The 57,671-nt window shown below is 71.3% G+C and carries 46 protein-coding genes, 1 tRNA gene and 3 pseudogenes (2 of these 50 running past the window's edge); 17 read left to right on the top strand and 33 right to left on the bottom strand.

What is annotated here, in order from left to right; all coding sequences use genetic code 11:
- Nucleotides 1-420, top strand: the end of a protein-coding gene (nrfD, locus tag IG99_RS12205; protein WP_199815498.1) for an NrfD/PsrC family molybdoenzyme membrane anchor subunit. Its footprint begins 633 nt before the window's first position; only the last 420 of its 1,053 coding nucleotides appear in the window; the start codon falls outside the window, past its left edge; it ends in the stop codon at nt 418-420.
- Between the two features lie 90 nt (nt 421-510).
- Entirely contained in the window at nt 511-3,768 is a 3,258-nt protein-coding gene (fdh, locus tag IG99_RS12195) for a formate dehydrogenase (protein WP_199815497.1), read from the top strand.
- A gap of 61 nt (nt 3,769-3,829) precedes the next feature.
- Here fdh and selD read toward each other — a convergent pair whose 3' ends face one another.
- Nucleotides 3,830-4,855 (bottom strand): selenide, water dikinase SelD, encoded by a 1,026-nt coding sequence (gene selD, locus IG99_RS12190; protein WP_037672770.1) that lies wholly within the window; start codon nt 4,853-4,855, stop codon nt 3,830-3,832.
- 119 nt (nt 4,856-4,974) lie between these two features.
- Here selD and IG99_RS48705 point away from each other — a divergent pair.
- A tRNA-Sec gene (locus tag IG99_RS48705) sits at nt 4,975-5,067 on the top strand.
- 35 nt (nt 5,068-5,102) lie between these two features.
- Here IG99_RS48705 and IG99_RS12185 read toward each other — a convergent pair.
- The 3 genes and pseudogenes from IG99_RS12185 to IG99_RS12175 all read right to left on the bottom strand — a co-directional run.
- Nucleotides 5,103-6,776, bottom strand: a pseudogene (locus tag IG99_RS12185) (SelB domain-containing protein); the annotation flags it as partial.
- A 5-nt stretch (nt 6,777-6,781) separates the two neighbouring features.
- Complete coding sequence (gene selA, locus IG99_RS12180; protein ID WP_199815496.1) at nt 6,782-8,182, bottom strand: L-seryl-tRNA(Sec) selenium transferase; 1,401 nt, start codon at nt 8,180-8,182, stop codon at nt 6,782-6,784.
- Nucleotides 8,183-8,345: 163 nt separating this feature from the next.
- A complete protein-coding gene (locus IG99_RS12175; protein WP_037672765.1) occupies nt 8,346-9,320 on the bottom strand; it encodes an SDR family oxidoreductase in 975 nt (324 codons plus the stop codon).
- A gap of 185 nt (nt 9,321-9,505) precedes the next feature.
- Between IG99_RS12175 and IG99_RS12170 the strand changes: the two genes are divergently transcribed.
- Both IG99_RS12170 and IG99_RS12165 read left to right on the top strand, forming a co-directional pair.
- Nucleotides 9,506-10,204 carry a YqjF family protein gene (locus IG99_RS12170; RefSeq protein ID WP_037673001.1) on the top strand — a complete coding sequence of 233 codons (699 nt, stop codon included), beginning with the start codon at nt 9,506-9,508 and terminating at the stop codon, nt 10,202-10,204.
- Complete coding sequence (locus IG99_RS12165; protein WP_234311822.1) at nt 10,201-10,809, top strand: hypothetical protein; 609 nt, start codon at nt 10,201-10,203, stop codon at nt 10,807-10,809. The genes IG99_RS12170 and IG99_RS12165 overlap by 4 nt, the downstream gene beginning before the upstream one ends.
- A gap of 14 nt (nt 10,810-10,823) precedes the next feature.
- Here IG99_RS12165 and IG99_RS12160 read toward each other — a convergent pair whose 3' ends face one another.
- Nucleotides 10,824-11,747 carry a Rieske (2Fe-2S) protein gene (locus IG99_RS12160; protein WP_037672763.1) on the bottom strand — a complete coding sequence of 308 codons (924 nt, stop codon included), beginning with the start codon at nt 11,745-11,747 and terminating at the stop codon, nt 10,824-10,826.
- A 101-nt stretch (nt 11,748-11,848) separates the two neighbouring features.
- Complete coding sequence (locus tag IG99_RS12155; protein ID WP_037672761.1) at nt 11,849-12,331, bottom strand: MarR family winged helix-turn-helix transcriptional regulator; 483 nt, start codon at nt 12,329-12,331, stop codon at nt 11,849-11,851.
- A gap of 166 nt (nt 12,332-12,497) precedes the next feature.
- Here IG99_RS12155 and IG99_RS12150 point away from each other — a divergent pair, with 166 nt between their 5' ends.
- Nucleotides 12,498-13,862 carry a pyridoxal phosphate-dependent decarboxylase family protein gene (locus tag IG99_RS12150; RefSeq protein WP_037672758.1) on the top strand — a complete coding sequence of 455 codons (1,365 nt, stop codon included), beginning with the start codon at nt 12,498-12,500 and terminating at the stop codon, nt 13,860-13,862.
- Between the two features lie 282 nt (nt 13,863-14,144).
- On the opposite strand, the gene IG99_RS12145 is transcribed toward IG99_RS12150, so the two are convergent.
- The 5 genes and pseudogenes from IG99_RS12145 to IG99_RS47550 form a co-directional block, all read right to left on the bottom strand.
- A complete protein-coding gene (locus tag IG99_RS12145) occupies nt 14,145-14,999 on the bottom strand; it encodes a carbohydrate ABC transporter permease (RefSeq protein WP_037672755.1) in 855 nt (284 codons plus the stop codon).
- A complete protein-coding gene (locus IG99_RS12140; protein WP_199815495.1) occupies nt 14,996-15,952 on the bottom strand; it encodes a carbohydrate ABC transporter permease in 957 nt (318 codons plus the stop codon). The genes IG99_RS12145 and IG99_RS12140 overlap by 4 nt, the downstream gene beginning before the upstream one ends.
- Nucleotides 15,953-16,029: 77 nt before the next feature.
- On the bottom strand, nt 16,030-17,340 hold the full coding sequence (locus IG99_RS12135; protein WP_037672752.1) for an ABC transporter substrate-binding protein: 1,311 nt from the start codon (nt 17,338-17,340) through the stop codon (nt 16,030-16,032).
- A 91-nt stretch (nt 17,341-17,431) separates the two neighbouring features.
- Nucleotides 17,432-17,530 (bottom strand): hypothetical protein, encoded by a 99-nt coding sequence (locus tag IG99_RS51980; RefSeq protein ID WP_394298004.1) that lies wholly within the window; start codon nt 17,528-17,530, stop codon nt 17,432-17,434.
- 49 nt (nt 17,531-17,579) lie between these two features.
- Nucleotides 17,580-17,966: pseudogene (locus IG99_RS47550) on the bottom strand (LacI family DNA-binding transcriptional regulator); the annotation flags it as partial.
- Nucleotides 17,967-18,137: 171 nt separating this feature from the next.
- On the opposite strand from IG99_RS47550, the gene IG99_RS12125 reads away from it, so the two are divergent.
- Together IG99_RS12125 and IG99_RS12120 are read left to right on the top strand one after the other, a co-directional pair.
- On the top strand, nt 18,138-20,255 hold the full coding sequence (locus IG99_RS12125; protein ID WP_037672747.1) for an alpha-galactosidase: 2,118 nt from the start codon (nt 18,138-18,140) through the stop codon (nt 20,253-20,255).
- Nucleotides 20,256-20,358: 103 nt separating this feature from the next.
- A complete protein-coding gene (locus IG99_RS12120; RefSeq protein ID WP_234311821.1) occupies nt 20,359-21,243 on the top strand; it encodes a TIGR03619 family F420-dependent LLM class oxidoreductase in 885 nt (294 codons plus the stop codon).
- Between the two features lie 60 nt (nt 21,244-21,303).
- Here IG99_RS12120 and IG99_RS12115 read toward each other — a convergent pair whose 3' ends face one another.
- Both IG99_RS12115 and IG99_RS12110 read right to left on the bottom strand, forming a co-directional pair.
- Complete coding sequence (locus tag IG99_RS12115; protein ID WP_051865219.1) at nt 21,304-22,803, bottom strand: MFS transporter; 1,500 nt, start codon at nt 22,801-22,803, stop codon at nt 21,304-21,306.
- A 500-nt stretch (nt 22,804-23,303) separates the two neighbouring features.
- On the bottom strand, nt 23,304-24,155 hold the full coding sequence (locus tag IG99_RS12110; RefSeq protein WP_037672744.1) for a methyltransferase domain-containing protein: 852 nt from the start codon (nt 24,153-24,155) through the stop codon (nt 23,304-23,306).
- Between the two features lie 366 nt (nt 24,156-24,521).
- Here IG99_RS12110 and IG99_RS49575 point away from each other — a divergent pair.
- The 3 genes and pseudogenes from IG99_RS49575 to IG99_RS12100 all read left to right on the top strand — a co-directional run.
- Nucleotides 24,522-24,666: pseudogene (locus IG99_RS49575) on the top strand (IS200/IS605 family transposase); the annotation flags it as partial.
- A gap of 28 nt (nt 24,667-24,694) precedes the next feature.
- Entirely contained in the window at nt 24,695-24,931 is a 237-nt protein-coding gene (locus IG99_RS45270; protein WP_234311831.1) for a hypothetical protein, read from the top strand.
- A 293-nt stretch (nt 24,932-25,224) separates the two neighbouring features.
- On the top strand, nt 25,225-26,211 hold the full coding sequence (locus IG99_RS12100; protein ID WP_037672742.1) for a helix-turn-helix domain-containing protein: 987 nt from the start codon (nt 25,225-25,227) through the stop codon (nt 26,209-26,211).
- Nucleotides 26,212-26,267: 56 nt separating this feature from the next.
- Here IG99_RS12100 and IG99_RS12095 read toward each other — a convergent pair whose 3' ends face one another.
- On the bottom strand, nt 26,268-26,819 hold the full coding sequence (locus IG99_RS12095) for a hypothetical protein (RefSeq protein ID WP_037672739.1): 552 nt from the start codon (nt 26,817-26,819) through the stop codon (nt 26,268-26,270).
- 43 nt (nt 26,820-26,862) lie between these two features.
- Nucleotides 26,863-27,693: an alpha/beta fold hydrolase gene (locus IG99_RS12090; RefSeq protein ID WP_037672738.1), complete on the bottom strand. Its 831-nt coding sequence runs from the start codon at nt 27,691-27,693 to the stop codon at nt 26,863-26,865.
- Nucleotides 27,694-27,890: 197 nt separating this feature from the next.
- On the opposite strand from IG99_RS12090, the gene IG99_RS48700 reads away from it, so the two are divergent.
- Nucleotides 27,891-28,040: a hypothetical protein gene (locus tag IG99_RS48700; RefSeq protein WP_158973176.1), complete on the top strand. Its 150-nt coding sequence runs from the start codon at nt 27,891-27,893 to the stop codon at nt 28,038-28,040.
- Between the two features lie 13 nt (nt 28,041-28,053).
- Here the strand turns inward: IG99_RS48700 and IG99_RS12085 are convergent, their stop codons facing one another.
- The 10 genes from IG99_RS12085 to IG99_RS12040 all read right to left on the bottom strand — a co-directional run bounded on the left by IG99_RS12085 (nt 28,054) and on the right by IG99_RS12040 (nt 43,644).
- Complete coding sequence (locus tag IG99_RS12085; protein ID WP_037672734.1) at nt 28,054-28,656, bottom strand: sarcosine oxidase subunit gamma; 603 nt, start codon at nt 28,654-28,656, stop codon at nt 28,054-28,056.
- Entirely contained in the window at nt 28,649-31,891 is a 3,243-nt protein-coding gene (locus IG99_RS12080; protein WP_037672732.1) for a sarcosine oxidase subunit delta family protein, read from the bottom strand. Before IG99_RS12080 ends, IG99_RS12085 begins: the two co-directional genes overlap by 8 nt.
- Before the next feature lie 11 nt (nt 31,892-31,902).
- Nucleotides 31,903-33,135 carry a sarcosine oxidase subunit beta family protein gene (locus tag IG99_RS12075; protein WP_037672730.1) on the bottom strand — a complete coding sequence of 411 codons (1,233 nt, stop codon included), beginning with the start codon at nt 33,133-33,135 and terminating at the stop codon, nt 31,903-31,905.
- The gene (gene glyA, locus IG99_RS12070) at nt 33,132-34,451 is read right to left on the bottom strand and encodes a serine hydroxymethyltransferase (RefSeq protein ID WP_037672728.1); all 1,320 of its coding nucleotides are present in this window, start codon (nt 34,449-34,451) and stop codon (nt 33,132-33,134) included. Before glyA ends, IG99_RS12075 begins: the two co-directional genes overlap by 4 nt.
- Nucleotides 34,448-35,308, bottom strand: a complete 861-nt coding sequence (locus tag IG99_RS12065) for a bifunctional methylenetetrahydrofolate dehydrogenase/methenyltetrahydrofolate cyclohydrolase (RefSeq protein ID WP_037672725.1) — start codon at nt 35,306-35,308, stop codon at nt 34,448-34,450. The genes glyA and IG99_RS12065 overlap by 4 nt, the downstream gene beginning before the upstream one ends.
- 123 nt (nt 35,309-35,431) lie before the next feature.
- A complete protein-coding gene (locus IG99_RS12060) occupies nt 35,432-37,870 on the bottom strand; it encodes a GcvT family protein (protein ID WP_037672723.1) in 2,439 nt (812 codons plus the stop codon).
- Nucleotides 37,871-38,062: 192 nt separating this feature from the next.
- Nucleotides 38,063-39,040, bottom strand: a complete 978-nt coding sequence (locus IG99_RS12055; RefSeq protein WP_037672721.1) for an ABC transporter substrate-binding protein — start codon at nt 39,038-39,040, stop codon at nt 38,063-38,065.
- Nucleotides 39,041-39,053: 13 nt separating this feature from the next.
- Nucleotides 39,054-41,066, bottom strand: a complete 2,013-nt coding sequence (locus IG99_RS12050; RefSeq protein ID WP_037672719.1) for an ABC transporter permease — start codon at nt 41,064-41,066, stop codon at nt 39,054-39,056.
- Nucleotides 41,066-42,154, bottom strand: a complete 1,089-nt coding sequence (locus IG99_RS12045) for a quaternary amine ABC transporter ATP-binding protein (protein ID WP_037672717.1) — start codon at nt 42,152-42,154, stop codon at nt 41,066-41,068. Before IG99_RS12045 ends, IG99_RS12050 begins: the two co-directional genes overlap by 1 nt.
- Nucleotides 42,155-42,174: 20 nt before the next feature.
- Nucleotides 42,175-43,644, bottom strand: coding sequence for an aldehyde dehydrogenase family protein (locus tag IG99_RS12040; RefSeq protein ID WP_037672715.1), 1,470 nt, complete (start codon nt 43,642-43,644; stop codon nt 42,175-42,177).
- 219 nt (nt 43,645-43,863) lie between these two features.
- Between IG99_RS12040 and purU the strand changes: the two genes are divergently transcribed.
- Nucleotides 43,864-44,736 carry a formyltetrahydrofolate deformylase gene (gene purU, locus IG99_RS12035; RefSeq protein ID WP_037672714.1) on the top strand — a complete coding sequence of 291 codons (873 nt, stop codon included), beginning with the start codon at nt 43,864-43,866 and terminating at the stop codon, nt 44,734-44,736.
- Nucleotides 44,737-44,795: 59 nt separating this feature from the next.
- Here purU and IG99_RS12030 read toward each other — a convergent pair whose 3' ends face one another.
- Nucleotides 44,796-45,632: a methylenetetrahydrofolate reductase gene (locus IG99_RS12030; RefSeq protein ID WP_037672713.1), complete on the bottom strand. Its 837-nt coding sequence runs from the start codon at nt 45,630-45,632 to the stop codon at nt 44,796-44,798.
- A 3-nt stretch (nt 45,633-45,635) separates the two neighbouring features.
- Nucleotides 45,636-47,306, bottom strand: coding sequence for a choline dehydrogenase (betA, locus tag IG99_RS12025; protein ID WP_037672712.1), 1,671 nt, complete (start codon nt 47,304-47,306; stop codon nt 45,636-45,638).
- Nucleotides 47,307-47,456: 150 nt separating this feature from the next.
- Between betA and IG99_RS12020 the strand changes: the two genes are divergently transcribed.
- Nucleotides 47,457-48,254 carry an IclR family transcriptional regulator gene (locus IG99_RS12020; protein ID WP_199815494.1) on the top strand — a complete coding sequence of 266 codons (798 nt, stop codon included), beginning with the start codon at nt 47,457-47,459 and terminating at the stop codon, nt 48,252-48,254.
- 9 nt (nt 48,255-48,263) lie between these two features.
- On the opposite strand, the gene IG99_RS12015 is transcribed toward IG99_RS12020, so the two are convergent.
- The 5 genes from IG99_RS12015 to IG99_RS11995 all read right to left on the bottom strand — a co-directional run bounded on the left by IG99_RS12015 (nt 48,264) and on the right by IG99_RS11995 (nt 52,932).
- Entirely contained in the window at nt 48,264-49,394 is a 1,131-nt protein-coding gene (locus IG99_RS12015) for an aromatic ring-hydroxylating oxygenase subunit alpha (RefSeq protein ID WP_037672994.1), read from the bottom strand.
- Between the two features lie 89 nt (nt 49,395-49,483).
- The gene (locus tag IG99_RS12010; RefSeq protein ID WP_037672708.1) at nt 49,484-50,647 is read right to left on the bottom strand and encodes an NAD(P)/FAD-dependent oxidoreductase; all 1,164 of its coding nucleotides are present in this window, start codon (nt 50,645-50,647) and stop codon (nt 49,484-49,486) included.
- Complete coding sequence (locus IG99_RS12005; protein ID WP_037672706.1) at nt 50,644-51,006, bottom strand: bifunctional 3-phenylpropionate/cinnamic acid dioxygenase ferredoxin subunit; 363 nt, start codon at nt 51,004-51,006, stop codon at nt 50,644-50,646. Before IG99_RS12005 ends, IG99_RS12010 begins: the two co-directional genes overlap by 4 nt.
- Before the next feature lie 208 nt (nt 51,007-51,214).
- Nucleotides 51,215-51,847: an MBL fold metallo-hydrolase gene (locus IG99_RS12000; protein WP_037672705.1), complete on the bottom strand. Its 633-nt coding sequence runs from the start codon at nt 51,845-51,847 to the stop codon at nt 51,215-51,217.
- On the bottom strand, nt 51,847-52,932 hold the full coding sequence (locus tag IG99_RS11995; protein ID WP_037672702.1) for an S-(hydroxymethyl)mycothiol dehydrogenase: 1,086 nt from the start codon (nt 52,930-52,932) through the stop codon (nt 51,847-51,849). The genes IG99_RS12000 and IG99_RS11995 overlap by 1 nt, the downstream gene beginning before the upstream one ends.
- Nucleotides 52,933-53,061: 129 nt before the next feature.
- On the opposite strand from IG99_RS11995, the gene ligA reads away from it, so the two are divergent.
- The 3 genes from ligA to ppk2 all read left to right on the top strand — a co-directional run bounded on the left by ligA (nt 53,062) and on the right by ppk2 (nt 56,729).
- Complete coding sequence (gene ligA / locus IG99_RS11990; RefSeq protein WP_037672699.1) at nt 53,062-55,176, top strand: NAD-dependent DNA ligase LigA; 2,115 nt, start codon at nt 53,062-53,064, stop codon at nt 55,174-55,176.
- A gap of 140 nt (nt 55,177-55,316) precedes the next feature.
- A complete protein-coding gene (locus IG99_RS11985; RefSeq protein ID WP_037672697.1) occupies nt 55,317-55,820 on the top strand; it encodes a flavodoxin domain-containing protein in 504 nt (167 codons plus the stop codon).
- A 105-nt stretch (nt 55,821-55,925) separates the two neighbouring features.
- A complete protein-coding gene (gene ppk2 / locus IG99_RS11980; protein WP_037672694.1) occupies nt 55,926-56,729 on the top strand; it encodes a polyphosphate kinase 2 in 804 nt (267 codons plus the stop codon).
- Nucleotides 56,730-56,769: 40 nt separating this feature from the next.
- Here ppk2 and IG99_RS11975 read toward each other — a convergent pair whose 3' ends face one another.
- Nucleotides 56,770-57,671: the end of a glycoside hydrolase family 65 protein gene (locus tag IG99_RS11975; protein ID WP_037672692.1), read on the bottom strand. Its footprint extends 1,468 nt past the window's final position; 902 of the gene's 2,370 nt are visible here — the last part of the coding sequence; its start codon lies off the right edge, out of view; its stop codon occupies nt 56,770-56,772.

The following is a 57,671-nucleotide window of genomic DNA, read 5'->3' as shown; positions in this document are numbered from 1 at the left end:
ACCGCCGCGGCCGGGCTCGCGCTGGCCTGTGCCCCGGCCCGGGACACCGGGCCCGCGCGCCGCCTGGCGGCGGCCGGCGCCGCGCTGGAGCTGGGATCGTTCCGGCTGATGAAGCGGCGCATGGGGTTGGCGGCCGAGCCCTACGAGCAGGGCGGTCCGCACCGGCTGCTGCGTTCTGCGGAGGTGCTCACGGCGGGAGGTGCCGTACTGGCGACGTACGCGGGCCGCGCGGGCTGCCGTAGCGGCCGGGCCCGGCTGCTCACCACGGGCGCGGGCGCGGCCCTGCTGACCGGCTCGGCCGCCCTGCGGTTCGGCGTGTTCCACGCCGGCGTGGCCTCCGCCGAGGACCCTCGATACACCGTCGTACCGCAGCGGGAGCGCCTGGAGGCCCAGGCCCAGGCACGGTCCGAGGACCACTGACGGGCGGACCACCGTCGACGCCCTTCCCGACCAGATGATGCCGTCTTCGGCCGGCTGCGGGAAAATATGCGTAGTGGGAAGGCGGACGTCATGGGCGTACGCACATGGATCGACACCTGGCCGGTGTACCGCCAGCTCAAGGGGACGGACCCCCTGGGCCGCGGGGCCGCCGCCCGGAGCGGCCGCAGCGCGCGGCTCACTCCCCGGACCGCCTCGGCGGACAGGGTGGTGAAGTCCATCTGCCCGTACTGCGCGGTGGGCTGCGGCCAGAACGTCTACGTCCAGGACGACCGCGTCACCCAGATCGAGGGCGACCCGGACTCCCCCATCTCGCGCGGCCGTCTGTGTCCCAAGGGCGCCGCCAGCCTGCAGCTGACCACCGGAAGCTCCCGCGGGCACCAGGTCCTCCACCGGCGCCCGCACGGCACTTCGTGGGAGCGCCTCGACCTCGACACGGCCATGGACATGATCGCCGACCGGGTCATCGAGACCCGCCGGGCGGGCTGGCAGTGGGAGGTCGACGAGACCCGCACCCGGCGCACGCTCGGCATCGCCAGTCTGGGCGGGGCCACGCTGGACGACGAGGAGAACTACCTGATCAAGAAGTTGTTCACCGCCCTGGGAGCCGTGCAGATCGAGAACCAGGCGCGTGTTTGACACTCCTCCACCGTTCCCGGTCTGGGAACCTCGTTCGGCCGCGGCGGTGCGACCACCTTCCAGCAGGACCTGCAGAACGCCGACTGCATCGTCATCCAGGGCTCGAACACGGCCGAGTGCCATCCGGTCGGGTTCCAGTGGGTCATGGAGGCGAAGGCCCGTGGCGCGAAGGTGATCCACGTCGACCCGCGGTTCACCCGGACCAGCGCGCAGGCCGACGTGCACGTGCCACTGCGCGCGGGCTCGGACATCGCCTTCCTCGGCGGGATCATCAACCACGTCCTGAGCAACGACAAGTACTTCCGCGACTACGTGGTGGCGTACACCAACGGTCCCGTCGTCCTGCGTGAGGACTTCCGTGACACCGAGGACCTCGACGGGGTCTTCTCCGGCCTCGACCCCGACACCCGCACCTACGACAACAGCAGCTGGCAGTACGCCGGTACGGAGATGCAGGCGGCCTCCGGCCAACGGGACCAGGAGTACGACCAGCGCCCCGGCGGCGGTTCGGTGTCGGAGGCGGCGCGCGGCGAGGCCCACGGGGCCGGCGGCGCCGACGTGGGCGAGGGCCGGCCCGAACGGGACGAGACGCTCACCCACCCGCGCTGTGTCTTCCAGGTGCTCAAGCGGCACTACGCCCGCTACACCCCCGAGATGGTCGAGAGCGTCTGCGGCGTGCCGCCGGACCTCTTCCGCCAGGTGTGCGAACTCGTCACGGAGAACTCCGGACGGGACCGCACCACCGCCTTCGCCTACGCGGTCGGGTGGACGCAGCACACCGTGGGGGTCCAGTACATCCGGGCGGCCTGCGTCCTGCAGCTGCTGCTCGGCAACATCGGGCGGCCCGGAGGCGGCATCCTGGCGCTGCGCGGGCACGCCTCCATCCAGGGCTCGACGGACATCTCCACCCTGTTCAACCTGCTGCCCGGCTACATCCCGATGCGGCACGCCCACCAGGAGCAGGGCCTGGACGCCTTCGTGCGGGACGAGGCAGCCCACAAGGGCTACTGGGGCAACATGCGGTCCTATCTCGTCAGCCTGCTCAAGGCCTACTGGGGTGAGGCGGCGACCGACGAGAACGACTTCTGCTTCGACTACCTGCCGCGCCTCACCGGCTCCCACTCCACCTACGAGACGGTCATGGCCCAGCTCGAAGGGACCTGCAAGGGCTATTTCCTCATGGGCGAGAACCCCGCGGTCGGGTCCGCCAACGGCAAGATGCAGCGCCTGGGCATGGCCAACCTGGACTGGCTCGTCGTACGTGACTTCTCCCTCATCGAGTCGGCCACCTGGTGGAAGGACGGCCCGGAGATCGAGACGGGTGAGCTGCGCACCGAGGACATCCGCACCGAGGTGTTCTTCCTGCCGGCCGCCGCGCACACCGAGAAGGACGGCACCTTCACCAACACCCAGCGCCTGCTGCAGTGGCACCACCGGGCCGTCGACCCGCCCGGCGAGGCGCGCAGCGACCTGTGGTTCACCTACCACCTCGGACGGATCATCCGGCAGAAGCTCGCCGCGTCCACCGACCCGATGGACCGGCCCGTGCTGGACCTCACCTGGGACTACCCCACGAAGGGCGAGCAGGCGGAGCCGGACGCCGAGGCCGTCCTCGCCGAGATCAACGGCCACGACGCCGAGGGCGACCCACTGGCCTCGTACGAGCAGCTGCGCGGCGACGGATCCACCTCCTGCGGCTGCTGGATCTACTGCGGCGTGTACGCGGACGGCGTGAACCAGGCCGCCCGCCGCAAGCCGGGCGGGCAGCAGAACTGGGTGGCGAACGAGTGGGGCTGGGCCTGGCCCGCCAACCGGCGCATCCTGTACAACCGTGCGTCGGCCGACCCGGACGGCAGGCCGTGGAGCGAGCGCAAGGCGCTGGTGTGGTGGGACGCGGACAAGGGCGAGTGGACCGGCCACGACATCGCCGACTTCAAGAAGGACAAGCCCCCCGATCACCGGCCCCCGGAGGGCGCGACCGGGCCCGCGGCCCTGTCGGGCACCGACCCGTTCATCATGCAGGCCGACGGCAAGGCCTGGCTGTACGTTCCGTCCGGGCTCACCGACGGGCCCCTGCCCACCCACTACGAGCCGCAGGACTCGCCCTTCCCGAACCTCCTCCACGCCCGGCAGCGCAACCCGGTACGGCAGTTGCTTCCGCCGCACCCGGCCAACCGCTACCAGCCCAGCGGCGATGAGGCGGGCGCGGAGGTCTTCCCCTACGTGGCCACCACCTGCCGGCTCACCGAACACCACACCGCGGGCGGTATGTCCCGCTGGCTGCCCTACCTGGCGGAGCTGCAACCGGAGTTCTTCTGTGAGGTGTCGCCCGAACTCGCCGCCGAACGCGGTCTGCGGCACACCGGCTGGGCGACGATCGTCAGCGCCCGCGCCGTGATCGAGGCCCGGGTGATGGTCACCGACCGGGTACCGCCGCTGAGGGTGCACGGGCGCGTCCTGCACCAGGTGGCACTGCCCTACCACTGGGGGCCGAACGGCTACAGCACGGGCGACGCGGCCAACGAGCTGCTGCACCTGTCCCTGGACCCCAACAGCCACATCCAGGAGACCAAGGCCTTCGCCGTCGACATCCGGCCCGGCCGCCGCCCCAGGGGCCCGGCCGCCGTCGAGCTGGTGCGGGCGTACCGGGCGCGGGCCGGTGTCGACGAACGGACGGGCACGGAGCCCTGACCGGCGCCGGCCCTCATCTCAGTACGTCCTCACCTCAGTACGTCCTCACCTCAGTACGTCCTCACCTCAGCACGAGGGAGTGCCCCGTCCATGCGACGAGTTCCCCCACGACGGGCGCTCCGGGTACCTCGCCCGCGACGAGCAGCCCGCCCGAGGTCTGGGCGTCGGCCAGGAGCAGCCGGGTGTCGGCGTCCGTGTCCCCGAAGTCGGTGAACGGCGCCACCCACTCCAGGTTGCGCCGGGTGCCGCCGCTGACGTACCCGTCCCGGACCGCCTCGCGCGCCCCGTCGAGGTAGGGCACGGCGGCGGTGTCGACCACCGCGGTCACGCCCGAGGCCCGGGCCAGCTTGTGCAGGTGGCCGAGGAGGCCGAAGCCGGTGATGTCGGTGGCACAGGTCGCCCCGGCTTCCAGGGCCGCCTCCGACGCCTCCCGGTTGAGCGCCGTCATCGTGGCCACCGCCTGCTCGAAACGTTCCCCCGTGACCTTGTGGCGGTTGTTCAGCACCCCCAGTCCGAGGGGCTTGGTCAGCGACAGGGGCATGCCCGGCCGACCGGCGTCGTTGCGCAGCAGGCGCGCCGGGTCGGCGAGACCGGTGACGGCCATGCCGTACTTGGGTTCGGGATCGTCCACACTGTGCCCGCCGCCCACGTGGCAGCCCGCGTCGACGGCGATCTCCAGCCCGCCGCGCAGCACTTCACGGGCCAGATCGTAGGGCAGCACATCGCGTGGCCAGGCCAGGAGATTGACGGCGACGAGCGGGCGGCCGCCCATCGCGTACACGTCCGACAGGGCGTTGGCCGCGGCGATGCGTCCCCAGTCGTACGGGTCGTCCACGACCGGCGTGAAGAAGTCGGCGGTGGACACCACCGCCTGGACCGGGTCGTCGCCCCTGGCGGGCAGGGCGACCACGGCGGCGTCGTCGCCGGTGGCCGGCCCCACCAGCAGCGGGCTGTCGCCCACGATCGTCCGCGGCCCGGCCAGTGCGCTGAGCACGTCCTCCAGCTCACCGGGAGGGATCTTGCAGGCGCAGCCTCCGCCGTGGGCGAAATGCGTGAGCCGCACGGGTGTTTCTCGGGTGGCGGTCATGACGGTCCTCTCGGTCGATGGCGGTCCGTCGCGAGGGATCGATGGCGGTCCGTCGCGAGGGATCTCGCCGTGGCGAGCGCCGCCGGTACCCGAAGCCTCCGGTAGCGTGGGCGGGCGATGGAGGCGTGTGGGTGCCTGGTGGCCCTCCCGGTCTTCAAAACCGAGGTGTCCGAGGATCTCGGGCAGGCGGGTTCGATTCCCGTCCGCCTCCGCTCTCCGTACCGGCCCGGCAGCGTCGACGCTGGTCGTCCACTCGTTCGGTGTACCCCCGGGCGTCCAGGAACTCCAGCAGCGGCACGGCGACCCGGCGTGTGGTGTCGAGGGCCCGCCGCGCCTCGCTGAGTGTGAACGGCTGCCGGAGCCCGCGGAGCACGCCGGCGGCTCGGGCGTCCGCCTCCGGAAGCAGCACGATGCCGTCGCCGACCCGCAGCAGCGCGCCCGCCGACACGGCGGCGGCCAGGGCCTTGCCGGTGAGCCCCACCTCGGTCAGCCGGTAGGCCTCCGGGGCCCGGAACGGTGCCCTCGCCAGCTCACGCCGCACCGCGTCCACGGCCGCCCGCACCGGCGGCGGCAGGGTGGGCCGGAGGTCTCCGTACAGCCGCCCTCGGACGGAGGACACCTTTCCGGACGTCCCGGCGAGGGCGTCGACGAGCGACCGGTCGGGCAGACCGAGCAGGCGGCGGGCTGCCTCGGTGGGCAGGCCGGGCTCCAGCGGGTGCTGTGTCGCGTGGTGTTCGACCTCGGTCTCCAGGCGATCCCGCAGCGCCGCCCAGTGGGCCGCGTCGACCAGCCAGTCCCCGCCCACGGGCGCGCCGGGGGCCGGGACTCCCATGGCCGCGAGCTCCGACCGGCGGACGAGTCGGCGCCGCCGCAGTTCCGCCGCGCCGTCCGGCCTGCCGGTCATGCCCTCCAGTTCGGCCGCCCTCGCCCGAGCCGCTCCCCGCCGGGTGAGCCGGGGCGGTCGCACGTCCAGGACGGACACCCCGCACGGCATGCGCCGCCCGCCGGGTTCCCGCAGGACGGCCCGGTCGCCCACCCGCAGAGGAAGGGCCCGGCCCAGGGTCAGCCTGGCCGTGTCCGGGCCGAACGGGCGGAGGGTCACCGGCACCGCTGCGGTCCCGATGTGCAGGGTGAGCGTCCGGGGAAGGTCCTCGACCGGTGCTCCGCGGACCCTGACGTCGATCAGGTCGCTGAGCAGCCAGCGGTCCGGCGTGAGCAGCACCTGCCCCCGGCCCAGTGCACCGGCGTCGGGGCCGTGCACATTGACCGCCACACGCGCCACCCCGCCCGCGGCGGGGACGTCTTCGCGCAGGCACTGCAGCCCCCGTACCCGGAGGGCGGTCGTGCCGTCCCCCGCCACCATCCGGTCGCCGACGCGCAACGTGCCCGCCCCCAGCGTGCCGGTGACGACCGTGCCGTGACCGCGCACGGTGAAGGCGCGGTCCAGCCACAGCCGCACGTCCGCGTCGGCGGGCGGAACGGGCAGCGAGCGGCCCAACCGGATCAGCTCCCGGCGCAGTGCGCCGAGTCCGGTGCCGGTCACCGCGCTCACCGCGACGGACGGCACGATGCCGAGGGACGTGGCCGCCATACGTGCGACGGCGTCGGCACGCACGGCCTCGGGGTCCGCGAGGTCGCTGCGGCTCACCGCGAGCACGGCGTGCCGCACTCCGAGCGCGTCCAGGATCTCCAGGTGTTCCTGCGACTGCGGCTGCCAGCCCTGGTCGGCCGCCACCACGAACAGCACCGCCGGCACGGGCCCCACACCGGCCAGCATGGTGGCGACGAACCTCTCGTGCCCGGGCACGTCCACGAAGGCGAGGTGCTCGCCGCCGTGGCCGCCGCTCAGCGGGGTCCATACGAACCCGAGGTCCAGGGTCAGGCCTCGGCGTCGCTCCTCCTCGAAGCGGTCGGGTTCCATTCCGGTCAGGGCTCGGACCAGGGCTGACTTGCCGTGGTCGACGTGCCCGGCGGTGGCCAGTACCCACATGGCGCCTCCCTCCCCGCGCCCGGTTCCGGAACCGACCGCACGGCCTCGACCAGCCGCTCGTCGTCCTGCGACGGCACTGTCCGCAGGTCGAGCAGGCACCGGCCCGCCTCCAGCCTCCCCACCACGGGAACCGGACCGGTCCGCAGGGCGGCGGCGTACCGCTCGGGCAGCGACAGCGCGGCGCTGGACAGCGTCACCCCCGGGGCACCGCCACCGCCCACCGTCGCGGCGCTGGGAACGGACCGGGCATCGATGCCGTCGGCGCCGAGCGCCGACGCCAACCGCTCGGCCCGGTGGAGCAGCCGTGCCGGGTCGGCGGCCAGCGCCTCGGCGGTCGGGGTCTCGGGGCCGGCCAGCGTGGCCTCCAACGCGGCCAGGGTCAGCTTGTCCACGCGCAGCGCACGGGCGAGCGGATGCCGGGACACGGTGCGCACCAGTCGCTCCTCTCCGAGGAGCAGTCCGCACTGCGGCCCTCCGAGCAGCTTGTCCCCGCTCGCGGTGACGAGCGACGCCCCGGCCCGGAGCTGGGTCGCGGCGTCGGGCTCGGCCGGCAGGAGGGGATGAGGTGCGAGCAGCCCGGAGCCGATGTCGACGACCACCGGGACGCCGAGAGCCGCCAGCTCGGCCGTCTCGGCGGCGTGGGTGAACCCGGTGATCCGGAAGTTGGAGGGGTGCACTTTCAGCACGAACGCCGTCTGCGGGCCGACCACCGCGGCGTAGTCGGCTGCACGTGTACGGTTGGTGGTTCCCACTTCGCGCAGCCGGGCTCCGGTGGACACCAGCAGGTCCGGCAGGCGGAAACCGTCGCCGATCTCGACCATCTCACCGCGGCTGATGACGATCTCCCGGCCGGCGGCGAGCGCGGTCGCCACCAGGACGAGCGCGGCGGCACCGTTGTTCACCACATGAGCGGCAGCGGCCGTCGGGACCCGTTCGCGCAGGGCGGCCAGGGCGGTCCGCCCGCGCTGGGCCCGGGCACCGGTGTGCAGGTCGAGCTCGACGTCCGTGGGGCCGGCGGCCTCCTGCACCGCCTGCCGGGCCGCCGCCGACAGCGGCGCCCGCCCGAGGTTGGTGTGGAGGACCACCCCCGTGGCGTTGATGACGGACCTCAGCCCGCCGACGGAGCGCGGCAACAGGGCGAGCGCCGCGTCCGCCACCTGTTCCGGCGCGATGGCGCCCGTCCGCGCCTGCTCCTGGGCCTGCCGCACCGCCGCCTTCACCGCCCCGGGCCCCAGTCTGCGTCCCGCGCCGGCCAGGCGCGTGTCCCGCAGTACGGCGTCGGTACGGGGGATCCGCCGCCGCGTGTCCGTGCCGTCCGGGCTGCTGCGCTGGTCCACGTCCTCTGCTCCCTCTTGGCACCGGGAGACGGTGAGCAGCGGAACGACACGAGCGTCCCGTCCACGTGGTGCCCTGTCCACGCGGTGCCCCGTCTTCGACCAGGCTCACACCACTCGCACCGCGCCGCCTCTCGGAGCGGACCAGTACCGCACGCGGGCCGGCTCAGCGACTCCTCCGGCGTCCCGCCGTCACGGCCGCGCCCGCCAGCGCGGCGGCGAAGGCCGTTCTGCGCATCGCGGTGCGGCGCCGCCCGTGCCAGCCGCCGTGCACCGCGCCCTCCCCGGGAGCCGGTACATGCAGGGTTCCGTGGGTGGCCGGGGCCTCCTCGTCGTGATCGAGGTGGCTCTTGGCCGTCTGCCGTGCCATGGCCCGCTCCGCGGCCGCGGGTGCCATTCGGGACTGGCGTACCAGCGCGCGTCCGGCCGGCCCGACCACCGCCTCGCGACGGGGGTGGCCCACGAGGTCCACGACGGCCTTGGCGACCCGCTCGGGGCTGTAGACCGGGGGCATGGCGACCACCCTGTGCCCGGTGTAGTTCGCCGCCTGCTGGAAGTGCGGGGTGTCGATGGTCGCGGGCATCACGGTGCACACGTGGACACCCTTCTCCCCCTCCACCCGCAGCTGCTGCCGCAGGCTCGAACCGAGCCCTTGGACGGCGTGCTTCGACATGCTGTAGGGGTGGCTGTACGGCTGGGAGACGGTGCCGGCGATGGACGAGATGTTGATCAGCGTGCCGGAGCCCTGTTCGCGCATCACGCGCAGGGCCGCCCGGGCCCCGTGCACGTAGCCCATCACGTTGACGTCCAGGACCTTGCGGAAGTCCTCCAGCGGCACGTCCTCGAAGCGGCCGAAGGCGTTGACCGCCGCGTTGTTGACCCATACGTCGATCCGGCCGAACTCCGCCACGGCACGCTGCGCCAGGTCCTCGACCGCCTTGACGTCCGTCGTGTCGGTGGGCACGACCAGTGCCCGTGCTCCTCGGTGCTTCTCGCACTCCTGGGCCGTCGCCTCCAGCGCCTCCTCGCGGCGCGCGGCCAGCACCACGGCGCAGCCCTTCCGTGCGAAGGCGTCGGCTGTGGCCCGTCCGATGCCACTGGACGCCCCGGTCACCACCACCACGTGCTTGCGCAGTCCCATGTCATGCCTCCTCGGCCCTCGGCCCGGGCCGGACGCCGATGCCCGGCCCGCCGCGCATCGAGTACCCGGAACGGCACGAGTGGGTCACGGGAGCGCCTGGCGAGGTGCAGTGAGTGCCCCCGCGTTTCCGTCGAGGCGGGCGGGGGCACTCGCCGGCTGTGGTGGCGTACGGAGCGGAACAGCGGGTGACCGTACCCGCGCTGCGGGCGGGCTGGCTCACCCAGACCTTCGTCCACTGGCCGTTCCGGCCGGACGACGTTCAGGCGCTGCTCCCCGACGGCCTGGTCGTCGACGAGTACGAAGGCGCCGCCTGGGTGAGCCTCACGCCCTTCGTGATGGCGGACGTGCGCCCACCCGGCGTACCCGCCACGCTGCCCGGAGTCCCGACGTTCGCGGAGACCAACCTGCGGACCTATGTACGGCGCCGGGACGGGCGGGACGGGCTGTGGTTCCTGTCCCTGGAGGTCGCCTGGCCCCCGATGCTGGCGGCGCGCGCCGTCGGCGCGCCCTACAACCCCGGCGCCCTCAGTGTCACCCGGAGCGGGGACACCGTCTCGTACGCCGGGTCACGGTGGGCCGGTGAGGCCTCCTACCGCCTGGTCGTCCGCCCCGGCCTGCCGATCCGGCCGGCCGAGCGGGACGTGTGGCTGACCTCGCGCTGGCGGGCGTACACGCGCCGGCTCGGCGTGCTCTGGGAGATTCCCGTGGAGCACGAGCCGTGGCCGCTGGCCGAGGCGGACGTCGAGGTGCTGGAGGAGACGCTGACGGGCGCGGCGGGCCTGCCCGCCCCACTCGGCGAACCCGTGGTGCACTTCTCGGAAGGTGTCAGGCACGTACGCCTGGGGGTCTCCCGGCCCTGTGCCAGGGAGCCGGGCCCTACGTGACCCGGCTGCGCTTCGACGGCTGGATCGCGGGCCTGGGCACGGATTCCGGGACCCGCGTGGTCCTCGGCTCCTGGGCCCGCTCGCCGTTCGGGCCGTTCAGCGACGTGATGCTCGAGCGGGCCGACGGGGAGCGGCTGCTGCTCGCTCCCACGCGGCGGACGGCGGACTTCGTCAGCGGCACCTACGTCTTCGACACCGTGCGTGTCGTCCCGGTCGGCGTGAGCGTCGCGGACGGGGTGTGGGCCGTGACCGCGGGGCCGCTCCGCCTGCGTTTCACACCCGGCCGTCGAGGGCTCCTGGGGCTGCTGTTGTGTGCCGTGCCGGGCGCGCTCGCCCGCCGTCCGGCCTGGTGCGCGCTGACGGACCTGCCCGCCCGCTCGTTCCTGCCCGGGGTGCGCACCCGGGGCAGCTCCGGCGCCGGCCGCCGCGAGTGGTACGGCGCGCGGGACCTGCGGCCGATCCGTGCGGCGTCCGCGGTGTTCGAGGGCACGGACCTCGGTGCGGTGGCGCCCGTCGAACCGCCGGTGCGCTTCGGCTTCGGCTCGGTGCCGCGGCAGCCCGCGCTCACACGCGTCACGACGACGGTGGCACCGGGCCCGGCGTAGCGTTGCGCCCGGTGTCAGCCGGCGCGGCCGTGGGCCCTGTCCATTCCGGGCCCGCTCCATTCGCCGTTCGCCTCCCGGCCGGCCCGACGCAGGCGCACCTCGACGTATCCGTCGACGATCCGGGTGTCGAAGGCGGGCTGCGGGGCGGTGGCGGGGCCTTGGACGTTCCAGCCGTCGGAGAGGCGGAAGACGCTGCCGTGCCAGGGGCACTGGACGCATCCGTCGGCGACCGTGCCCTCCGACAGCGGGCCCGCCAGATGGCTGCACCGTTCGGCCAGCGCGTGGATCGTCCCGCCGGTTTCGCGGACCACCAGGACCGGCACATTGTCCACGGCGCGCCGCACGGGCTGCTCGGCCGGGAAATCGGCCACGGCGCCGATCCGGTGCCAGCCGGCTCGGACGACATGCGGTACCTCTTCCGCGTGGTTGGCGCCGGACGCCTGGCGGTAGGCGAGGTGGCCGCCCAGCAGGCCGCCGACCCCGACGGCCGTCAGCCCCAGATAGCCGTAGGCCCGGCCGGCTGCCGTACGCCCCTTGAGGCGGCTGGCGAGGGAGGCCGCGTACAGGCCGACGGCGGTCCAGTTCGCCATGGCGTGCACCAGGCCGACGCGGGCCTGTTCGCGGTGCAGTTCCGCCCAGTCGACGGCGCCCGCCAGCGCGGAGGGCGCGGCGGCGGCCAGGCCGACGCCGACGAGGACGCCCGCCTCGCGGGATCGGCCGGGCCGGGTGTCCAGTACGGCGGCGGACAGCCAGCTCCCGATCGGCACCTGCACCATCAGCGGATGGACCGGGTGTCCCAGCCACCTGCCGTGCAGGAGGTCGCGTCCGCGGCCCAGCGGCAGGGAGCGGATCGCCGACCCGAGCCGGTCGATCGCCGGATCGGCCCAGGGCGCTCGTTCCAGACGGTCCAGTAGCCACAGCACTCGGTTCTGCTTCATGTGTCGGCGTGTGGTTGCGGTCATGGGCGCCGAGTCCCCCACCTGCGGACACGACAAACGACGGCGGGACGGCAGGCGTTCCCGGGGCGGTGCGTGAGGGGTCAGTCCTCGCGCAGGGCTTCGTGTATCCGGCTCAGTGAGGCGGTCAGCCGACCGTGGTCGTCGTGGGGCACCGGTGCGACGAAGTACCGCTCGACGAGGTCCGCGTGGACGGCGGCGGCCTGCAGGAACACCGTGCGGCCGTGGTCGGTGGAGTCCACGAGGACGCTTCTGCGGTCCCCGGGGGACGGTACGCGGCGGACCAGGCCGGCTTCCTCCATGCGGTCGACCAGGCGGGTGATGCCGCTGCTGGTGAGGGTGAGGTCGTCGGCGAGCCGGCGCTGGGAGACCTCCTCGTCCGGCTGCCGGCAGAGCCTGATGAGGACCTCGAACATCGTGTGGCTCACGCCGCACTCCCGCCTCAGCGCGGTGTCGATCCGCTGCTCCAGGCGGGTGGCGGCCTTGAGCAGCAGCCCGAAGTCGTGAACGAGTGGGCTGTTGGCGGCGTGGGCGGCCTCATCGCCCCGCCGAGTCGCGGCTTCCACCTGACCGTGTCCTCCCTTGCCCTGAGCCCTGTCCTGAGCCTGCCCTCGCATTTTACTGCCTCGTCAATCACCGACGTCTCAATTACTGACCAATCAATTGCTGACTGCTCAAGTAAATCGTAGAGTGGGCGCCGCCCCCGGAGTCAGGTCAGAGAGAGGCAGTTCAGTGGATCTTCAGCACTGGCTCGGCCGAGCCACCGACGCGATCCAGCAGTGGTCCGACACGTTCGGGCCCTACGAGCAGCACCCGTCACTCCTCGTCCAGGACGACCGTTTCGGCGCCGCCTTCGAGGAGTTCACGGGGCGGCTGAAGGACAACTATCCGTTCTTCCATCCGCGCTACGCGGGGCAGATGCTCAAGCCCCCACACCCCGCGGCCGTGATCGGCTACCTCACCACCATGCTGATCAACCCCAACAACCACGCCCTGGACGGCGGCCCGGCCACCGCCCGCATGGAACGCGAGGCCGTCGCACGGCTCGCCGGGATGTTCGGCTACGACACCCACCTCGGCCACCTCACCACCAGCGGCACGATCGCCAACCTCGAAGCCCTCTTCGTCGCCCGGGAACTCCACCCCGGACAGGGCGTCGCCTACAGCGCCGACGCCCACTACACCCACGGCCGCATGTGCCACGTCCTCGGCATGAAGGGCCACCCGGTCCCGACCGACGACCGGGGCCGCATCAGCCTCGACGCGCTGGAGGAGGTCCTTCGGACCGGTGAGGTGGGCACGGTCGTCCTCACCGCCGGCACGACCGGCCTCGGGGCCGTCGATCCGATCCACACCGCCCTCGCCCTCAGGGACCGCTACGGCGTCCGGCTCCACGTCGACGCCGCCTACGGCGGCTTCTTCACCCTGCTGGCCGGTGCCGACGGACCCGAGGGGCTCTCCCCGGAGCCGTGGCGGGCGATCGCCCAGTGCGACTCGATCGTCGTCGACCCGCACAAACACGGGCTTCAGCCGTACGGCTGCGGTGCCGTCCTCTTCCGCGACCCCGAGGTGGGACGCTTCTTCGTCCACGACTCGCCGTACACCTACTTCACCTCCAGCGAACTCCACCTCGGCGAGATCAGCCTCGAATGCTCCCGCGCCGGCGCCTCGGCCGCCGCCCTGTGGCTCACCTTCCAGCTCCTCCCGCCCACCCCCGACGGCCTCGGCCGTGTCGTGGGGGCCGGCCGGCGGGCCGCCCTGCGGTGGGCGGACCTGATCACCGCGTCCGACTCCCTCGAGCTGTACCAGCGGCCCGAGCTGGACATCGTCAGCTACTTCCCCGCCGTGGCACCCGCCACCCTCGCCGCCGTCGACGTGGCATCGGCGAAGGTCCTGGCGGACGGCATGGCGAGCGCGGATCCGGTGTACCTGAGCACCCTCAAGGCCGACCGCGACGCGTTCACCGCTCGGCACCCGGAGATCATCGCGGACGCCGACGGGGCGCGCGTCCTGCGCAGTGTCCTGATGAAGCCGGAGTCCGAGCACCATGTGGAGCGTCTGCACGACCGGGTCGAACGGATCACCCGGTCGCTCTGACGGGCGCGTCGCTCCAGGCGGACGGGGCCGGTGGTCTGCCCCAGACCTACGGTGAGCTGAGGGCCGGCCGCGTAGGCGACCGGACCGGTCAGGGCGGTACCGACCAGGACCGCTGTGCAGCCGACCGCCCCCCTGAGATACCGGACATGTCCTGCTCTGTGCCTGGTTCGAGGCATGAGTGTCCTCCGCCTCCCGCATCGTCGCGGGAGGATCGTGGGTGGAACCGGGGGGTGTGGGGGCCAGGGCGTGCGGGGAGTCACGCCCCGGAGACCGTGGGCGGGGCTACTTGACGGCCCCGCTGGTGATGCCGGAGACGACCCGGCGCTGGGCGACGACGAAGACCGCCACCATGGGCAGGCTCATCATCACGACGTAGGCGAAGATCAGGTGCCAGTTGTTGAGGTACAGCTGGGCGCTGGCGACCTGGTAGAGGTTGAGGGGCAGGGTGGCCTTGGCTCCGCCGCCGAGGACGAAGAACGCGTAGAAGATGTCACTCCAGGCGAAGAGCATCACCATGATCGTCGCGGTGGCGATGACCGGCCGCAGCAGCGGAAGGATGACCTGGAAGAAGACCCGTGCCGGACCGGCGCCGTCCATGCGGGCGGCCTCCTCCAGCTCCTCGGGCAGATTGCGGATGAAGCCGGTCATGAAGAAGATCGACGTGGACAGGTACATCCCGGTGTAGACCGCGATCATGCCGAGCTGGGTGCCCGCCAGGCCCAGCTGCCGCAGCTCCATGACGATGGTGATCACCGCAGGCGGCAGCAGCAGGCCGCTGATGCTCAGCGCGTACAGGGTGCCGGTCAGACGTCCCTTGCGGCGGGCGAAGACCCACGCGGCGCCCGCGCCAAGCAGCAGGACGAGGACGACGGAGGGGACGACGACCAGCAGGCTGTTGACGAAGCCCTGGATGATCTTGCCCTGATCGAAGGTCTGCCGGTAGTTCTCGGCGGCCTGCGCGTGGTGCGGCAGGGAGAGGTTGGGCTTGATCGCCTCGGCCTGGGGCTTCACCGAGGTCACCGCCACGAGCCAGAGGGGGATGCCGATGGTGACGGCGGCGATGGCCAGGACGGTGACGGGCTGGACCCAGCGCAGGGGGCGCCGGCGTCGGGGGACGAACGCGGGGAGGGCGGTCACTGGACGTTCTCCCTTCGGCGCAGTCCGACGATGACGGGCACGGCCAGGACGACGACGATGACGAAGAGCACCAGGCTCATCGCGGACGCCTGCGCGTAGAGGCCCTGTCCGAAGACACGGAACATGTAGATGTTGAAGACCTCGGTCTCACTGCCGGGGCCGCCGGCCGTGGTGGCCTGGACGATGTCGAAGGTGTTCATGGAGCCGATCAGGGCGGTGGTGACGTTGAAGGTCACCGCGGGCGCCAGGAGAGGGAACCGGATCGACCAGAAGGTGCGCCAGGAGCCGGCGCCGTCGATGCGGGCCGCCTCCAGGACGTCCGTGGGCATGCTCTTCAGACCGGCCAGGTAGATCAGCATGGCCAGGCCCATCCACTTCCAGCCGTGGATGAGGGTCACCACGACGAGCGTCCAGGTCGTCGACCCCAGCCAGGGGGTGTCGACGTGGTGTCCGGCGAGGGAGGACAGGACGCTGTTGAGGGCGCCGTCCTGGGCGAGCAGGGCCCGGAAGATGTAGCCGACCGCGAGGGCCGAGATCAGTACGGGCAGGAAGAACACCGCCCGGAAGAAGCGGTTGAACCTTGTATCGCGCTCCAGCAGCAGGGCCAGGGCGAGCCCGAAGCCGTTCTGGAAGAGGGCGACCAGCACCGCGTACTCCACGGTGATGCGGATGTCCCGGAGCATCGAGCCGTCCTGCAGGACGCTCCGGAAGTTGGACAGACCCGCGAACTTGATGTCCGCGTGGAACGCCGACCAGTTGGTGAACGGGTAGACGAAGTTCAGCAGGTTCGGCAGCAGGAAGAAGACGCCGAACACGGCGAGCGCGGGCAGGGCGAACCACCACGGCTGGTCGGGCTTGCTGCGCGGCCGACGCCGCGACGCGCGCCGGGCGGAACCGCCCGCTTTCTTGCTGGGGGTGACGTCGGTGACGCCGATGGTGGCTGTGTCCGCCACTTCTCACCTCCGGTGGGTGGCCCCGGGCTCTGCGACGGGAAGGAGCCCGGGGCGGGGCTGGCGAAGGGACGGGCCGGTCAGAAACCGGAGACGCCGCGCGCCTTGAGGACCTGGGTGAACTGGTCCTCGGCCGCCTGGGCGACCTGCTGCGGCGTCTTCTTGCCGTAGATCATGTCGGCCAGGGCGAGGTGCATGTCGGGGGCGGTCAGCGCCTTGACCTGGAAGACGCCGGTCGCGGTGGAGAGTGCCTTGGCCTGGGCCACCGCGGTCTGCGGGAGGCCGTCGGGGTTGGGGACGGACGGCTCCACGGAGACGACCTTGTTGGCCTTGATGTAGTCGGGGTAGTCCTTGCCGAGCCAGAAGGACATGAACTGCCGGGCGGCCTGCTCGCGCTTGCTGTCGCCGGTGTGGAAGGCGACGACGCCGTTGGTCTGGTCCGGCGAGTACAGGGCCTTGGCGGAGCTGTTGGAGATGGGGAAGAAGCCCAGCTTCCGGTCCATCTCGGCGGTGCTGGAGGTGGCCTGTATCTCGCTCTGCAGGGAAGTGACGTTGAGAGCCATCGCGGCGCTGCCGTCCATGATCGCCTTGCCCTGGTCGACGAACGTGGCGGTCTTGTAGTTCTTCTGGGCCAGCCCCGCGTCCAGCAGCTTCGTCTTGTACTTCTTGATCGCGTTCACGACGACCGGGTCGGTCCACTTGGCCTGGTTCTTGTTGAGCTTGTCCCAGAAGCTCTGCGGCAGGTCGGTCAGCTGCACCTGGACCTGCCACTGCAGCGGCCACTTGTCCCCGCCGACCTCGAAGAAGGGGGCCACGCCCGTCTTGGACTTGATCTTCGCGGCGGTGGCGAGGAGTTCGTCGTAGCTGCCGGGCATCTTGGTGACGCCGGCCTTCTTGAAGACGTCCTTGTTGTAGTAGACGCCCAGGACGGCCGGGCTGGTGACGATCGCGGCGTAACGGTGGCCGTCGACCTGGCCGAGGCCCTGCTCGGTCTTCCCGAGCTTGGCGACCCAGTCCTCGTTGTCCAGCGGCAGCAGGTTCTTCGCAGGCTGGATGAACGGCAGGGTGCTTCCCGTGGGCTGCCAGAACATCAGGTCGGGCTTGTCGCCCGAGGCGAGCTTGGTGGGGACGTTCGACTCGTAGGGGTCGGGGATCACCTGGGTGCTGACGGTGGCGCCGGTCGCCTTCTGGAAGGCGTCGATGACCTGCTTGGGCTCGGAGACGCTGTTCTGCGCCACCCACATCGTCAGGTGGACGCCCTTCAGGCTCGCCGTCGCGTTCACCGACTGGGTCGGGGCGGCGGCGGAGCCGCCGGCGGTCGCGTCACTGCAGGCGGTGGCCGCCAGCCCGAGGGCACATACGACAGCGACGGAGGAAGCAATTCTTCTCATGGTTCTTCCCTGGGGCAGGCGAGGGTTGGCGGGGCTGTGCCGTGGAGGTGGGTGACGGCTGCGGCGCAGCGGGCGCGCGACGTCGTCCGGGTCATGCGTCCCGGCGCCCGGAGCTTTCGCGCCGGATCAGTTCGGGGCCGACGAGCGCCGGCGCGGGTGAGTGGTAGTCGGACTCCAGCCGGCCACGCAGCAGCCCGAAGGCCGCGCGCCCCAGCCCCTGGAAATCCAGACGGACCGTGGTCCTCCGGGGTCAGGACCCGGACGCCGAACGAGTGGCCCGCGGCACGGGCGGCCTCCTCCAGGCCCTGCAGGGTGGCCGCGTAGCCATGGAGGACGGTGTTCGACGTCAGCACCGTGACCGACTTCGTCACGCCGCTGACCAGGGCGAACGCGGTGGCGTTGCGCCGAAAGCCCAGTCTTTCGATGGCTCCCTCCACCCGGCGGCGGGTCTCCTCCCGCACGTTCGGGTGCCCGTTGATGACCCGCGAGACGGTCTGGCAGGAGACGCCCGCCGCCTGGGCGACGTCGTGGATTCTGGCTGGCTTCCGCCGGCTTCCCCGGGGTACGGCCGGGGGGCCGGAGCTTGTGTGACCGGTCACAACCATGCGAGGATTGTGAGCGGTCACATCGGGGGCGTCAAGAGTGCGAAACCACGGCGTCACCGCCCCGCAGCAATCGCGGTGCCTGCCGTCACCGCCCCCGGAACCCCGGAAAACCCCGGGCCACTGCACATGACCCGCGGAAACCGACCGCATGGAACCGTCGAGACGTTTGCTCATCCCAGAAGGGAAATCGCGTTGACTGCTGCTGCCGACACCGCCCGGGGGGCCGAGGTGTGGACCCATGAGGCCCTCGGGCTGAGCGCCGTCGTCGACCCTGCCGGCGCGGTCGGACTCACCTCCCCCGGCCGGCCGTGGGAGACCCTCGTCCCGCTCGTCGAGGTCGTCCTCACCGGACACGGGCGCGTCTGGTCCGGAGAACGCTTCATCGACACGACCGTCGGCAGCCGCATGGTGCTGCGGGACCAGGAGACATTCGAGGAGGGGCCGTGGCGGCGCACGGTGATCCGGCTCGCCGATCCGCAGACCGGTCTGCTCGCCGAGGTCGGGCTGAGCACGGTCGCGGGTGCGGGCTTTGTCCGCTCGCAAGTGCGGCTGGTCAACGAAGGCGACGCCCCCCTGCACGTGGAGAGCGTGTCGACCCTCACCCTGGGCGGCATCGTGGACGGGGCGGGGGGTCTGGACGGGCTGCGGGTGCACTGGGCCGACAACGACTGGCTCGCCGAGTGCCGCTGGCAGCAGACCCCGTTCCGCGACCAGGTGGTCACCCTGAACCGGGCCGCGCACGGCCACGAGGGCCGCGGCTGCTTCGAGCGATACTCCCAGGGCAGCTGGTCGACCGGTCGGCATCTGCCGCTCGCCGCCCTCACCGACGGCGGCGAGGGTGAGGTCTGGCTGTGGCAGATCGAGTCCAGTGCGGGCTGGAGGTATGAGACCGGGGAGCGTGAGGGGGCCGCCTATCTCGCCCTGTTCGGTCCCGACGACGCGCATCACCAGTGGCGGCGGACCCTGGACCCGGGTGGGGAGTTCACGAGCGTGCCCGGTGTCCTCGTCCACACCGGGAGTGGCGGTCTGGATGCCGCGTTCGGTGAGCTCACCGCCTACCGCCGCCACATCCGCCGCGCCCATCCCGACCACCGGGCGCTGCCGGTGATCTACAACGACTACATGAACACCCTGATGGGCGACCCCACCACCGACAAACTCCTGCCGCTGATCGAAGCGGCCGGTGCGGCCGGCGCGGAGGTGTTCGTCATCGACGCCGGCTGGTACGACGACGACGCGCAGGGCTGGTGGGACGCGGTGGGGGCGTGGGAGGCGTCCTCGAGCCGGTTCCCGGGCGGCATCCAAAGGGTCCTGGACGCGATCCGGGAGCGGGGCATGACGCCGGGGCTGTGGCTGGAGCCGGAGGTCGTCGGCGTCCGCAGCCCGCTGGCCGACACCCTGCCGCCGGAGGCGTTCTTCCGCCGCAACGGGGTTCGGGTGGCCGAGCACGGCCGCTACCACCTCGATCTGCGCCACCCCGCCGCCCGCGCCCACCTCGATGATGTCGTCGACCGGATCGTGGGCGACTGGGGCGTGGGTTACCTCAAGCTGGACTACAACGTCAACATCGGCCCCGGCACCGAGAACGGCACCGAAAGCCCCGGCGCGGGCCTGCTCGGCCACCACCGCGCCCACCTCGACTGGCTCGCCGGCCTCCTCGACCGCCACCCCGGCCTGGTTCTGGAGAACTGCGGGTCGGGCGGCCTGCGCATGGACTACGCGCAGCTCGCGGTGGCTCAGCTCCAGTCGACCAGCGACCAGCAGGACCCCTGGCGCTACCCGCCGATAGCGGCGGCGGCCGCGACCGCGGTGGCGCCCGAGCAGGCCGCTGTCTGGGCCTACCCGCAGCCCCACTTCAGCCCGGACGAGATCGTCTTCACGATGGTCACGGCTCTGCTGGGCCGCGTGCACCTGTCGGGCTTCCTGGACCGCATGGACGACACCCGGGCAGCGCTCGTCCGCTCCGGCATCGAGGTCTACAAGCGCATCCGGCCGGAGATCAGCGGGGCGCTTCCCTTCTGGCCGCTCGGGCTGCCCTCCTGGGAGGACGACTGGCCGGCCCACGGACTGCGTACCGACTCCGCGACCTACCTCGCGGTGTGGCGACGCGTGCCCGAAGGCCACGCCGGTTCGGGAGGCGCCGGCAGCCGCGCCCTCCCGATCCCCCACCTTCGCGGCAGTCGGCAATGCCCTGCCGTGCTCTACCCGACCGACTCCGGTGCTACGGCGACGTGGGACGCGGCGACCGGACAACTCACCGTCTCCCTCCCCCGCCCCGACACCGCCGTGCTGGTCCGTCTCGGCGCGTAGTGCTCCGACCGGGAAGGTGCACGGGCGCGCGGGAGTTGGGTGTGGCGACAGGGCGATCGGTGATCGTCGTGCCGCCGTCGGACTTCCTGCGAAAGGCAACCTCGTGCCCCTCCTGCGTCTGGGCGTCTCCCTTCAACCGCGCTGGCCGCTCGACGACGGAGTCGGCGTGCTCCGCGCCGCACGCCGCGCCGAAGACCTGGGCTTCGACCACGTCGCGGTCGGCAACCGTCTCCTGGAGAGCGGGTTCGGCCTCGACACGGACCCGCTTGTTCTGCTGTCGGCCGTCGCGGGGGCGACGACGCGCCTGCGGCTGCTGACGTCCGTACTCGTCGCGCCGTACTACCCGGCACTGGTGCTGGCCAACCAGGCGGCCACCCTGGACGTCGTGTCCGGCGGCCGCTTGATCCTGGGTGTCGGCACCGGCTGGAACCCCGACGAATTCGCCGCGGTCGGCGTGCCCGCCCGGGAACGAGGTGCACGCACCGACGACCATCTCGCCGCGGCGAAGGCCCTGTGGACCCGGCGACCCGCCGACTTCGACGGGCCGTTCACCACGCTGCACTCCGCGCACCTCGGAGTGCCCCCGGTCACCGCCGGCGGTCCGCCCGTGTGGGTCGGCGGTCACAGCGACGCCGCCCTGCGCCGTGCGCTGCGCTTCGGCGACGGCTGGTACGGCACAGGCGCCGACGCCGTGGAGGTCGCCGACGTCCGGCGCCGTCTGCGTGACCTCGCCGGCCCGGAGGACGCCGACCGGCTGACGCTCGCTTCGGCCGCGTTCCTCACTCCGCCGGGTCTGCCCGCGGCGGTTCCGCCACCGGGACGGCCGCTCGGGGGCACCGCGCCCACCGCGGCGAGTGTCGCCGACGACCTCGGGCGGCTCGCCGAAACAGGGCTCACTGCCTGCACCCTGTGGCTGCCGGTCGCGGCAGAACATGTCGAGAGGGCCATGGAGTGGATCGCAGCCGAGGTGGCACCGCGACTCACCTGATGGGCGCGTGTCAGGGAAGTCCGCCAGGCCGGAGATGCTCGATGAGCTCGTCGTCCTGGCTTACGGCCGACTCGGCTCGGTGGCGGACTCCTCGGACGTGTCGAGGCTGGTCCGCAGGACCACCGGCCGCAGCAGCACCGCCCCGACGATGCCCAGCGCGGCGACACCGGCGGCGATCAGGAAGATGTGTCCGGTCGCGGCGCCGTAGGCGACGCTCGCGCTCTCGTGGTCCTGTGCCATCCGCTCCGTGACCTGGCGTGTCAGCACGGCGCCCAGCACGGTGACGCCACATGTGCCGCCCAGGGAGCGGAAGAAGGTGACCGCGGTGCTGGCGGTGCCGATCTCCTTGAGCGGGACGGAGTTCTGCACGACGAGGATGAAGTTCTGCATGGTCATGCCGATGCCGGTCCCGATGCACAGCATCGCGAGGCTCATGAAGGCCAGTGACGTCGTGTGGTCGACGGTGCCGAGTCCGGCGAAGCCCACCGTGAGCAGGACGGTGCCCGTGAGGAGGAAGGGCTTGAGCTTGCCCGTCCTGCTGAGGAGCCTGCCCGCGAGGACGGAGGAGACCAGCACACCGCCCATCATCGGAATGGTCAGCAGGCCCGCCTGGACGGCCGAGTAGCCGCGGCTGACCTGGAAGTACTGGCTGAGGTAGACCGAGGCCGAGAACATGGCCGTCCCGGCGGCGATGCTTCCGAGGATGGCGAGCAGAGTAGTGCGCTGCCTGATGATGTGCAGCGGCACGATGGGCTCGACGGCGCGCCTCTCGACCCACAGGGCGACGGACAGCAGGACCGACGCGCCACCGACCATGGCCACGGTCTGCCAGGAGGCCCAGGCGAACGAGCCGTCGACGAAAGAGATCCAGACGAGCAGGATGCTTACGCCCGAGGTGATCAGGGTGGCGCCCAGATAGTCGATCCGCACGTTGTCGCGTCGGACGACCGGCAGGTGCAGGGTCCGCTGGAGCAGCAGCAGTGCGGCGCCGGCGACCGGGACGCTGATGAGGAAGCACCACCGCCAGCCCAACCACGAGGTGTCGACGAGGAAACCGCCGAGCAGCGGACCGCCGATGGTGGACAGGGCGGTGACGCTGCTGAGGTAGCCGCTGTACCGGCCGCGTTCACGCGGCGGGATCATCGCCGCGATGGCGATCTGGACCAGGGCCTGTGCGCCGCCCACCCCGATGCCCTGAACGGCGCGCGCGGCGATGAGCTGTTCCGGTGACTGGCTCAGCCCCGCCGCCACCGAGCCCACGACGAAGATGGTGACGGCGATCTGCAGGAGCGTCTTCTTGCTGAACAGGTCGGCGAGCTTGCCCCAGATCGGGGTGGTGGCGGTGGTGCTGAGCAGGGTCGCGGTGACGATCCAGGTGTACTGCGTCTGTGAGCCGTCCAGCGCGCGCACCATCTTCGGCAGGGCGCTGGAGACGACCGTGCTGCTGAGGGTCGAGACGAAGAGGGCGATGAGCAAGCCGCTGAGGGCCGCCAGGACCTGTCGTTCGGCCTGTCGTCGTGCGTCCTTGGGGGCGGACTCGTTCACTGCGGCTGTGCTCATCTCGTGGCTCCCGGGGCCGCTGGTTCGACGGGCGCTCGGCGATCTCGGCGCCCCGCTTTCGCAATGCCTCCCCGCTGTCCGATGATTTGTCCCACTCGCCCCCCGAGAATTCCGACGACTGTGCCTCGTGGAGTGCCGACCGTGACGTCCGCACCGTCGGGGAAGTGCCGTAGGCACCGCGGGGGCGTAGTACTGGTCGCTGGACACGCTGACTCCGAAGCGCACCGCGGCTCCGTGATCACTGTGCGGTCGTCCGACGAGTCTGCCGATCCGTTCGCCCACTCGGCGGAGCGGGCGCCGGCACCGATCCGCTCGGGCCGGACCGGCCCGTGGACGGTTCCGGCTGCTCCGCAGGTCCCGCTCCTGCCAGGCGCCGTCGGTCTCTCCGAGTGCGGACACGCGGTCCGTGATCCCGACGTTGTTGACGAGCGCGCCCGGCGAAGACGGTCGCCGCGGCTGTGTGGGCGTGGCCGAACAGGAGCCCCGGCGCCCGCTCGTGGTCAGCGAGGCTGGTAGGCGGTGACCAGTACGGAGACGGTGACCCGCTCGGGCAGGGGGCCGTCCTCGTTCAGGTCCGCGTGGCTCACATGGCGTGCGCTCGGGGTCATCCCCACCAAGTCCAGGGCGTCCGGCTCGGCCAGGTCGATGGGGTACTGCACCTGTTCGGTGACGACGGCCTCGAAGCAGGGGTCCAGCGCCCGGTGCAGGCGCTGTTCCTTGGCGGGGTCGACGGTGACCATCGCAGGCACTCGGCTGCGCAGCTCCGCCAGGTGCCGCCCGGTCGGACGGACCACGATCAGCCGGCCGGCCGGGCGGAGTACTCGGTGAAACTCGGCCGGATTGCGCGGGGCGAACACGTCCAGCACCACGTCGGCCGCCTCGTCAGCCAGCGGGAAGGGACGGAAGACGTCCCAGGTCGCCGCGGCGGCTCGTTCATGGGCCCGGGCTGCCGCGCGCAGCGCGCGCACGGACGTGTCCAGGCCCAGGCCTCGGGCGCCGGGCAACTGGTCGAGAACGGCGGACAGGTAGTAGCCCGTGCCGCACCCGACGTCCACGACCGTGCCCCGCTCAGGCGCCGAGTCGGCCGCCAAGTCGGCCACGGCTCGGCGGATGGGCGCGTACCCGCCGGTGGACAGGAAGCGGTCCCGGGCCTGGACCATGGCCGCGTCGTCGCCGCTGGTGGCGCGAGTGCCCGTCAGGAGGCCGGCGTAGCCGTGGCGGGCGATGTCGAAGCTGTGGCCCGCCGGACAGCGCAGCGCGCCGCGGTCCGGGCGGAGGCGGCGCGTGCGGCACGTGGGACAGCGCAGCAGGTCGAGGGAGAGTTCGAGGGCGGGGGGAAGCAACACGGGCACGAGGCACTCCTGGCAAGGCTGAGGGAGGGAGACCGTGCCTGCACGAACACGCAGAAGGCCACTGCCTCAGGAAGGAACGGGCAGTGCCGGGCGAGGTGGTCACGCGACAGGCACACCAAGGAGGGCGACGTCGTCCGACATCGCCCTCAACGTCTCCCGGTCACAGGAAACAGCAGTGCGGGGTGCTCATGAATGCCACGTCGTGAGTCTACAAGCCGCGTCACGCATGCGAGTTCGCCGGGCCGCTCATACGCACGAGCTCTCTTCGGGGCCGCCGTCCAGCCGACCGCGGCCGCTGCCGCGGTCGGGCCCCGGAAGGCGTTCACCGACGCCATGCTGACCCGCACCGAAGAGATCATGCGGAAGGTCTGCACCGGCTTCGAGGCCGAGTAGAAACAGTTCAACGGCGAACAGGACCACGTCCATCTGCTCGTGCACTACCCGCCCAAGGTCCAGCTCTCCAAGCTGGTCAACTCCCTCAAGGGCGTGAGCTCCCGCAGGCTCCGCCAGGAATACGACAGCCACGTCCACCGGTACCTGTGGGGCGGACACTTCTGGTCCGGCTCGCGGGCCAGAACGAAGAGGAACGCGCGGCCACCATCAAGCGGCTCGACGTCCGGGCCGCCGTGCTCGCACGGTTGATAGCGCGGCCGGGCGGCCTCGTCCGTCCGGCCCTGCATCTGATCCGGAACACCGAGAGTGATGACGTATCGGCCGTCATCGCGCATCTGGACAACGCCATGGAGCGCCCCGCCGCCCGGCAGGGGACGGGGTGAGCCGGGCGGATTGGCCGAGGACGCGCCCATGCCGACGACTGGGGAGCCGCACCCCCGGGTGTCGGCGCATTTCCGACGGGACAGCCCGAACGGCCCGGACGACCTGAGCGTCAGATGCCGGTGAGGGTGGCCGACCGAGGGGCCCCTGGCATTCTCGGGTCCCGGCGTCGGCCTGGCCGGGGCCGGGTGCGACCATGCGGAACACGCCATGTCGGCGCACGGTGTCGTGCTGCGTGCGCGGGAACCGAGTGATCCCCGCAGGCACGCGATCAGGACATCGGGGAGGGAACGCAATGATCGGGACCGTGTTCCGCAGTGAGGACATTCCCGCGGAAGACAGGTTCGAGCACTGGCGGGAGTTGGTCGGCCGGACCCGCTCCAGCGATTCCACCAGCATGTACGCCACCGACTTCTGGGCGGAGTGCCGTCTGATGGAGCTGGGGCCGGTGACCGTGTGGCCGTTGGCGGCCCTGCCGACGAGTTACCGGCGCAGCCCCAGGATGGTGCGCCAGTCCGACCCGGAGTTGTATCACCTGTCGCTGTTGCTCGACGGAGGGCTGGCTCTCGATCACGCCGGGCGGACCGACCTGTTCGGCCCGCGTGACCTGCACCTGGTCGACAGTTCGCAGCCGTACGACCTCCGACCGGCCGACGGTCGCGAGCACCAGGTCGTCAGGGGAGTCGGCGTGGATCTCCCGAGGGAGCTGCTGCCCCTGCCGCCGCGCCGGGTCCGCGAGTTGCTGGGCCGGGGGCTGTCGGGGCGGGAGGGGATCGGGGCACTGCTGACGGAGTTCCTCGTCGGCCTGGGCCGGCAGGCGGACTCCCTCCAGCCCGCCGACGCGGCCCGTCTGGGTTCGGTCGTCCTCGACCTGTTGTCGACCTGGCTGGCTCAGGTGCTGGACGCGGAGTCCGCCCTGGCGCCGGAGACCCGCCAACGGGTCACGGTCGAACGCGTCCAGGCGTTCATCCGGCAGAACCTGCACGATCCGGAGCTGACGCCACGTGTGGTCGCCGCCGCGCACCACATCTCACTGAGCTATCTCCACCGGATCTTCCAGCAGCACGCGCGGGGTGAGACGGTCGCGGCCTGGATTCGCCGGCGGCGACTGGAGGGAGCCCGCCGTGACCTGGCGAGTCCCTCACTGCGCGGCACTCCCATCCACACCATCGCCGCCCGTTGGGGCTTCCCCCGCCCCTCCGACTTCACCCGCGCCTTCCGCACCGCGAACGGCGTCTCGCCCAGGGAGTTCCGGCACCGGGCCCTGTCCGAGCACGAGTAGCCACTGGCCGGTTCAGTTCGTGGTGGTTCCGTTCTCGGTCCGCAGGGACCACGCCGTCATGGGCCCCACTTCGACTCGGGCCTCTCGACCGCGAGAACGCCGTGGACCTCGGGGACGACGACGACATCGTCGAACCGGTGGCCACGCCCCGCGAGCACGCGGACGCACCGCCCCTTGTCGTTGTAGATCCCGAGCCGTCCCCCGGAGTCGCCGAACCTCGCGGCGATGCGGGTCCCCGGTGCCGGGCACTGGAAGAACCGGGATGCGCCGCCCTTGGCCGCGGGCGGCAAGGGTCCCATGGACATCGCGTCCAGGAACCGGATCTTCCACCGCCCCGACATCTTCAAGCCCCGCATGATCCGCACCGACTCGCATTGCCCGGGTTCGAGGAGGATGTGGGCCCTCTCCCGTCCGAATCCCGACGAGCCCGCGTACTTCTCCGTGTACCGTCCCCGGGGCTCGGTCACGCCGACGACCTCGAAACCCGGGCTGGCGATCCAGCCCCATGCCTCGATCACCACGGGCCGTCCTCGCAGCTGCTTCGGCAGCCCGACGACCCGCGACCGGTATCCCGAGGAGCCGGTCTCCGTACCCGGCGCGTCACGCATCTCGCTCCCCTCTCCGACACAGGAGGGACATGGTAGGGCGCGGTCATTGGGTCGGAGCCGCCCCGATGAAGTCCAGCAGGTCCCGGTTGAGTTGCTCGGCGTGGGTGATGAAGATGCCGTGGCCCGCCCGTGGGTACTCCTTGTACGTGTTGTCGGGAACCAGCTCGGCCAGTCGGCGCCCGCACAGTTCGACGGGTGCCGAGGCGTCCGCGTCGCCGTGGATGATCAGGGTGGGCACTCGGATCGCGCGGGCCTCCTCGCGCAGATCGGTCCGGAACGCCGTCCTGATCACCTCGACGGCGGCCTTCGCCGAGCAGTCCAGGCATCTCCGCACGGTCCATTCCATGAGCTCCGCGGAGATCGTGTTGCCCAGGTGCGTCGCGAAGAACGCCTGTGCGTTCTGGGCCATCCACCGCGGGCGGTCCCTGGTGCGCTCCGCCAGTCCCGCGTCGAGAAGGCTCTGCTCGATACCGTCCGGATGGTCCGGCGTCCGGAGCAGCAACGGCGCGGTGGTGGAGATCAGGACCACGCGGCTCACCCGGTCGTAGCCGTGCCGGGTGAGGTGGCGGATCACCTCGCCGCCGCCCATCGAGTGGGCCACCAGGGTCACTTCGCGCAGATCGAGGTGGTCGAGGAGCGCCGCGAGATCGTCCGCGAGCGTGTCGTATTCGAAGCCGTGGCCGACCCAGTCCGAGCGGCCGTGGCCCCGCTTGTCGAAGGCGACGCAACGCAGCCCCCGTTCGGACAACGGCAGCATCTGGAACTCCCACGAGCTGCTGCTGAGCCAGGCGCCGGCCACGAACACGACGGGGCTGCCCTGCCCCCATTCCGTGTAGAAGAGGGTCGTTCCGTCGGAGCCCTCGAAGTACGGCATGGGCGAGTCCTTCCCGGTCGGTGAGCTGCACGCTGTGAGGGCAACTCTCGTCCGGCGGAGATCACCCGTCGATTACCCGGGAGGTAGGGCGGGCCCGGTCGCGGCCGCTTCGTGGACGGCGTCCGCGCTACGGGGGCAGGGCAGCAGGCCCAGGTTGCGGGCGGTTCGCCGTCGGTCTGTCGTGGGTGCTGTGGGAGATGGTCTCGACCTGGCGCGCGGTACGGGGGCACTCCCTGAGCACGGGCATGGCCGTCCTGCGGCCACGGGCCCGCCGGATGCCGCTGTGGATCACGGCGACCGGCTGGGGCTCCCTGCTGGCGGCGGCCGTCGTGCTCGGCAACCAGTGAGCGGCGAGGCCACTCAGACGTACTCCGCCGCCGCGTCGAGCAGCCAGTCCGCGAGATAGCCGGCGAAGGAGGAACGGACCAGGACCCAGAAGCCGGCCCTGGGTTCGTCGCGGGCGACCAGGACGATCTGGGTGCGGCCCAGTGTCGTCTGGGCGCAACGCCCGGCGCCGAAGGCCCGCGGGTGCAGGTCGAGCGAGCAGCCGTGGGAGAGCAGGTCGCGGGCGCGGGGGCCCGCCACGAGGAGCGTGGTCCGCTGGGCGGAGACGTCGGTGACGGAGACGTGCTCGTCCCCCGCGGCCTCCCGGATCCGGCTGTCCAGGTCCCGCCCCCTTCCCGACGGCGCCACCAGCAGCCACTCGTCCGGACCGAGCCACAGGGCGGTCACGTCACCCGCCCGCACGGCGGTGTTGGGCTCCAGGGGCAGCTGCATGTCGAGCGCGAGCCCGACGGCGTCCGCCGCCGGCCCCTTGCCGTCGAGGCGCAGGTCGATGTGGGTCAGGAAGGGGAGCTCGGCCAGCCGGACGGCACCCTTCGACGTGCGGGTCGCGGCGGCCAGTCGGTCGGCGGCGTGCGCCAGGGGGCTGCGGAGCGGGGCGGTCAGGGCGGTGTCAGCCATCGCGGCGGGCTCCCTCGGGGTCGTAGAGGACGGGGCTCGCGACGGTCACCGGGACCAGCCGGTCACCGACGGGGGCGTAGAGGCGTTCGCCGACGCGGTCCCGGCCGCCCTTGATCAGGGCGAGGGCGAAGGTCCGGCCGAGAGCGGCGCTGCGGTAGCTGGAGGTGACGTGGCCGAGCATCGGGACGGGCGGGGCCGGAAGGACGCTGTCGGCCACCAGATGGGTGCCCTCGGGGAGGAACGTCTCCGGGTCCTCCGGGAGCAGGCCGACCAGGTGCTTGCGGTCGGGGCGGACGGTGTCGGCACGGGCGTAGGAGCGCTTGCCGATGAAGTCGGGCTTCTTCTTCGACACCGCCCAGCTCATGCCGAGGTCGTGGGGCGTGACCGTGCCGTCGGTGTCCTGGCCGATGATCGGGTAGCCCTTCTCGGCGCGCAGGACGTGCATGGTCTCGGTGCCGTAGGGGGTGATGCCGTACGGGGCGCCGGCCTCGTACAGCGCCTCCCACAGGGCGAGGGCCTCCCACGGTGACACGTTGATCTCGTAGGCGAGTTCACCGGAGAAGCTGATCCGGCACACGCGCGCGTCGATGCCCGCGACGGTGGTCTCGCGCCAGGCCATGAACGGGAAGTCGGCATGGGTGACCGCGAGTCGGGGCGCGAGCGAGCCGAGGACGGCGCGGGACTTCGGGCCGACCAGGGCGACGGTGGCCCACTGCTCGGTGACGGAGGTGCAGTGGACCTTCAGCTCCGGCCACTCCGTCTGGAGCCACTCCTCCATCCAGTCCAGTACGGCGGCCGCGTTCCCCGTCGTGGTGGTGACGAGGAAACGGTCCTGGGCGAGGCGGATGACCGTGCCGTCGTCGAAGACCATGCCGTCCAGGCGGCACATGACGCCGTAGCGGATCATGCCTACCTTGAGGGTGCTCATCATGTTGGTGTAGAGCCGGTCGAGGAAGACGGCGGCGTCCGGGCCCTGGACGTCGATCTTGCCCAGGGTGGAGGCGTCCATGAAGGCCACGCCCTCCCGGGCGGCGGCGCACTCGCGCAGCACGGCCGCCTCCATGTCCTCGCCGGGCTGCGGGTAGTACCAGGGCCGCTTCCACTGGCCGACGTTCTCGAACAGGGCACCGTGGGCGACATGCCATCCGTGCAGGGCGGTCGTGCGGATGGGGTCGTGCAGCGCGCCTCGGTCGCGGCCGGCGAGGGTGGCGAAGGAGACGGGGGTGTAGGGCGGGCGGAACGTGGTCGTGCCGAGGGCCGAGATGTCCACGCCGAGCAGTTCGGAGACGACGCCACTGGCCAGGACGCCGGAGGTCTTGCCCTGGTCGTTGGCGGTGCCGGCCGTGGTGTAGCGCTTGGTGTGCTCGACCGAGCGCATGCCGGCGCCGGTCGCGCGGGCCAGATCGTCGACGGTGACGTCCCGTTGGAGGTCGACGAACCGGGGGGCGCCCGGGGCGCCGGGGACGACGTACACGTGCATGGGGGGCGTCGGCCGGGGCTGCTCGGGTGCGTTCGGAAGGCGAGGGGACTCGGGGGTACAGCCCTCGGCCTCGACCGCACGGGCACCGGCGGCGGCACCCTGCGCCAGCACCGCGGCCAGGTCCAGGGCGCCGTTCGCACCGCCCGCGACCTCGACGGCCTGGCGACAGCCGTCCGGGACGAAGGAGCCCAGCGTCTCGTCGTGGCGCAGCTTGCCGCCGGCCTGGCTGAACAGGTGCGCCACCGGGTTCCAGCCGCCGGAGACCAGCAGCAGGTCGGCGGCGAACTCCCGCTGCCCTGAGGTCTCTCCGTAGGGGGCGACGGTCACGGCGGTGAGGCGCGCTCCGCCTTCCGTACCGGTGACGGCGTGTCCGGTCAGTACCTCGATGCCGGCCGCCGTGGCGCGCTGCGCCCACTCCCCCGGTTCGGGGCGGGTGTCGACGATCGCCGTGATGCCGACGCCGGCCGCGGCGAGGTCCAGCGCGGACGCGTAGGCGCTGTCGTTGGTGGTGAACACGATCGCGTGACGGCCGGGCAGGACACCGTACTTGTTGACGTAGGCGCGGGCCGAGGCGGCCAGCATCACTCCGGGGCGGTCGTTGTCCGCGAAGGCGAGCGAGCGTTCGTGGGCGCCGGTGGCGAGCACGACCCGGCGGGCGCGGATGCGGTGGACGCGCTCGCGGGAGACGTGCGCGGGGGCCGCTTCGCCCAGGTGGTTGGTGCGGCGTTCGACCGCGAGGAGGTGGTTGTCGTCGTAGTAGCCGAAGACGGTGGTGCGGCGCAGGACCCGTATGTCGGGGGCGGCTTCGAGTTGGTCACTCAACTCGCTCACCCAGTCGAGGAGTTCGCTGGTGCCGAGGAGGCTGCCGCCGAGTTCGGGCTGGTCGTCGGCGAGGATGACTCGGGCGCCGGTCCTCGCCGCGGCGGCCGCGGCCGCTAGGCCGGCCGGGCCCGCGCCGACGATCAGCAGGTCACAGTGGGCGTGTACGGCGTCGTAGCGGGCGGGGTCCGGTCGGGTGGCGAGGCGGCCCTGGCCGGGGAGGCTGGTGGCGACCAGGCCGTCGTGGAGTTCGACGGTGGTCGCGGGGAGCATCGGCTCGGGGAAGGGTTCCTCGATCTGGATGACGGCGTTGGGTTCTTCCACGCCGGCGGAGAAGATGCCGCGGGGGCGGCCCAGCTTGATGCTGGTCGCTGCCGCGATGACGCCGTTTGCCAGGAGCGCCGAGGCGAGGGTGTCTCCCTGATACCCCTGGTATGCGGTGCCGTCGAAGGTGAAGGTGACGGGGGCGTCTCGATTGACTCGGCCGCGGGTGGGGTGGCGGAACGGTTGGGTTGTTCCGCCCCCGCCGCCCCTGCCCTTCCCGTCCACCAGGGACTCTGCCCCTTCGACCCCGCTGGGGGCCGCGCCCCCAGGCCCCCCTTCGGCCTGAACGGCCTCGTCCTCAAACGCCGGACGGGCTGGATGCGCTGGACGCGGCTCGACCGTCACCGGGCGCTCCTCACCCGCCCGGTACACGGTCAGGATCTCGTTCGTCGAAGTGTCCCGTACCGCGTTGAACCAGCGACGGCAGCCGGCCGCGTGGGTCCAGCGTTCGGGGAAGGGGCCCTTGGGGTTGTCGCGGAAGAACAGGTAGCGGGCCCAGTCCTCGTCGGAGAGGGCCGCGGGGTCCTGCGGGTACGGCACGTGGGCCTGGCCGCCGTAGTGGAACTCGGACTCGTCACGGGGCCCGCACCACGGGCAGGGGATGAGCAGCATCTGTCGGCTCCCTAGTGGGCCACCGCGGCCGCGCCGTGCTCGTCGACGAGCGCGCCGGTGGTGAAACGGTCGAGCGAGAAGGGGGCGTTGAGGGGGTGGGGCGTGTCGTGGGCGATGGTGTGGGCGTAGACCCAGCCGACGCCGGGGGTGGCCTTGAAGCCGCCCGTGCCCCAGCCGCAGTTGAGGTAGAGGTTGTCGACCGGGGTGAGGCCGATGATCGGCGAGGCGTCGGGGCTGACGTCCACGATGCCGCCCCAGGTGCGCAGGACGTGGGCGCGGGCGAAGACGGGGAAGAGCTCCAGGGCCGCCGACATCTGCTCCTCGATGATGTGGAAGGCGCCGCGCTGGGTGTAGGAGTTGTACGAGTCGATGCCCGCGCCCATGACCAGTTCGCCCTTGTGCGCCTGGCTGACGTACACGTGGACCGCGTTGGACATGACGACCGTCGGGTGCACGGGTTCCAGCAGCTCCGAGACCAGGGCCTGCAACGGGTGGCTCTGGAGGGGGAGTTCGATTCCGGCCATGGCGGCGAGGACCGAGGTGTGGCCGGCCGAGCAGAGGGCCACCTTGCCCGCGGCGATCGGGCCCAGTGAGGTCTGGACCCCGACCACCCGGCCGCCGACCACGTCCAGGCCCGTGACCTCGCAGTTCTGGATGATGTCGATGCCCGCGGCGTCCGCCGAGCGGGCCAGGCCCCAGGCCACGTGGTCGTGCTTGGCGATGCCGGCGCGTGGCTGGTAGGTGCCGCCCAGGACGGGATAGCGCACGTCCGGGGAGATGTTGACGATCGGGCAGACCTCCTTCACCCGCTCGGCGTCCAGCCATTCCGCGTCGACGCCGTTCAGGCGGTTCGCCTCCACCCGTCGGACGCTGTCGCGGACGTCCTGGAGGCTGTGCGCGAGGTTCAGTACGCCGCGTTGGGAGAAGAGGATCGGGTAGTCGAGCTCCTCCGCGAGGCCCTCCCACAGCTTGAGGGCGTGCTCGTAGATTCCTGCGCTCTCGTCCCAGAGGTAGTTGGAGCGGATGATGGTGGTGTTGCGGGCCATGTTGCCGCCCGCGAGCCACCCCTTCTCCAGCACGGCGACGTTGGTGATGCCGTGGTTCTTCGCAAGGTAGTGCGCGGTGGCCAGGCCGTGCCCGCCGCCGCCCACCACGATCACGTCGTACGAGCGCCTGGGCTCGGGCGTGCGCCACAGCCAGTCGGGGTGTTCGGGGAGCTCGGCGCCGGGGGTGCGGGGGCTCATCGGGCGTCTCCGTGTGCGGACGGGGCGGACGGGGCGGACGGGTCGGATGGCTCGGACAGGTGCGGATAGAGCGGGTGCCGTGCCGCCAGTGCCTCCGTGCGGGCGCGCAGGGCGGGGATGTCGGGCTCGGACCGGAGGGCGAGCGCGATCACGTCGGCGACCTCCGCGAAGTCCTCTTCGGTGAAGCCTCGTGTGGCCAGCGCCGGGGTGCCGATGCGCAGGCCCGAGGTGACCATGGGCGGGCGCGGGTCGAAGGGCACGGCGTTGCGGTTGACGGTGATGCCGATCTCGTGGAGCAGGTCCTCGGCCTGGCGGCCGTCCAGCTCCGAATCACGCAGGTCGACCAGGACGAGATGGACGTCCGTGCCGCCGGTCACCACCCTCACCCCGGCGGCCGAGGTGTCGGGGCGGGTGAGGCGCTCGGCGAGGACGCGGGCGCCGGCGAGGGTGCGCGCCTGGCGCTCGGCGAACTCGGGGGACGCGGCGACCTTGAACGAGACGGCCTTCGCGGCGATGACGTGCTCCAGCGGCCCGCCCTGCATACCCGGGAACACCGCCGAGTTGATCTTCTTCGCGAGGTCGGCCTGGTTGGTGAGGATGGCGCCCCCGCGTGGTCCGCCCAGTGTCTTGTGGGTCGTGGTGGTGGTGACGTGGGCGTGCGGTACGGGGCTGGGGTGCAGCCCCGCCGCGACCAGTCCCGCGAAGTGCGCCATGTCGACCATCAGCAGGGCGCCCACCTCGTCGGCGATCCGCCGGAAGGCGGCGAAGTCCAGTTGCCTGGGGTACGCCGACCAGCCCGCGATGATCATCTTGGGGCGGTGTTCCTTGGCGAGCCGCTCGACCTCGTCCATGTCGACGAGGTGGTCCGTCTCGGACACGTGGTACGGCACCACGTTCAGCATCTTGCCGCTGTAGTTGATGCGCATCCCGTGGGTGAGGTGGCCGCCGTGCGCGAGGTCGAGGCCGAGGACGGTGTCGCCGGGCTTCAGGAGGGCGAAGAAGACGGCGGTGTTGGCCTGGGCGCCGGAGTGCGGCTGGACGTTGGCGTAGCCCGCGCCGAAGAGGGACTTGATCCGCTCGATGGCCAACCGCTCGGTGACGTCGACGTGTTCGCAGCCGCCGTAGTAGCGACGGCCGGGGTAGCCCTCGGCGTACTTGTTGGTGAGGACCGAGCCCTGCGCCTCCAGCACGGCGGAGGGCGCGAAGTTCTCGGAGGCGATCATCTCGAGCGTGGACTGCTGGCGGTGCAGTTCGGCGCGGAGGGCTTCATGGACCTCGGGGTCCAGCTCCGCCAGGGGGGTGTTCAGCGCGTTCATACGGCGTTCGCGTTCCTCTCGGCGGCCTCGACGACATTGGCGAGCAGCATGGCTCGGGTCATGGGGCCCACGCCCCCGGGCATGGGCGCGAGCCATCCGGCGACCGTCGCGGCGTCCGGGTGGACGTCTCCGACCAGTCCCCGCTCGGTGCGGGTGATGCCGACGTCCAGGACGGCCGCGCCGGGGCGCAGCATGTCCTTGGTGATCAGCGCGGGCACCCCGGCCGCCGCGACGACGACGTCCGCCTCACGGACGTGCCAGGCCAAACCCTTGGTACCGGTGTGGCAGAGGGTGACGGTGGCGTTCTCGGACCTGCGGGTGAGCAGCAGCCCGAGAGGCCGGCCCACGGTGACGCCCCGCCCGATCACGCACACGCGTGCTCCGGCGAGCGGCACCTCGTACCGCCGCAACAGCTCGACGATCCCGCGCGGTGTGCACGGCAGCGGCGCCTCGACTCCCAGGACGAGACGCCCGAGGTTCACGGGATGCAGCCCGTCGGCGTCCTTCGCCGGGTCCATGCGCTCCAGCACGGCGTTGGCGTCCAGATGCCCAGGGAGCGGCAGCTGCACGATGTACCCCGTACACGCCGGGTCGGCGTTCAGCTCGTCGACGACGTCCTCGACCTGCCGCTGAGTGGCGTCGACGGGCAGCTCACGCCGAAGGGACGCGATGCCGACCTGCGCACAGTCCCGATGCTTCCCGGCGACGTAGGCACGGCTGCCGGGGTCGTCCCCGACCAGCACGGTGCCGAGCCCGGGCGCGCGACCGCCGAGGGCGGTCAACTTGGCTACACGCTCGGCAAGTTCGCGACGGATCTCACCGGCGGTAGCCTTACCGTCAAGCAGCTGTGCAGTCACCGACGGAACTCCTTCCAAGAGCCTGAGCTGCAACGCCCTGAAGGGGCGCGGGGCTGTATTGATCAGCGGATCCGCCGCGGGGCGCGACCAGCCACAACGGAGCCGCACCGAACAACGGCCCCCTCAGCCCCGCAGCCGCGACATCGTCGAGTCGAACAACGGTTCCTCCGCCACGACCGCTTCCACCCGCTGGTCGAAGTACCCGATGTCCACCCGCGTCCCAGGCGCCGCCAGCTCCGCCGGCAGCCACGCGTAAGCGATCCCCTTGCCGATCGTGTAGCCGTAAGCCGCGCTGGTGACGTAGCCAACGGCAGCCTCACCGTCGTAGACCGGCTCCTTGCCCATCACCACCGCCCGCGGATCCTCGACCGTGAGACAGCTCAACTTCCGCCGCACGTCGGCCTTGCGCCGCTCCAGCGCCGCCTTCCCGACGAAGTCCTCCTTGTCGAGCTTGACCGCGAACCCGACCCCCGCCTCGTACGGGTCGTGCTCGTAGGTCATGTCCGTGCCGAACGAGCGGTACCCCTTCTCCAGCCGGAGGCTGTTGAACGCGCCCCGCCCGGCGACGATCCCGCCGAGCGGCTGGGCCGCCTGCCACAGGGTGTCCCAGAGCTTCAGTCCCTGGTCGGCGGTGGTGTACAGCTCCCACCCGAGCTCCCCGACGTACGACAGCCGCATCGCCGTCACCGGGACGCTCCCCACGTACGCCCGCTTGGCCCGGAAGTACTTCAGGCCGTCGCTCGAGAAATCCTCGTCCGTCATGGGCTGGAGGACCTTGCGGGCCAGCGGTCCCCACAGGCCGATACAGCAGGTGCCGGGGGTGATGTCGCGTACCTGGACCGTGCCGTCGGCGGGGAGGTGGCGGGTGAACCAGTCGAGGTCGGCGTTGCCGTTGGCGCCGACCTGGAACCGGTCGGGGGCCAGCCGGGCGACGGTGATGTCGCTGCGGATGCCTCCGTCGTGGTCCAGGAGCAGCGTGTACGTCACGGAGCCGACCGACTTGGCGACCTTGCCCGTGCACAGCCGCTCCAGGAAGACAGCGGCACCGGGGCCGGTCACCTCCAGGCGCTTGAGGGCGGTCATGTCGTAGAGCGCGACGGTCTCGCGGGTCACCTGCGCCTCGGCGCCGACGATCGGGGACCAGTACCGCGCCGCCCAGTCGTTGGGAGTGGGGATGCTGCGCCCTTCGACCAGGCCCGCGTTGGCCTCGTACCACTGCGGGCGCTCCCAGCCGTTCGCCTCCAGGAAGAAGGCGCCGAGCTCCTGCTGGCGGGGGTGGAAGGGGCTGGTGCGGATCGGGCGCGGGTGGCCCGACGGCTGGAGGGGGTGGAGGATGTCGTAGACCTCGACGAAGTTCTGGCAGTCGCGGGCCAGGACGTACTCCGGTGACAGCTGGTGCGGTTCGAAGCGGTTGACGTCGCACTCGTGCAGGTCGAAGGACGAGCAGTGGCCGTCGACCAGCCATTCGGCCATGGCCCGTCCGACGCCCGCGGAGTGGGTGACCCAGACGGCCTCGGCGACCCAGAAGCCCTGGACGTCCGGGGACTGGCCGAGCAGCGGGAAGTTGTCGGTGGTGAAGGAGAACAGGCCGTTGATGCCCTCCTCCACCTTGGCCTCCCGCGTCGCGGGGAGCAGGGACTGCGTCTCGGTCCAGGCGTCCTCGAAGTCCTCCTCGGTGAACGTCAGGACCGACGGCATCGCCTCGGCCTCGTCCACGGAGAGGATGTCGTCGACGGAGACCGGCATGGGGCGGTGGCCGTAGTACCCGATGCCGATGCCGTCGAAGCGGTCGCGGTAGTAGAGGTCGGCGTCCTGGTGGCGCAGGATCGGGCGCACCGCCTCCTCGGTCTGGCCGGCCAGGGCGGGGACCGGGCCGGTCCAGGCGAGCTGGTGGGCGAGCGGGGTGAGCGGGAGGTTCATGCCGACCATGCGGGCGATCTTCTGGCCCCAGATGCCTGCGCAGCACACGACGATGTCGGCGGGGATCTCGCCCTGGTCGGTGAGCACGCCGGTGACGCGGCCGTCGGCCTGCCGGACGTCGAGGACTTCGTGGCGGGCGAGGAAGCGCACGCCGCGCTCGGTGGCCCGGCGGATCTGGGCCTCGACGGCGAGGACGGCCTTGGCGAGTCCGTCCGTCGGGACGAGGAGGCCGCCGAGGACCCTGTCGCGGTTCACCAGGGGGTGCTGCTCGACGCACTCGTCGGGGGTGAGCAGCCGGGCCTGAATGCCCCAGGCGGTGATCCAGCCGTGGCGGCGGTGGATCTCGGTCAGTCGCTCGGGGGTGGTGGCCACTTCGAGGCCGCCGACCTGGAGGAAGCAGGGCTTGCCGTCGACGTCGAGGGAGCAGAACTTCTCGACGGTGTAGCGGGCCAGTTCGGTCATGGTCTTGGAGGAGTTCGTCTGGAAGACCAGTCCCGGGGCGTGCGAACTGGAGCCCCCGGTGGCGGGCAGCGGGCCCTGGTCGACCACGGTCACTTCGGTCCAGCCTCGCGCGGAGATCTCGTCCGCGAGTGCCGCGCCCACGACGCCCGCTCCGATGATGACCACTCGGGGTCCCGCCATCGCCGCACCTCCGAATCGGTTGCTGTCTACGCAACATGCTTCAGGTTGCGCAACTCAATGTGCCTGTCCGGGAAGGGGGTGTCAAGAGGCCCGTGACGTCGGGAAACACGCCGGAACAAGGCAATGCCCGGTGGGCGGTACGCGCGTGTGCGCACCGCCCACCGGGCATGCCCGTGCTGCCTTTCGGCGTCCCTACTTGATCCAGGCCTCCACCTTGTCGCGGTTGGCCTCGACCCACTTCTTCGCGGCCGCCTCGGGCGTCATCTTGTCGACGGCGATGTACTTCGCCACCACGTTCTGGTCGTCGTTCGTCCAGTTGAACTTCTTCACCAGGTCGTAGGCCGGGCTGCCCGACTTGGCGAACTTCGCACTGACGATCTTGTCCAGGTCGTAGACCGGGTAGTCGCAGGCGACCTTCTCCAGGTCGGCGTCACAGCCGTCCTTGTACTCCGGCAGATTCACCTTCACCAGCGGCACCTCGGACAGGAACCACTGCGGCTCGTAGAAGTAGCCGATCACCCATTCCTTGTCCTTCTCCGCCTTGCGGTACGCCTGGATCAACGCGGTCTCGCTGCCCGCGTACACCACCTTGAAGTCCAGCTTCAGGTTCTTCACCAGGGCCTCGTCGTTGGTGACGTACGACGGGTCGCCGTCGAGGAGCTGGCCCTTGCCGCCCGACTCGGAGGTCTTGAATTTCGAGGCGTACTTGTTCAGGTTCTTCCAGTCGGTGATGTCCGGGTGCGCCTTGACCAGCCACGGCGGCACGAACCAGCCGATGATGCCCTTGTTGCCGGTCTGGCCGGCTTCCACGGCGGTCTTCTGCTGGGTGATGTACTTCTTCTTCAGGTCGTCGTGCCCCCAGTTCTCCAGGACGGCGTCCACCTCGCCCGTCCCGAAGCCCTGCCAGGCGATCTCCTCCTTGAGGTCCTTCTGGGTGACCTTGCAGTGCAGGTCGTTCTCAGCGACGTACGCGACGACCGCCGCGTCCACCTGGTAGCCCACCCACGGGTTGACCGCGAGGTTGAAGGTGCCGCACTTGCCGGAACTGCCCGAGCCGCCCGCCGCCGAGGAGCTGTCACCGACCTTCGCGCCACCGCAGGCGGTGAGGGTGAGGCCGAGGACCGCCACGCCGGCCGCGCCGACTCTCCACTGTCTTGCTTGCCTTGCCATGGTCAGTAGCTCCTTACGCGCCGGTACGCCGCGCCGCCGCCTGAGTGATCCTGTCGAACATGACTCCGAGAAGGACGATGGCCAGCCCCGCGGCGAGCCCCTTCCCGAACAGCTGTCCCTGCGAGAAGCCGGCCACGACGTCGTAGCCGAGGGCGCCCGCGCCGACCAGGCCGCCCACCACAACCATCGACAGCACGTAGATCAGGCCCTGGTTGGTCGCGAGAGTCAGGGCGCCGCGTGCCATCGGCAGCTGGACCTTGGTGATGATCTGCCAGGTGTTGCACCCGGCCGAGGTCGCCGCCTCCACGGTCGTGGCCGGCACGTTCCGCACCCCGTCCGCGATGATCTTCATGGCGACGGGGGCCGCGTAGACGACCGCGGCGACGATCGCCGTGAAGCGGGTCGCGCCGAACAGCGCCAGGAACGGCACCAGATAGACGAACGGTGGCATGACCTGCGCCGCGTCCAGGCTGGGCCGCAGCACCCGGTCCACGAGGGCGCTGCGGCCCATCCACACGCCGAAGACGACACCGAGCAGCATCACGAGCACGGTGGCGGCGACGGTCGACGCCATCGTCGTCATGGCGTCCGACCACATACCGGTGCCGACCAGCAGGCCCACGCACACGGCCGTGGTGATCCCGGAGCGCCGACCACCGAGCACGGCGCCGAGCGCGACCAGCACCGCCCCGACGAGCCACCAGGGGGAGTCGGTGAGCAGCGTCTGGAAGGGGTTGAGCAGACCGTTGGTGAGGGTGTCGCGGACGGCGTTGGTGACGCCCGAGAGGTTGTCCTGCACCCAGGTCGTCGCCGTGTCGGCCGCGCTCGCGACGGAGCTTCCGACGCCGCCGTCGCCGGGGAACTCCGCCGCCCACAGGTAGGTGTGCGACATGTACACCAGGACCGCCGTGACCGCCGCGCCCGCGCCCAGCAGCGGCCGCCGCCACTGGAGGAAGCGGTTCGCGGAACGCCGGGCCTCCTCCACGCGGGCGCTGGCCGCGGTGGTGACCCGGTCGAGGACGATCGCCATGACGACGATGGACAGGCCCGCGTTGAAGGCCGTACCGACGTCGAGCGACTGCAGCGCCTGCACGACGGTCTTGCCGAGACCGGGCGCGTCGATCAGGGCCGCGATGGTCACCATGGCCAGGGCGGCCATGATCGTCTGGTTGACGCCCATCACCACGGTCCGCTTGGACATCGGCAGCAGGACCTTCAGCAGGGACTGCCGCCGGGTGGCGCCCAGCGAGTCGGCCGCCTCCACCGTCGTCTCCGGTACGGAGCGGATGGCGTGCGCGGTGATGCGGATCGCGGGCGGGGCCGCGTAGATCACCGTGGCGATCGTGGCGGAGGCGCCACCGATGAGGAAGAACAGTGTCAGCGGGGCCAGGTAGACGAAGGTGGGCATCGTCTGCATGAAGTCCAGCAGGGGCGTGACGATACGGTTGCACCGGTCCGACAGCCCCGCCCACACGCCCAGCGGGATCGCGAACAGCAGGGCCACGAGCACCGCGGAGACGGTGAGCGCCAGGGTGTCCATGCTCTCCTGCCACAGGCCCTGCAGCCCGAGGAAGGTGAAGCCGGCCACCGCGAGCAGCGCGACCCGCCAGTTGCCGACGGCCCAGGAGAGGTAACCGGCGATGCCGACGACGCCCAGCCAGCCGATCTGCGGGACGGGACGGCCCGCGGGGGGCTGGGAGATCAGCTCCTGGACGAAGGTCACCAGGGTGTCGATGACCAGGCGGATCTCGTTGAAGAAGTAGAGGAAGAGCGGGTTGGAGTTGCGGTTCGCGCCGACGGAGTCGTTGACGTCGTTGAACCAGCGGTGCAGATCGGTCAGGTCCGCCGCCGCGAGGGTCAGGGTCTGCTTCCCGCGCAGCACGGCGAACAGCACCAGCCACACGAGTAGCACCGCGCCCACCACCATGCCGCGGCCGGCCGAGCGTGCCCGGGAGGCGGGCGCGGGCTGCTTCGGCGGCTCCTCCACTCTGGGTGGGGTGTCCGCCTTCTCCACGACGGCGGCCATCACACGCCGCCTTCCTGCCCGGCGACCACCGCGAGGATCTCCTCGTCGCCGACGATGCCGAGCAGTTCGCCGTTCTCGACGACCCTGACCGGCCGGTCGGCCGCGAGCACCGCCCGGGTGGCCTCCCGCACCACCACGTCCGGACCCAACACGGGTCCGTCGAGGGCGTCTTCGGGCTGGGCGGGGCGCATGATCCACCGCAGTGTCAGCACCTCGCCACGGGGTACGTCCTTGACGAACTCGCGCACGTAGTCGTCGGCGGGGGCGCCCACCAGTTCGTCGCCGGTGCCGCACTGGACCATCTTGCCGTCGCGCATGATGAGGATGCGGTCACCCAGCTTGAGCGCCTCGGAGAGGTCGTGGGTGATGAACACCATCGTCTTGCCGACCTCGTGGTGCAGGCGGATGACCTCGTTCTGCATGTCACGGCGGATCATCGGGTCGAGCGCCGAGAACGGTTCGTCGAAGAAGAGCACGTCCGGGTCGCCGGCCAACGCCCGGGCGAGGCCGACGCGTTGCTGCATGCCGCCGGAGAGCTGGTCGGGGTAGGAGGTCTCGTAGCCCGCGAGGCCGACCAGCTCGACGACCTCCTGGGCCCGTCTGGTGCGCTCGGCCCTGCTCATCCCGCGGATCTCCAGCCCGAACGCCACGTTGTCGACGACATGGCGGTGGGGCAGGAGACCGAAGTGCTGGAAGACCATGGAGAACTTGCGGCGCCGCAGCTCGCGCAGCCGTCTGTCGTCCGCGTGGCGGATGTCCTCACCCTCGAAGACGATCTCGCCGGCGGTCGGTTCGATCAGCCGGGTCAGACATCGCACCAGCGTGGACTTGCCCGAACCGGACAGGCCCATGACGACGAAGACCTCGCCCGGGGCGACCTCGAAGTTCACGTCGCGCACGGCGGCGGTGCATCCGGTGCGGTCCATGAGCTCGCGGCGCGTGAGCCCGCACAGCTCCACGGAGCCCGGGACCCGGTCGGCCTTCGGCCCGAACACCTTCCACAGCCCGCGCACGGAGATCACCGGAGTGGGGGCCGCGTCCTGGGGCGTGCCGCGCCGGGGCGGCACCTCGGTCTGTGCTGGGATCACGATCGGCCTCTTTTCGGCGTTCAGCCGCGGAACCAGTGCTGCGGCCGGGGTTGGATGTTCTGCCAGATGTGCTTGGGCTCTCGGTACTCGTCCAGGCCGCTCGGTCCCAGCTCCCGGCCCACACCGGAGTGCCCGAAGCCACCCCATTCCGCCTGCGGAACGTAGGGGTGGTAGTCGTTGATCCACACCGTGCCGTGGCGCAGCCGCCGGGCGACGCGCTGGGCCCGGCCGGCGTCCTGCGTCCAGACGGCTCCCGCCAGCCCGTACTCGGTGTCGTTGGCGATGCGTACGGCGTCGTCCTCGTCGGTGAAGCGCTCAACGGTGAGCACGGGCCCGAAGGACTCCTCGTGCACCACGCGCATGTCCTGCCGGCACTCGTCGAGCACGGTGGGCAGGTAGTAGTGGCCGTCCGCCAGCGCGGGGTCGTCGGGCCGTGCGCCGCCGCACCTCAGTACGGCGCCCTCGGCGAGGCCGGCCGCGACGTACGCCTCGACCTTGTCCCGGTGCTGCGCGGAGATCAGCGCCCCGGTCTCGGCCTCGGGGTCGAAGGGGCCGCCGAGGCGGATGAGCCGGGCGCGCCGGACGACCTCGTCGACGAAGGCGTCGTGCAGCCCGTCCTCGACGATCAGCCGGGCGCCGGCCGAGCAGACCTGGCCGGAGTGCAGGAAGACCGCCGTGAGGGCGAAGTCCACGGCCGTCTCGAAGTCGGCGTCGGCGAAGACCACGTTGGGGTTCTTACCGCCGAGTTCCAGCGCCACCTTCTTCACGCCGGCGGCGGCGGTGGCCATGACGCGCTTGCCGGTCTCCAGGCCGCCGGTGAAGGAGACCATGTCGACGGCCGGGTGCTCGGACAGGGGAGCGCCCACCTCGGGCCCGGTGCCCAGGACGAGATTGGCGGCGCCGGCCGGGAGCCCGGCCTCCTCCAGCGCCCTCATCAGCAGGATCGAGGTGGAGGGGGTGAGCTCACTGGGCTTGAGGACGATGGTGTTGCCGGCCAGGAGGGCGGGCGCGACCTTCCAGGACGCCTGGAGCAGCGGGTAGTTCCAGGGGGTGATCAGTACGCACACGCCGACCGGTTCGTAGACGACCCGGCTGACGGCGTCGGCTCGCCCGGTGTCGATCACGCGGCCGGCGTCGGTGCCGCCGATGCCGCCGTAGTGGCGGAAGCAGGAGACGACGTCGGCGATGTCGTACGCGCTCTCCACCAGCCGTTTGCCGGTGTCCAGCGACTCGGCGCGGGCGAACTCCTCGGCGTCGCGCTCGATGAGGTCGGCGGTGCGCGACAGCAGCGTGCCGCGCTCCCGCTCGGGGGTGCGGGGCCAGGGCCCGTCGTCGAAGGCGCGGCGGGCGGCGGCGATCGCGGCCTCGGCATCGGGGCGGGTTCCTTCGGAGACGGTCGCGGCGAGCGTGCCGTCAGCGGGACAGCGGATCTCCCGGAGGCCTCCGGCGACCGGTTCCCGCCATTTCCCCTCGACATACAGGTCTGCCACGCGCCCAGCCCTTCAACCGAAATGCGTTGCGCATTGTGCACTGTATTGCTTGTGGTGGAACACCCTGGCGAATGTCCAGACGGACGTCAAGAGGTTGGCCGATGACGATTTGACCCGGCCGGCACTTGCCCGGCCACCCCTTGACCGCGAGCGACACCGAGCCGACCATGTTGCGTATCGCTCACCATGTTGTGCAATACGCACCATCGGAGGCCGCACATGTCCCCTCGCCCCCAACCCGGCCGTGAGTACGTCCTCACCTTGTCGTGTCCCGAGAGCGCCGGGCTGGTCCACGCCGTGAGCGGCTTTCTCGTCAGGAACTCGGGCAACATCCTGGAGAGTCAGCAGTTCGACAACCGGCTCCAGGGCCGTTTCTTCATGAGGGTCCACTTCGACGTTTCCGATCCGGACGCCGATCTCGAAAACCTGCGTTACCGGTTCGGCCCGGTCGCCCAGGCCCACCGCATCTCCTGGACCCTCCGGGACGCCTCCACCCCGACCCGGACGCTCATCATGGTGTCCCGGTTCGGCCACTGCCTGAACGACCTGCTCTTCCGTCGGCGCACGGGCGCCCTCAACATCGAGATCCCCGCGATCGTCTCCAACCACCGGGACTTCGAGGGACTGGCGGAGAGCTACGGCATCCCCTTCCACCACATCCCGGTGACCGGCGCGACCAAGGCCGACGCCGAGGCACGGCTGCTGGAGCTGGTGCGCGAGCTGGACGTCGACCTGGTGGTGCTGGCCCGCTACATGCAGATCCTCTCCGACGACCTGTGCAAGCAGCTGGAGGGTCGCGCCATCAACATCCACCACTCCTTCCTGCCCAGCTTCAAGGGCGCTCGCCCCTACGAACAGGCCTACCACCGCGGGGTGAAACTGGTCGGCGCGACCGCGCACTACGTGACACCGGACCTGGACGAGGGGCAGATCATCGAGCAGGACGTGGTCCGGGTGGACCACTCGCTCGACCCCGGCGACCTGGTCACGGTCGGGCGGGACGTGGAGGCGCAGGTGCTGGCGCACGCGGTGAAGTGGCACAGCGAGAGCCGCGTGATGCTGGACGACAACCGCACGGTGGTGTTCCGCTGAGCTGTGGACTTGAGGTGGGCGGGCCGGTTCCTCCGGCCCGCCCACCGCCGCATACGACTTCAACCGCCGAGTCGGTCCAGCAGCGCGCGACGCCACGCCTCCGTCTCCGCGATCTGGTTGAAGGTGAACAGGTGCAGGCCCGCCACCCCCGCCGAAGGCGCGGTGAGCGCCTCTCCGGCGCGGGTCAGCAACTTCTCGGGCGAGTACCCGCCGGGCGTCGCGAACCGCAGGAACCAGGAAGGGTGCCTGGTGAGGAAGCGCGTCGACTCCCCCACCCCGATCCTCGTCGCCATCGCGAGCAGCTTCGCCCGCTGCACGGGCCCCGCAACCCCCACGTGGAGGGGCAGGGAGACACCCCGGCGCCGTATACGAACGATCCACTCCCCCAGCACCCTCGGATCGAAGCAGAGGTTGCTCACGACGTACGTGGCGTGCTCGCGCTTGTCCCACATCGCCTGGACGGTGACGTCGTCATGGATGAGGGGATGGCTCTCCGGGTAGCCGGTGACGCCGACGCGGGAGAAGGGGGCGCCCAGCTCGCTCAGCGCGCGCAGGACCGGCAGCGCGCCGTCGTAGACGCCGGCGGGTGGGTCGGCGTCGCCCGCCGGGACGAAGACGTCGTCCACGCCCGCCTCGCGGAGCCGGTCGACGGTCTCCTTCAGATGGGTGTCGTCCCGCAGCAGCCGCGCGGGGACGTGCGGGACGACACGGTAGCCGTGCGCGGCGAGCCGGGTGGTGAGGCCCAGGGTGGGTTCCAGGCCCTTGACCGGTGAGGCCGTCACGGTGACGACGACCTCGCGCGGGACATGTGCGAGCACCTTGTCCTCGGTCGCCCCGGCGGGCAGCACCTCGTAGCGGACGCTGCCCAGCAGCGCCCGGAGTCCTGCGGCGGCCAACGTCTACCCCGCCTGCTTCTGGGCGTCGCGGTGGCGGTAGTACGCGGCCTTGGACGGGGGGAGGGGTTCCTTGCCGAGGATCAGGTCGGCGGCCTTCTCGGCGATCATCATCACCGGGGCGTAGATGTTGCCGTTGGTGACGTAGGGCATGACGGAGGCGTCCACCACGCGCAGGCCGTCCAGCCCGTGCACGCGCATGCTGGCCGGGTCGACGACCGCCATCTCGTCGGTGCCCATCTTGCAGGTGCAGGACGGGTGCAGGGCGGTCTCGCCCTCCTCGGCGACCCAGGCGAGGATCTCCTCGTCCGTCTCCACCCGCGGTCCGGGCGAGACCTCGCCGCCGTTGTAGGGGGCGAGCGCGGGCTGGTTGAGCAGCTTGCGGGCCACCCGGATCGCCTCGACCCATTCGCGGCGGTCCTGCTCGGTGGAGAGGTAGTTGAAGCGCAGCGCCGGGTGTTCGCGCGGGTCCTTGCTCGTGATCTTCACGGAGCCGATGGCGTCGGAGTACATGGGACCCACGTGCACCTGGTAGCCGTGGCCACCGGCGGGCGAGGAGCCGTCGTAGCGGACCGCGACGGGCAGGAAGTGGAACATCAGGTTGGGGTAGTCGACGTCCTCGTTGCTGCGGGCGAAGCCGCCGGCCTCGAAGTGGTTCGTCGCGGCCGGGCCCTTGCGGAACAGCCACTGCAGTCCGATGAAGGGGGCGCGCCACTTCGCCATGTACGGCTGCATGGAGACCGGTTGCTTGCAGGCGTACTGGACGTAGACCTCCAGGTGGTCCTGCATGTTCTCGCCGACGCCCGGGAGATGGTGGACGACGTCGACGCCGAGGGCGCTCAGTTCCTCGGCGTTGCCGACGCCGGAGAGCTGGAGCAGCTGCGGGGAGTTGATGGCGCCGCCGCACAGGATGACTTCCCCGGCCCGTACCTGTTGGGGTGCGCCCCGGCCGCGCCGGTACTCGACACCGACGGCGCGCTTGCCCTCGAACAGGACGCGGGTGACGAGGGCGCGGGTCCTGACGGTGAGGTTGGGCCGCTTCCTGGCGGGCTTGAGGTACGCCTTCGAGGCCGAGAGTCTGCGCCCGCGGTGGACATTACGGTCGAACTTGGCGAAGCCTTCCTGCCGGTAACCGTTGACGTCGTCGGTGGGGGCGTAGCCGGCCTCCTCGGTCGCCTTGAGGAAGGCGCCGAAGAGCGGGTTGGTGGCCGGGCCGCGTTCCAGGACGAGGGGGCCGTCATGGCCGCGGAACTCGTCGTCCGGGTCGGCCGCGAGGCAGTTCTCCATGCGGCGGAAGTAGGGCAGACAGTGCGCGTAGTCCCAGGTCTCCATGCCCGCGTCGGCCGCCCAGCGTTCGTAGTCCATGGGGTTGCCGCGCTGGAAGATCATGCCGTTGATGCTGCTGGAGCCGCCCAGTACCTTGCCGCGCGCGTGGTAGACGCGTCGGCCGCCCATGTGGGGTTCGGGCTCGGACTCGTACTTCCAGTCGTAGAACCGGCTGCCGATCGGGTAGGTCAGCGCCGCGGGCATGTGGATGAAGACATCCCACGGGTAGTCGGACCGGCCGGCCTCCAGGACCAGCACCCGGTGGGCGGGGTCCGCGGAGAGTCTGTTCGCCAGTGCACTGCCGGCCGAACCGCCGCCGACGATGACGAAGTCGTACTGCTGAGGAGCCATGGGGCCTCGTCTCGCTCGCGCCGTAGATACGCGAGCATGCTAGTACCGGTAGCGCTATACGCACTAGGTTGCGGAACGCGCAACTTCCCTGGACTTCGCTCCGGCATCGTTACTTGCAATAGTGTTGTTTACTACGCGTATAGTTTCACTGTGAGCAACTACAGCACTGACGCAGAAACGCCGACCTCGCAGGCCGGCGGAGTCCAGTCGGTGGACCGCGCCATCAGCGTCCTGGAAATCCTCGCCCAGCGTGGCGAGGCGGGCGTCAGCGAAGTGGCCGCCGAGATCGATGTTCACAAGTCCACCGCCTTCCGCCTCCTCGGTGCCCTGGAGGCGCGCGGTCTGGTGGAGCAGGCCGGCGAGCGCGGCAAGTACCGCCTCGGCTTCGGGATCGTGCGCCTGGCCGGCGCGGTCACGGGGCGTATCGACATCACCCAGCAGGGCCGCCCGGTCTGTGAGCGCCTCGCGGAGGAGATCGGCGAGACGGTCAACATCGCCGTCCTGCAGGAGCACTACGCGATCAACCTCTACCAGGTGCGCGGCCCCGGAGCGGTCACCGCGCACAACTGGGTCGGCCAGCTGACCCCACTGCACGCGACGTCGAGCGGCAAGGTCCTGCTGGCGTACCTGCCGGCCAAGGAGCGTGCCACGCTGCTGACCGAGGCCGGCATGAAGAAGGTCACCCCGCGCACCATCACCTCGAAGGCGAAGCTGGAGAAGCACCTCGCCGAGGCGCGCGAGGCCGGCTACGCCTGGACTCTGGAGGAGCTGGAGATCGGCCTGCACGCCATGGCCGCGCCGGTCCTCGACCGGGAGGGAGAGGTCATCGCGGCGGTCACCGCCTCGGGGCCCTCGTACCGCTTCACCGAGGAACGGATGCGCGAACTCGCCCCGGTGCTGATCAAGGGCGCCGAGGAGATCAGCCACCGGATGGGGTACCTGGGCTGACCCGCCCTTCTACTTGGTGGGCGCGCCCAGGCGCTCGTTGACCCAGTCGTGGAAGGCGCCGATGTGGTGCTCGCTGGGCACGAGGACGCCTCCCTTGGCGTACATCCGGGAGTTCATGCCCGGCTGCGTGCGCTCGCACGCCTCGAAGTCCTGCCGGTTGACCCGGTCGAACAGCTCCACGGACCGGCTGACGTCCTTGCCGCTGTCGACGACGTGCGGGAGGTAGAGCCAGTCGCACTCGACGATCGTGCGGTCGACTGCCACCGGGTACATCCGGTGGAAGATCACGTGGTCGGGTACGAGGTTGACGAAGACCTGGGGCCGGACGGTGATCGCGTAGTAGCGGCGGTCCTGCTCCTCGGCGACCCCCGGGATGCGGTCCAGGCCCTCGGAGCCGTCCACCGTGAAGCCCTGGACCTCCTCGCCGAACTCGGCGCCGTGGCCGACGTAGTACTGGGCCGCGTAGCCGTCGGCGAACTCGGGGAGCACCTCGGTGAGTTCGGGGTGGATCGTGGCGCAGTGGTAGCACTCCATGAAGTTCTCGATGATGAGCTTCCAGTTCGCCCGGACGTCATAGACGATCCGCCTGCCGACCGAGAGGCTCTCGATGTCGTAGCGCTCGATCGACTCGACGTCCCCGAGGCGGCCGACGACGTCCCCGATGACGTCCTCCTCGAAGGAGGGCGGGTTCTCCGCGAGACAGACCCAGACATAGCCGAGCCATTCGCGGACGGCCACGTTCACCAGGCCGTACTCGGTGCGGCCGACGTCGGGCATCTTGGTGAGGTTGGGCGCCGCGACGAGCTTGCCCGTCAGGTCGTACGTCCAGGCGTGGTAGGGGCATTGGAAGGCCCGCTTGACCTCGCCGCTCTCCTCCGTGCAGATCCTGGCCCCGCGGTGCCGGCAGACGTTGAAGTAGGCGCGGATGGAGTTGTCCCGGGCCCTCGTGACCAGGATGCTCTCGCGGCCCACGTCGACGGTCCGGAAGGCGCCGGGCTTCGCCAGTTCGGAGGCGCGCGCGACGCAGAACCACATGGTCTCGAAGATGCGCTCCTGTTCCTGGGCGAAGATCCCGGGATCGGTGTAGGAGGAGCCGGGGAGGGTGGCGATCAGGCTGTCCGGCAGGCTGGTCGAGGTCACGGTGCACTCCTCGGGAACGTCGGGAGGGGTCATTCACGCGCCGGGCAGAGCGACTCCGGACGGTGTGGTTCTTCTGGCTCGGGGCGGTGTCAGGCCGTGGCGGCGGCGAGCTGCTTGCGCCACCGCGTGAACAGCCGAGGCTGGTTCATGCCGAGCACGGCGACCGGCTGACCGGCGCGCCGGTAGACGGCCAGGACGTCGCGGTCGCCCGCGGCGCCTTCCTCGATCGTCACGCTGTCGGCGCCCGCCGCGTGACCGGCGAACTGGATCTTCACGCCGTACTGGTCCGACCAGAAGTACGGCGGCCGGGGCACGCCCGGTTCCGTGGCGCCCCCCGCCAGCAGCGTCGCGACGGCCGCGTCAGGGCGTTCGCGGGCGCCGGTCCAGTGTTCGACCCGGCGATGTACGCCCGCGCGGGGGTCGTACCAATTGGCGCAGTCGCCGACCGCGACCACACCGGCCAGGCTGGTGCGGCCGTCCGCACCGCAGGTGACGCCGTTGTCGAGGGCGACCCCGGACCCGTGCAGCCACTCGACGCAGGGCCGTGCGCCCACCCCCACCACGACGATGTCGGCGGGGACGCTGCGGCCGTCCTCGAGCAGCACCGCGTCCACCCGGCGCTCCCCGCTCAGCCCCTTGACGCCGACGCCGCACAGCAGTCGTACGCCGTGGTCGGCGTGGAGCGCGGAGACGACGGCGCCCATGGCCGTACCGAGCGGTCCGGCGAGCGGGGTGGGGGCCACCTCGACCACGGTGACGTCGAGGCCGAGGGCGTACGCGGTGGAGGCGACCTCGGCGCCGACGAAGCCGCCGCCGATCACCACCAGCCGTCCACCGCGGGTCAGTTCGTCCCGCAGGGCGCGGGCGTCGTCCAGAGTGCGCAGGACGTGCACGCCGGCCAGGCCCTCGGAGCCGGGCAGGGTGCGCGCGGCGGCGCCGGTCGCGATGACCACGCCGTCGGCGCGGACCTCCCGGCCGTCGGCGAGCCGGACGGCGCGGTCCGTGCGGTCCAGTGCGGTGGCGCGGACGCCGAGGAGCCACTCCGCTCGGAGGTCCTCGTCGTCCGTCTCCAGCGCGAGCTCCGCCTCGCCGATGGTGCCGGCCAGGAACTCCTTGGACAGCGGGGGCCTGTCGTAGGGGCGGTGGAGCTCGTCCCCGATGACGACCAGCCGGCCGTCGTAGCCCTGTTTCCGCAGGGACCGCGCCGCCGACAGTCCGGCGAGCGAGGCGCCCACGACGGCCACCGTCCTCACGCGACGCCGCCGGCGAGCCGGGCTGCGACGCAGGGCGGCAGGTTGGGGGCGTCGGTGGACAGTCGGACGTAGACCATGCCCTCCTCGACGAGCACCTCGTGGGTGCGCACCGGGAGCTTGGCCGGCGGGGCGTCGACGGCACCGGTCCTCAGGTCGAACTTCGAGGCGTGCAGCGGGCATTCCACCTCGCAGCCCTCCAGCCAGCCGTCGGCGAGCGAGGCGTCCTGGTGGGTGCAGGTGTCGTCGATGGCGAAGAGCTCGCCGTCGTCGGTGTGGAACACCGAGACGGGCGGGTCGATCTCGAGCCGGTGGGCCTCGCCTCGCGGGAGATCCGCGAGACGGCACGCGGGAATCATCATGACACCTCGGTGCGTATAGCGAAACGGATTGCGATGAGCGCAACGCCAGTCTGCGGGCCGTTCTGAACCGTTGTCAAGGCGTCCAAAGGCCCGCTTCGGACGGGTTGTCCGGACGGCTTCCGAACGGCCTGAGGGCAGCCCGAAACGCCCGGTCCACCTGCGCGAACAAGCGGAACGGGCGCCGTACGGGAGCCACCGGGAGCGCGTTTCAGAAGCCGCGGTCGATCCACTCCTGGAGGTGGGGCGCCTCTGCCCCGACCGTGGTCGTATCCCCGTGGCCGGTGTGCACGACGGTGCCGCCCGGCAGCGTCAGCAGTCGGCTCCGGATGGAGTCGACGATGGTCGGGAAGTCGCTGTAGGACCGTCCCGTGGCCCCCGGGCCGCCGGCGAAGAGGGTGTCACCGCTGAAGAGGGCCGCCAGGTCCGGTGCGTACAGGCAGACCGCGCCGGGGGCGTGGCCGGGCGTGTGCAGCACGGTCAGGTCGACGCCGGCCACCGCGAGGATGTGGCCGTCGGCCAGGTCGCCGTCCGGCATCCGCTCGGGGTGGGTCTGCTTCCACAGCGGCAGGTCGTCGGGGTGCAGCAGGATCGGGGCACCGGTGCGCGCCGCGAGTTCGGGCGCGGCGTCGATGTGGTCGTTGTGGGCGTGGGTGCACACGATGGCCCGCAGGGTGCGCCCACCGACGGCTTCGGCGATCGCCTCGGCGTCGTGCGCGGCGTCGATGACGACGACGTCGGTGTCGTCGCCGACGATCCAGACGTTGTTGTCGACGTCCCAGGTGCCGCCGTCCAGCGAGAACGTCCCGGAGGTGACGAGACGTTCGATGCGGGCGCCCGCCATCAGAGGACCACCACCGAGCGCAGCACGTCGCCGTGGTGCATCCGCTCGAAGGCCTTCTCCACCTCGTCCAGCGCGATGGTCTCGGTGACGAAGGCGTCGAGATTCAGCCGGCCCTGGAGATAGAGGTCGATGAGCATGGGGAAGTCCCGGCTCGGCAGGCAGTCGCCGTACCAGGAGGACTTCAGCGCGCCGCCCCGGCCGAAGACGTCGAGCAGCGGGAGCTCCAGCTTCATCTCCGGGGTCGGTACACCGACGAGGACGACGGTGCCCGCCAGGTCGCGGGCGTAGAAGGCCTGCCGGTAGGTCTCCGGGCGGCCCACCGCCTCGATGACCACGTCGGCGCCGAAGCCGCCGGTCAGATCGCGGATCGCCTCGACCGGGTCGGACTCCTTGGAGTTGACGGTGTGGGTCGCGCCCAGTTTCCTCGCGGTCTCCAGCTTGCGGTCGTCGATGTCCACCGCGATGATCCTCGCCGCGCCCGCCAGGTTCGACCCGACGACGGCCGCGTCCCCGACGCCGCCGCAGCCGATGACGGCCACGGTGTCACCGCGTCCGACCCGGCCGGTGTTGATGGCCGCGCCGATGCCCGCCATCACGCCGCAGCCCAGCAGACCGGCGGCGGCCGCCGACGCGGCCCGGTCGACCTTGGTGCACTGCCCCGCCGCCACCAGCGTCTTCTCCGCGAAGGCGCCGATGCCCAGCGCCGGCGACAGGTCGGTGCCGTCGGTCAGGGTCATCCGCTGCTTCGCGTTGTGGGTGTCGAAGCAGTACCACGGGCGTCCGCGCTGACACGCACGACACTGCCCGCACACCGCACGCCAGTTGAGGATGACGAAGTCCCCCGGGGCGACGTCGGTGACCCCCTCCCCCACCGCCTCCACGACACCCGCCGCCTCATGGCCCAGCAGGAAGGGGAAGTCGTCGTTGACGCCGCCCTCGCGATAGTGCAGATCGGTGTGGCAGACCCCGCAGGCCTCGACCTTCACCAGCGCCTCGCCCGGCCCCGGGTCGGGCACGACGATCGTTTCCAGGCTGACGGGGGCGCCCTTCCCCCGCGCGACGACAGCACGGACCTGGTGCGTCATGACCCCTCCTCGCATGTTGCTCATTACGGCACACATCTCATGTGTCGCAACAAGCATCGTGGAGCGCCGACCGGCGGTCAAGGATCCGGAGAGACCGAGAACCCGGCGTTGTCAGTGGTGCCGAGCAGGATGGCGGACATGACGACAGCTGCTGCAGTGATCGTGGATGCCGCCGCCTACGCGCAGGCGGTCGAGGACGCGGTGAGGGCCTCGGCCGCCTACTACTCCGGGGGCACGTCGGTCCTGGACGACGACGCCTACGACCGGCTAGTGCGCGGGATCGCGGCGTGGGAGGCGGAGCACCCCGAGCAGGTACTGCCCGACTCGCCGACCGGGAAGGTCGCCGGCGGTGCCGTGCAGGGCGACGTACCGCACACGGTGGCGATGCTGAGCCTGGACAACGTGTTCTCGCCGGAGGAGTTCACCGCCTGGACCGCCTCACTGGCCCGGCGCGTCGGCCACGACATCACCCGGTTCAGTGTCGAGCCGAAGCTGGACGGTCTGGCCGTCGCCGCCCGCTACACCCGCGGCAGACTGACCCGGCTGATCACCCGGGGCGACGGGACGGCCGGGGAGGACGTCTCGCACGCGATCGGCAGCATCGAGGGCCTGCCCGAGCAGCTGGCCGAGCCGGTCACCGTGGAGGTACGCGGCGAAGTCCTGATGACCACCGCCCAGTTCGAGCACGCCAACGACAGACGCACCGCGCACGGCGGCCAGCCGTTCGCCAACCCCCGCAACGCCGCCGCGGGCACCCTGCGTGCCAAGGACCGCGCCTACACCGTGCCGATGACATTCTTCGGCTACGGGCTGCTCCCCCTGGCCGACACCGATCCGGCGCTCGCCGCCCTGCTCGGCGAGAGCGCGCACAGCGACCTCATGGCCCGGTCCGGCGAGCTCGGCGTGAACACCACCGCCACGACCGCCGTACCCGGCGTCACCGCCACCACCGTCGAGGACGTCCTGGCCCGCGTCGACGAGATCGCCGCCCTGCGCCCCGGACTGCCGTTCGGCATCGACGGGATCGTGGTCAAGGCCGACCTGGCCGCCGACCAGCAGGCCGCCGGATCGGGCTCCCGGGCCCCGCGCTGGGCGATCGCCTACAAGCTGCCGGCCGTCGAGAAGATCACCCGGCTGCTGGAGGTGGAGTGGAACGTGGGCCGCACCGGCATCATCGCCCCCCGCGCCGTCCTGGAGCCGGTCGAGATCGACGGCTCCACCATCACCTACGCCACCCTTCACAACCCGGCCGACATCACGCGCCGCGACCTGCGGCTGGGCGACCACGTCATGGTCCACCGGGCCGGCGACGTCATCCCCCGCGTCGAGGCCCCCGTCGCCCACCTGCGCACCGGTGACGAGCGGCCGATCGCCTTCCCCGAAGCATGTCCCCGCTGCGGATCCGGCATCGACACCAGCGAACAGCGCTGGCGCTGTGAGAACGGACGCAACTGCCACCTCGTCGCCTCCCTCTCCTACGCCGCGGGGCGCGACCAGCTCGACATCGAAGGCCTCGGCCACACCCGCGTCGTCCAGCTCGTCGAAGCCGGCCTCGTCACGGATCTCGCCGACCTGTTCGCCCTCACCCGTGAACAGCTGCTCGGTCTGGACCGCATGGGCGAGACCAGCACGGACAACCTCCTCGCCGCGCTCGCCACGGCCAGGAACCAGCCCCTGTCCCGGGTGCTGTGCGCGCTCGGCGTCCGCGGCACCGGCCGCTCCATGTCCCGCCGTATCGCCCGGCACTTCGCCACCATGGACCACTTGCGCGCCGCCGACGCCGAGGCGATCCAGCAGGTCGACGGCATCGGCAAGGAGAAGGCTCCGTCCATCGTCGCCGAACTCGCCGAACTCGCCCCGCTCATCGACAAGCTCACCGCGGCCGGGGTCAACATGACCGAGCCCGGCGCCACCCCGCCGCCCGCCGCGGACCACGACGGCGGCGACAACAGCGACAGCGACGGCAGCGACGGGCAGGCACCGGGACCGCTGGCCGGCATGACCGTGGTGGTCACCGGCGCCATGACCGGCCCCCTGGAGAAGCTCAGCCGCAACCAGATGAACGAGCTCATCGAACGCGCCGGCGGCCGCTCCTCCTCCAGCGTCTCCAAGAAGACCACCCTGGTGGTGGCCGGGGAGGGCGCCGGGTCCAAGCGCGCCAAGGCCGAGACCCTCGGCGTCCGCCTGTCCACCCCGGACGACTTCGCGACCCTCGTCGCGGACTTCGTGGGCTGCGGGGACTGAGCGAAGGAGCGTCTCGCCGTGCGCCGGACCGGCGGTCGGCCGATGGTGGAGAGAGGGGAGATGAAGCGGAGGCCGGCGCGCAGAGGCGTGCACGGGGGTCAGGCGGCCGACCCGGCAAGGTGTGAGGAGGTGCGCCGGTCATGGACGAGACGGTGCTGGTCACGTACGGATCGACGAACGGATCGACGGCCGAGATCGCCGAGCACGTCGGCGCGGTCCTGAGCAAGGAAGGGCTGACGGTCGACGTACGGCCCGCCGCGCAGGTCACCGACCTCGCACCGTACGGCGCGGTCGTGCTCGGCGGCGGGCTGTACGGGGGCCGCTGGCAGCGCGACGCCCGCCGCTTCGCACGGCGTCACGGCAGGGCCCTGGCGGAGCGGCCGGTGTGGCTGTTCAGCAGCGGCCCGCTGGACCCCTCGGCCTCCGAGCGGGAGATCCCACCGACGGGCGGGGTGCAACGCGTGGCGAACCGTGTCGACGCGCGGGGACACATCACGTTCGGCGGGCGCCTGGAGGGGGAGGTCAAGGGGCGCATCGCCCGGATGATCGTGAAATCCGGGAAGGGCGGCGACTTCCGCGACTTCGAGCAGATCTCCACCTGGGCGGCCACAGTGGCCCAGGACCTCCGGGGCCCGGGCACCTGACCCGCCACACCGCCGGCGGACACGCGGTCGGCCAGGGCGCGGCCGCCGGTCGGGCAGTACCGTGCTGACACGGGCTCCGACGACGTCGTGGAACAAGGAGGCGGCATGGCCGACAAGGATGGGGCGAAGCTGCCGCGGAAGACGTACGAGAGGGAACTGCTGCGTCTTCAGACGGAGTTGGTGAAGCTCCAGGAGTGGGTACGGGCGGAGGGCGCCCGGATGGTCGTGGTGTTCGAGGGGCGGGACGCGGCCGGCAAGGGCGGCACGATCAAGCGGGTCGCCGAGCACCTCAACCCCCGTGTCGCCCGGATCGCGGCGCTGCCGAAGCCGACCGAGCGACAACGCACCCAGTGGTACTTCCAGCGGTACATCGAGCACCTGCCCGCGGCGGGGGAGATCGTGCTGCTCGACCGGAGCTGGTACAACCGGGCCGGCGTCGAGCATGTGATGGGCTTCTGCACGAAGGAGGAGTACCAGCTCTTCCTGCGCCAGTGCCCGATCTTCGAACGCATGCTGGTCGAGGACGGGATCCTGCTGCGCAAGTACTGGTTCTCGGTGAGCGACACCGAGCAGCAGGAACGCTTCCGGCGCCGGCTGGAGGACCCCCTCAGACGCTGGAAGCTGTCGCCCATGGACCTGGAGTCCATCACCCACTGGGAGGCGTACTCGCGGGCCAAGGACGAGATGCTGGTGCACACCGACATCGCCGAGGCCCCCTGGTACGTCGTCGAGAGCGACGACAAGCGCCGGGCCCGGCTGAACATGATCGCGCACCTGCTGGACTCCGTGCCGTACCGCGAGGTACCGCCTCCCGTGCTCGACCTGCCGGAGCGGCCGGCCTCCACCGGCTACCAGCGCCCGCCACGGGATCTGCAGACCTACGTCCCCGACCACGCGGAGAGACTGTGACGCGCGCCCCGCGGCAGCACCGCGCAGCTCAGGTCGAGACTCACTCCGGCAGGGTCAGCCGCCAGGTCTCCCCGGGCCGTACCGACACCTCGCCGTCGGGGAGCCTGACCTCGACCGGCGGGAGGTCGGAGGGCGGTACGGCGATCTCGAGTCGCTCGCGCTCCATGCGCAACCGCACTCCCCAGTGACCCTGGTAGTGCAGGGCGAAGTGGTAGGACGACAGCTCGGGCAGCGGCGCGGGGTCCAGCCGTAGGGCGCCGTCCCGGGTCTCCAGGCCGGTCAGGCCGCGCTGCACCAGGTCGAGGGTGCCGGCCATGGCCCCCAGGTGGATGCCCTCGCCCGTGGTGCCGCCCTGCAGGTCGGCGATGTCGCCCCGCAGAGCCTCCTGGCAGAACGTCCACGCCTCGGTGCGCCGGGCCCGGGCGAGGACCCAGCCGTGCACGAGGCCGCTGAGGGTGGACCCGTGCGTGGTACGGCCGAGGTAGTAGTCGGCGGTGCGCCGCCAGGTGTCCTCGTCGAGCCGGTACCCCAGCCTGCGGAAGAGTCCCCGCAGCTCCGCCGGTGAGAAGAGGTGGCCGAGCATCAGCACGTCGGCCTGCTTGGACGCCTGGTAACGGTTGACGGTGTCGCCCTCGGCCTCCAGGATCCGGTCGAGGCGCCGGATGTCGCCGTACCGCTCGCGATAGCCGTCCCAGTCGAGCTCCTCCAGCCTGTCGTAGCCCTCGAACTGGCTGATGACCCCGGCGTGGAAAGGGACGTGGAGCGTGCGGGAGACGTCCTGCCACCGGTCGAGCTCGCCGTCGTCGAGTCCGGTGCGCTCGCAGAGCTCCCGGCGGCGCGGTCCGGGGAGGGCGTCGAGCAGGTCCAGGGTGCGGGCGATCACCCAGGCGGCCGTGACGTTGGTGTACGCGTTGTCGTCGATACCGGTTCCCACCGCCCCGG

This window comes from Streptomyces griseus subsp. griseus, from assembly GCF_000720255.1.
Lineage (GTDB): Bacteria > Actinomycetota > Actinomycetes > Streptomycetales > Streptomycetaceae > Streptomyces > Streptomyces griseus_I.
This window is presented reverse-complemented; position numbering and strand designations above follow the sequence as displayed.

What these genes read in the sequence shown, in the direction of transcription:
- selD (WP_037672770.1), bottom strand. Translation starts at nt 4,855, where the DNA reads ATGACCGCCACCCGAGAAACACCCGTGCGGCTCACGCATTTCGCCCAC.
- IG99_RS12175 (WP_037672765.1), bottom strand. Translation starts at nt 9,320, where the DNA reads ATGGGACTGCGCAAGCACGTGGTGGTGGTGACCGGGGCGTCCAGTGGC.
- IG99_RS12160 (WP_037672763.1), bottom strand. Translation starts at nt 11,747, where the DNA reads ATGAAGCAGAACCGAGTGCTGTGGCTACTGGACCGTCTGGAACGAGCG.
- IG99_RS12135 (WP_037672752.1), bottom strand. Translation starts at nt 17,340, where the DNA reads ATGAGAAGAATTGCTTCCTCCGTCGCTGTCGTATGTGCCCTCGGGCTG.
- IG99_RS12115 (WP_051865219.1), bottom strand. Translation starts at nt 22,803, where the DNA reads ATGAGCACAGCCGCAGTGAACGAGTCCGCCCCCAAGGACGCACGACGA.
- IG99_RS12100 (WP_037672742.1), top strand. Translation starts at nt 25,225, where the DNA reads ATGATCGGGACCGTGTTCCGCAGTGAGGACATTCCCGCGGAAGACAGG.
- IG99_RS12095 (WP_037672739.1), bottom strand. Translation starts at nt 26,819, where the DNA reads ATGCGTGACGCGCCGGGTACGGAGACCGGCTCCTCGGGATACCGGTCG.
- IG99_RS12090 (WP_037672738.1), bottom strand. Translation starts at nt 27,693, where the DNA reads ATGCCGTACTTCGAGGGCTCCGACGGAACGACCCTCTTCTACACGGAA.
- IG99_RS48700 (WP_158973176.1), top strand. Translation starts at nt 27,891, where the DNA reads ATGGTCTCGACCTGGCGCGCGGTACGGGGGCACTCCCTGAGCACGGGC.
- IG99_RS12085 (WP_037672734.1), bottom strand. Translation starts at nt 28,656, where the DNA reads ATGGCTGACACCGCCCTGACCGCCCCGCTCCGCAGCCCCCTGGCGCAC.
- IG99_RS12080 (WP_037672732.1), bottom strand. Translation starts at nt 31,891, where the DNA reads ATGCTGCTCATCCCCTGCCCGTGGTGCGGGCCCCGTGACGAGTCCGAG.
- IG99_RS12075 (WP_037672730.1), bottom strand. Translation starts at nt 33,135, where the DNA reads ATGAGCCCCCGCACCCCCGGCGCCGAGCTCCCCGAACACCCCGACTGG.
- glyA (WP_037672728.1), bottom strand. Translation starts at nt 34,451, where the DNA reads ATGAACGCGCTGAACACCCCCCTGGCGGAGCTGGACCCCGAGGTCCAT.
- IG99_RS12060 (WP_037672723.1), bottom strand. Translation starts at nt 37,870, where the DNA reads ATGGCGGGACCCCGAGTGGTCATCATCGGAGCGGGCGTCGTGGGCGCG.
- IG99_RS12055 (WP_037672721.1), bottom strand. Translation starts at nt 39,040, where the DNA reads ATGGCAAGGCAAGCAAGACAGTGGAGAGTCGGCGCGGCCGGCGTGGCG.
- IG99_RS12050 (WP_037672719.1), bottom strand. Translation starts at nt 41,066, where the DNA reads ATGGCCGCCGTCGTGGAGAAGGCGGACACCCCACCCAGAGTGGAGGAG.
- purU (WP_037672714.1), top strand. Translation starts at nt 43,864, where the DNA reads ATGTCCCCTCGCCCCCAACCCGGCCGTGAGTACGTCCTCACCTTGTCG.
- betA (WP_037672712.1), bottom strand. Translation starts at nt 47,306, where the DNA reads ATGGCTCCTCAGCAGTACGACTTCGTCATCGTCGGCGGCGGTTCGGCC.
- IG99_RS12005 (WP_037672706.1), bottom strand. Translation starts at nt 51,006, where the DNA reads ATGATGATTCCCGCGTGCCGTCTCGCGGATCTCCCGCGAGGCGAGGCC.
- IG99_RS12000 (WP_037672705.1), bottom strand. Translation starts at nt 51,847, where the DNA reads ATGGCGGGCGCCCGCATCGAACGTCTCGTCACCTCCGGGACGTTCTCG.
- IG99_RS11995 (WP_037672702.1), bottom strand. Translation starts at nt 52,932, where the DNA reads ATGACGCACCAGGTCCGTGCTGTCGTCGCGCGGGGGAAGGGCGCCCCC.
- ligA (WP_037672699.1), top strand. Translation starts at nt 53,062, where the DNA reads ATGGCGGACATGACGACAGCTGCTGCAGTGATCGTGGATGCCGCCGCC.
- IG99_RS11985 (WP_037672697.1), top strand. Translation starts at nt 55,317, where the DNA reads ATGGACGAGACGGTGCTGGTCACGTACGGATCGACGAACGGATCGACG.
- ppk2 (WP_037672694.1), top strand. Translation starts at nt 55,926, where the DNA reads ATGGCCGACAAGGATGGGGCGAAGCTGCCGCGGAAGACGTACGAGAGG.